Origin of the sequence: Nocardia aurantia (assembly GCF_009604425.1) — a bacterium.
Classification (GTDB): Bacteria; Actinomycetota; Actinomycetes; order Mycobacteriales; family Mycobacteriaceae; genus Nocardia; species Nocardia aurantia.
This window is the reverse complement of sequence record NZ_WEGI01000010.1, coordinates 57672-115342: the sequence shown is the minus strand read 5'-3', so window position 1 is coordinate 115342 and position 57671 is coordinate 57672. Positions and strand designations below refer to the sequence as shown.

Annotated in this window: 47 protein-coding genes and 1 pseudogene (2 of these 48 cut by a window edge); 13 read left to right on the top strand and 35 right to left on the bottom strand. The window is 70.3% G+C overall.

The window, feature by feature from the left end; genetic code table 11:
• Positions 1 to 457 carry the 5' portion of a TetR/AcrR family transcriptional regulator gene (locus tag NRB56_RS22745; RefSeq protein WP_153345473.1) on the bottom strand. It extends 113 nt beyond the left edge of the window, so the window shows 457 of its 570 coding nt (coding positions 1-457); its start codon is at positions 455 to 457; the stop codon falls past the left edge of the window.
• Between the two features lie 332 nt (positions 458 to 789).
• On the opposite strand from NRB56_RS22745, the gene NRB56_RS22740 reads away from it, so the two are divergent.
• The 3 genes from NRB56_RS22740 to NRB56_RS22730 all read left to right on the top strand — a co-directional run bounded on the left by NRB56_RS22740 (position 790) and on the right by NRB56_RS22730 (position 4858).
• Positions 790 to 2622, top strand: coding sequence for an FAD-dependent oxidoreductase (locus NRB56_RS22740; protein ID WP_153345471.1), 1833 nt, complete (start codon positions 790 to 792; stop codon positions 2620 to 2622).
• A 41-nt stretch (positions 2623 to 2663) separates the two neighbouring features.
• Complete coding sequence (locus tag NRB56_RS22735; protein WP_227838217.1) at positions 2664 to 3860, top strand: hypothetical protein; 1197 nt, start codon at positions 2664 to 2666, stop codon at positions 3858 to 3860.
• Between the two features lie 68 nt (positions 3861 to 3928).
• Positions 3929 to 4858, top strand: a complete 930-nt coding sequence (locus tag NRB56_RS22730) for an NADP-dependent oxidoreductase (protein WP_153345469.1) — start codon at positions 3929 to 3931, stop codon at positions 4856 to 4858.
• Positions 4859 to 4924: 66 nt separating this feature from the next.
• Here NRB56_RS22730 and NRB56_RS22725 read toward each other — a convergent pair whose 3' ends face one another.
• Both NRB56_RS22725 and NRB56_RS22720 read right to left on the bottom strand, forming a co-directional pair.
• Positions 4925 to 7126 carry a hypothetical protein gene (locus NRB56_RS22725; protein WP_153345467.1) on the bottom strand — a complete coding sequence of 734 codons (2202 nt, stop codon included), beginning with the start codon at positions 7124 to 7126 and terminating at the stop codon, positions 4925 to 4927.
• A 13-nt stretch (positions 7127 to 7139) separates the two neighbouring features.
• Complete coding sequence (locus NRB56_RS22720) at positions 7140 to 7568, bottom strand: hypothetical protein (RefSeq protein ID WP_153345465.1); 429 nt, start codon at positions 7566 to 7568, stop codon at positions 7140 to 7142.
• 184 nt (positions 7569 to 7752) lie between these two features.
• Here NRB56_RS22720 and NRB56_RS22715 point away from each other — a divergent pair, with 184 nt between their 5' ends.
• On the top strand, positions 7753 to 8049 hold the full coding sequence (locus NRB56_RS22715; RefSeq protein ID WP_153345463.1) for a hypothetical protein: 297 nt from the start codon (positions 7753 to 7755) through the stop codon (positions 8047 to 8049).
• A gap of 36 nt (positions 8050 to 8085) precedes the next feature.
• Here NRB56_RS22715 and NRB56_RS22710 read toward each other — a convergent pair whose 3' ends face one another.
• The 7 genes and pseudogenes from NRB56_RS22710 to NRB56_RS22680 all read right to left on the bottom strand — a co-directional run bounded on the left by NRB56_RS22710 (position 8086) and on the right by NRB56_RS22680 (position 16258).
• Positions 8086 to 8484 carry a hypothetical protein gene (locus NRB56_RS22710; protein ID WP_153345461.1) on the bottom strand — a complete coding sequence of 133 codons (399 nt, stop codon included), beginning with the start codon at positions 8482 to 8484 and terminating at the stop codon, positions 8086 to 8088.
• Between the two features lie 49 nt (positions 8485 to 8533).
• Entirely contained in the window at positions 8534 to 9106 is a 573-nt protein-coding gene (locus NRB56_RS22705) for an adenine phosphoribosyltransferase (RefSeq protein WP_153345929.1), read from the bottom strand.
• A 26-nt stretch (positions 9107 to 9132) separates the two neighbouring features.
• Complete coding sequence (locus tag NRB56_RS22700; RefSeq protein ID WP_153345458.1) at positions 9133 to 10845, bottom strand: ABC transporter substrate-binding protein; 1713 nt, start codon at positions 10843 to 10845, stop codon at positions 9133 to 9135.
• 2 nt (positions 10846 to 10847) lie between these two features.
• The gene (gene secF, locus NRB56_RS22695; protein WP_153345456.1) at positions 10848 to 12038 is read right to left on the bottom strand and encodes a protein translocase subunit SecF; all 1191 of its coding nucleotides are present in this window, start codon (positions 12036 to 12038) and stop codon (positions 10848 to 10850) included.
• The gene (gene secD, locus NRB56_RS22690; RefSeq protein WP_319943372.1) at positions 12038 to 13942 is read right to left on the bottom strand and encodes a protein translocase subunit SecD; all 1905 of its coding nucleotides are present in this window, start codon (positions 13940 to 13942) and stop codon (positions 12038 to 12040) included. The genes secF and secD overlap by 1 nt, the downstream gene beginning before the upstream one ends.
• Before the next feature lie 414 nt (positions 13943 to 14356).
• A pseudogene (gene yajC / locus NRB56_RS22685) lies at positions 14357 to 14582 on the bottom strand (preprotein translocase subunit YajC); the annotation flags it as partial.
• A gap of 164 nt (positions 14583 to 14746) precedes the next feature.
• Positions 14747 to 16258: a flavin-containing monooxygenase gene (locus NRB56_RS22680; RefSeq protein WP_319943371.1), complete on the bottom strand. Its 1512-nt coding sequence runs from the start codon at positions 16256 to 16258 to the stop codon at positions 14747 to 14749.
• Positions 16259 to 16387: 129 nt separating this feature from the next.
• On the opposite strand from NRB56_RS22680, the gene NRB56_RS22675 reads away from it, so the two are divergent.
• Positions 16388 to 16927 (top strand): DivIVA domain-containing protein, encoded by a 540-nt coding sequence (locus NRB56_RS22675; RefSeq protein WP_319943370.1) that lies wholly within the window; start codon positions 16388 to 16390, stop codon positions 16925 to 16927.
• A gap of 216 nt (positions 16928 to 17143) precedes the next feature.
• Here the strand turns inward: NRB56_RS22675 and ruvB are convergent, their stop codons facing one another.
• The 5 genes from ruvB to NRB56_RS22650 form a co-directional block, all read right to left on the bottom strand.
• Positions 17144 to 18232 carry a Holliday junction branch migration DNA helicase RuvB gene (gene ruvB / locus NRB56_RS22670; protein ID WP_153345923.1) on the bottom strand — a complete coding sequence of 363 codons (1089 nt, stop codon included), beginning with the start codon at positions 18230 to 18232 and terminating at the stop codon, positions 17144 to 17146.
• A 30-nt stretch (positions 18233 to 18262) separates the two neighbouring features.
• Positions 18263 to 18868 carry a Holliday junction branch migration protein RuvA gene (gene ruvA, locus NRB56_RS22665; RefSeq protein ID WP_319943369.1) on the bottom strand — a complete coding sequence of 202 codons (606 nt, stop codon included), beginning with the start codon at positions 18866 to 18868 and terminating at the stop codon, positions 18263 to 18265.
• Positions 18865 to 19434, bottom strand: a complete 570-nt coding sequence (ruvC, locus tag NRB56_RS22660) for a crossover junction endodeoxyribonuclease RuvC (protein ID WP_319943368.1) — start codon at positions 19432 to 19434, stop codon at positions 18865 to 18867. The genes ruvA and ruvC overlap by 4 nt, the downstream gene beginning before the upstream one ends.
• A 129-nt stretch (positions 19435 to 19563) precedes the next feature.
• The gene (locus tag NRB56_RS22655) at positions 19564 to 20076 is read right to left on the bottom strand and encodes an O-acetyl-ADP-ribose deacetylase (protein ID WP_153345448.1); all 513 of its coding nucleotides are present in this window, start codon (positions 20074 to 20076) and stop codon (positions 19564 to 19566) included.
• Between the two features lie 389 nt (positions 20077 to 20465).
• The gene (locus NRB56_RS22650; RefSeq protein ID WP_194290949.1) at positions 20466 to 21140 is read right to left on the bottom strand and encodes a TetR/AcrR family transcriptional regulator; all 675 of its coding nucleotides are present in this window, start codon (positions 21138 to 21140) and stop codon (positions 20466 to 20468) included.
• 111 nt (positions 21141 to 21251) lie between these two features.
• Between NRB56_RS22650 and NRB56_RS22645 the strand changes: the two genes are divergently transcribed.
• The 3 genes from NRB56_RS22645 to NRB56_RS22635 all read left to right on the top strand — a co-directional run bounded on the left by NRB56_RS22645 (position 21252) and on the right by NRB56_RS22635 (position 25862).
• Positions 21252 to 22523, top strand: a complete 1272-nt coding sequence (locus tag NRB56_RS22645; protein WP_194290948.1) for a phosphatase PAP2 family protein — start codon at positions 21252 to 21254, stop codon at positions 22521 to 22523.
• A 415-nt stretch (positions 22524 to 22938) separates the two neighbouring features.
• Positions 22939 to 24306: a DUF2254 domain-containing protein gene (locus NRB56_RS22640; RefSeq protein WP_319943367.1), complete on the top strand. Its 1368-nt coding sequence runs from the start codon at positions 22939 to 22941 to the stop codon at positions 24304 to 24306.
• 83 nt (positions 24307 to 24389) lie between these two features.
• A complete protein-coding gene (locus tag NRB56_RS22635; protein ID WP_194290961.1) occupies positions 24390 to 25862 on the top strand; it encodes an alpha/beta hydrolase in 1473 nt (490 codons plus the stop codon).
• 32 nt (positions 25863 to 25894) lie between these two features.
• Here the strand turns inward: NRB56_RS22635 and NRB56_RS22630 are convergent, their stop codons facing one another.
• A complete protein-coding gene (locus NRB56_RS22630; protein ID WP_319943366.1) occupies positions 25895 to 26512 on the bottom strand; it encodes a nucleoside/nucleotide kinase family protein in 618 nt (205 codons plus the stop codon).
• An 85-nt stretch (positions 26513 to 26597) separates the two neighbouring features.
• On the opposite strand from NRB56_RS22630, the gene NRB56_RS22625 reads away from it, so the two are divergent.
• The 3 genes from NRB56_RS22625 (at position 26598) to NRB56_RS22615 (ending at position 28935) form a co-directional block, all read left to right on the top strand.
• Positions 26598 to 27419: an acyl-CoA thioesterase gene (locus NRB56_RS22625; RefSeq protein WP_153345442.1), complete on the top strand. Its 822-nt coding sequence runs from the start codon at positions 26598 to 26600 to the stop codon at positions 27417 to 27419.
• Positions 27420 to 27484: 65 nt separating this feature from the next.
• Positions 27485 to 28102: a pyridoxal 5'-phosphate synthase glutaminase subunit PdxT gene (gene pdxT / locus NRB56_RS22620; protein ID WP_319943365.1), complete on the top strand. Its 618-nt coding sequence runs from the start codon at positions 27485 to 27487 to the stop codon at positions 28100 to 28102.
• A gap of 80 nt (positions 28103 to 28182) precedes the next feature.
• Positions 28183 to 28935 (top strand): YebC/PmpR family DNA-binding transcriptional regulator, encoded by a 753-nt coding sequence (locus NRB56_RS22615; RefSeq protein WP_153345429.1) that lies wholly within the window; start codon positions 28183 to 28185, stop codon positions 28933 to 28935.
• Positions 28936 to 29223: 288 nt separating this feature from the next.
• Here the strand turns inward: NRB56_RS22615 and NRB56_RS22610 are convergent, their stop codons facing one another.
• Positions 29224 to 30189: an NADP-dependent oxidoreductase gene (locus NRB56_RS22610; RefSeq protein ID WP_153345427.1), complete on the bottom strand. Its 966-nt coding sequence runs from the start codon at positions 30187 to 30189 to the stop codon at positions 29224 to 29226.
• A 69-nt stretch (positions 30190 to 30258) separates the two neighbouring features.
• Between NRB56_RS22610 and NRB56_RS22605 the strand changes: the two genes are divergently transcribed.
• On the top strand, positions 30259 to 31251 hold the full coding sequence (locus NRB56_RS22605; protein WP_153345425.1) for a GlxA family transcriptional regulator: 993 nt from the start codon (positions 30259 to 30261) through the stop codon (positions 31249 to 31251).
• Positions 31252 to 31428: 177 nt separating this feature from the next.
• Here the strand turns inward: NRB56_RS22605 and pdxS are convergent, their stop codons facing one another.
• The 16 genes from pdxS to NRB56_RS22525 all read right to left on the bottom strand — a co-directional run bounded on the left by pdxS (position 31429) and on the right by NRB56_RS22525 (position 52683).
• Complete coding sequence (gene pdxS / locus NRB56_RS22600) at positions 31429 to 32355, bottom strand: pyridoxal 5'-phosphate synthase lyase subunit PdxS (protein WP_153345423.1); 927 nt, start codon at positions 32353 to 32355, stop codon at positions 31429 to 31431.
• A 362-nt stretch (positions 32356 to 32717) separates the two neighbouring features.
• Positions 32718 to 33761, bottom strand: a complete 1044-nt coding sequence (locus NRB56_RS22595) for an NUDIX hydrolase (protein ID WP_319943460.1) — start codon at positions 33759 to 33761, stop codon at positions 32718 to 32720.
• Positions 33761 to 34885 (bottom strand): glycosyltransferase family 4 protein, encoded by a 1125-nt coding sequence (locus NRB56_RS22590; RefSeq protein ID WP_153345419.1) that lies wholly within the window; start codon positions 34883 to 34885, stop codon positions 33761 to 33763. The genes NRB56_RS22595 and NRB56_RS22590 overlap by 1 nt, the downstream gene beginning before the upstream one ends.
• Positions 34882 to 35880, bottom strand: a complete 999-nt coding sequence (locus tag NRB56_RS22585) for a phosphatidylinositol mannoside acyltransferase (RefSeq protein WP_406603523.1) — start codon at positions 35878 to 35880, stop codon at positions 34882 to 34884. The genes NRB56_RS22590 and NRB56_RS22585 overlap by 4 nt, the downstream gene beginning before the upstream one ends.
• A 12-nt stretch (positions 35881 to 35892) precedes the next feature.
• Positions 35893 to 36564: a phosphatidylinositol phosphate synthase gene (gene pgsA, locus NRB56_RS22580; RefSeq protein ID WP_319943364.1), complete on the bottom strand. Its 672-nt coding sequence runs from the start codon at positions 36562 to 36564 to the stop codon at positions 35893 to 35895.
• 149 nt (positions 36565 to 36713) lie between these two features.
• Positions 36714 to 37334: an HIT family protein gene (locus NRB56_RS22575; RefSeq protein WP_153345413.1), complete on the bottom strand. Its 621-nt coding sequence runs from the start codon at positions 37332 to 37334 to the stop codon at positions 36714 to 36716.
• A 29-nt stretch (positions 37335 to 37363) separates the two neighbouring features.
• A complete protein-coding gene (gene thrS, locus NRB56_RS22570) occupies positions 37364 to 39418 on the bottom strand; it encodes a threonine--tRNA ligase (protein ID WP_319943363.1) in 2055 nt (684 codons plus the stop codon).
• A 211-nt stretch (positions 39419 to 39629) separates the two neighbouring features.
• Positions 39630 to 40466, bottom strand: a complete 837-nt coding sequence (locus NRB56_RS22565) for a (2Fe-2S)-binding protein (RefSeq protein ID WP_227838215.1) — start codon at positions 40464 to 40466, stop codon at positions 39630 to 39632.
• Positions 40467 to 40756: 290 nt separating this feature from the next.
• Complete coding sequence (locus tag NRB56_RS22560) at positions 40757 to 42994, bottom strand: SulP family inorganic anion transporter (RefSeq protein WP_153345411.1); 2238 nt, start codon at positions 42992 to 42994, stop codon at positions 40757 to 40759.
• 246 nt (positions 42995 to 43240) lie between these two features.
• Positions 43241 to 45457: a SulP family inorganic anion transporter gene (locus tag NRB56_RS22555; RefSeq protein WP_153345409.1), complete on the bottom strand. Its 2217-nt coding sequence runs from the start codon at positions 45455 to 45457 to the stop codon at positions 43241 to 43243.
• 253 nt (positions 45458 to 45710) lie between these two features.
• On the bottom strand, positions 45711 to 46598 hold the full coding sequence (locus tag NRB56_RS22550; protein WP_194290947.1) for a cyclopropane mycolic acid synthase family methyltransferase: 888 nt from the start codon (positions 46596 to 46598) through the stop codon (positions 45711 to 45713).
• 134 nt (positions 46599 to 46732) lie between these two features.
• Positions 46733 to 47272 carry a DUF7691 family protein gene (locus NRB56_RS22545; RefSeq protein ID WP_153345406.1) on the bottom strand — a complete coding sequence of 180 codons (540 nt, stop codon included), beginning with the start codon at positions 47270 to 47272 and terminating at the stop codon, positions 46733 to 46735.
• Positions 47273 to 47344: 72 nt separating this feature from the next.
• Complete coding sequence (locus NRB56_RS22540; protein ID WP_153345404.1) at positions 47345 to 47710, bottom strand: hypothetical protein; 366 nt, start codon at positions 47708 to 47710, stop codon at positions 47345 to 47347.
• Between the two features lie 56 nt (positions 47711 to 47766).
• The gene (locus NRB56_RS22535) at positions 47767 to 49203 is read right to left on the bottom strand and encodes an aspartate ammonia-lyase (protein ID WP_153345402.1); all 1437 of its coding nucleotides are present in this window, start codon (positions 49201 to 49203) and stop codon (positions 47767 to 47769) included.
• 43 nt (positions 49204 to 49246) lie between these two features.
• Positions 49247 to 51106 (bottom strand): serine/threonine-protein kinase, encoded by a 1860-nt coding sequence (locus NRB56_RS22530; RefSeq protein ID WP_194290946.1) that lies wholly within the window; start codon positions 51104 to 51106, stop codon positions 49247 to 49249.
• 125 nt (positions 51107 to 51231) lie between these two features.
• Positions 51232 to 52683, bottom strand: coding sequence for an amino acid permease (locus tag NRB56_RS22525; protein WP_153345398.1), 1452 nt, complete (start codon positions 52681 to 52683; stop codon positions 51232 to 51234).
• Between the two features lie 151 nt (positions 52684 to 52834).
• Between NRB56_RS22525 and NRB56_RS22520 the strand changes: the two genes are divergently transcribed.
• Complete coding sequence (locus tag NRB56_RS22520; protein WP_153345396.1) at positions 52835 to 53575, top strand: MerR family transcriptional regulator; 741 nt, start codon at positions 52835 to 52837, stop codon at positions 53573 to 53575.
• Between the two features lie 4 nt (positions 53576 to 53579).
• On the opposite strand, the gene NRB56_RS22515 is transcribed toward NRB56_RS22520, so the two are convergent.
• Complete coding sequence (locus NRB56_RS22515) at positions 53580 to 56357, bottom strand: AAA family ATPase (RefSeq protein WP_153345394.1); 2778 nt, start codon at positions 56355 to 56357, stop codon at positions 53580 to 53582.
• Between the two features lie 2 nt (positions 56358 to 56359).
• Positions 56360 to 57671: the 3' portion of an ATP-binding protein gene (locus tag NRB56_RS22510; RefSeq protein WP_319943362.1), read on the bottom strand. 1223 nt of this gene lie beyond the right edge of the window; 1312 of the gene's 2535 nt are visible here — the last part of the coding sequence; its start codon lies off the right edge, out of view; it ends in the stop codon at positions 56360 to 56362.

Genomic DNA, 57671 nt, shown 5'->3' with positions numbered 1-57671 from the left:
GCGCGCCCAGCTCCGCCGCGGCGCGGGCGGTCAGGGCCGCGACGCCGCGGCGCTCGAGGGCGGCGCGCATCGCCTCGGTGAGCCCGATTCCCTTGAGCGCCTCCCGTTCCCGCAGTTCGGGATGGGCGAGGATCACCGCCCGCCGGCGCGCGCCGAACGCGCGGCGCTCGGCGTGGAACACGTCGCGCCCGACGGCATCCAGAGCGTGCGCGATCGCGGCCGAGGGCGGCGAACCCGCGGGCGCCGCCGCGATCCCGTCGGCGAGCAGCCCGGCCATGGCGTCCCCGCCGAACAGCACTTCCCGCTTGTCGGGGAAGTGGCGGAAGAAGGTGCTCTTGGTCAGCCCCGCACGCTCCGCGATCCCGACCACCGTGGTCGCCTCGTACCCGCGCTCCTCGAACAGCTCGAGCGCGGCCAGCACCAGCCGCTCGGAGGCGTTCGGTTGCCAGCGGGCCATCCGGTCAGGATACGGCACCAGGTCCCGTCACCTGGTGCCGTTCCGGGCCCCGCACGAGTCCGGTCTCGCTCCACCGGGTCCGCACAGTCGAGCGAATTTCGCTGACACCATGCGGTTTCCGCGCGGTCATCATCGCGGTACAGCGCGAGTGTCCCTCGCCACACCGGTGCGGAATTCTTGTTTACATAGAACCGATAGGGTTCGTTTCCACCGGATGAATTCTTCGCCATTTCCCTTACCACGGTGTGTTTTTCGCGTTTCCGATCTTGACAGAGCGGGCCGCTGTCACAGATCGTCTGCGCAAACCGACTCTCTACATACAGGGAATGCCGATGCGATCGTCCGGATCGACCGACACCCGGATCCCCCGACGCCGAATCCTGCGCGGGATAACCACTCTGGCCGCGGCGGCCACCGCCTCGGCGGTCGTTCCGCGCCGCGCGGCCGCCGCGCCGGCCGGTAGCCGGGTGGCGGTGTTCGGCGCCGGCCCCGGCGGCATGAGCGTGGCACACGAATTGGCGGAGCGCGGATTTCGGGTCGATGTCTACGAGCGACTGGCCCGGCTGGGCGGCGGGGTGCGGTCCTTCGTGACCCCGGGCGGCGGCAGCGACGGCCGGCCCTCGCTGCCGAACACCTGCGGCGGCCATTTCTTCCTGCCCGGCTATGCGGCGATGCCGGATCTGTTGCGGCGCATACCGACCGGTGACGGACGGCAGGTGATCGATCGGCTGACGGTGTCCTCGCACGACGTGATGGCGGGCGGGATCGGCCTGAACGGCACGCTGCTCGGTCTCGGTGTGCCGACCTCGCCGGAGTCGCTGCGCGATTTCTCGCTCGACCGGGTGCTGCACTCGGTGCGGGGCTTGCTCGCCGACCGCCCCGGCACCCGGCCGACCGACGCCGAACTGCTGGCCGGCAAGATCGCCGCCTGGGTCACCAGCGGCGACCTGCGCCGGGCCGGGCAGCTGGAGTTCATCGACCTGGAGAACGGGTTCTTCCGGGCGGATCGGCTCTCGCCGACCGCGCACACCCTGATCCGGGATCTGTGCCAGACCACCTCCACCGACTCCCCCACCCGCGGCCTGAACGCGCTGACCCTCCTGACCTCGCTGGTCGACCAGAACCTGCACCTGGCCGCCGGCCGGATCACCGCGGCCGCGCCCGGTCGCACGCCGAAGATCCTCATGGACGGCCCGGAGACCGAGGTCTGGTTCGACCCGTGGGCCCGCCACCTGGAGAGCCTCGGCGCGACCTTCCACACCGGCCGCACCCTCACCGAGATCGGCTTCGACGACGGCCGGATCACCGGCGCCACCGTGCGGGACGACAACGGCGCGCGGTCCCGGGTGGAGGCGGACTGGTTCGTGCTGGCGATGCCACCGGACCGGCTCGCTCCGCTGCTCGGCCCGGCGCTGCGCACGGCGGATCCCGGCCTGACCGGCATCGACCGGCTGGACCTGTCGGTGGAATCCGGGTTCGAGCTGTTCTTCCGCGACCCGATCGGCACGCTCGGCGGCCAGGTCACCAATCGCGACGTCGACCGCGACTGGCTGCTGACCGTGGTCGGGCTGTCCGAGATCTGGAACCTGGACCTGAGCGAGTACGGCGACGGCCGGGCCCGCGGGATGATCTCAGTGGAGTTCAACAACCATCCCTACTACAACTCGCCGGGCCCCACCTTCCGCAAACCGATCAAGGACCTCGGTTACGACGAGGCCTTCGCCGAGATCCGCCGACAACTCGTGGACGGCTTCCCCGGCGGCGAAAAGCTTTTCGCCGCAGACAATTTCCTGGGCTGGCGGCCGCACCCCACCCTGAACTGGGACCCGCGCGGCGGCTGGACCGTACCGGATCTGCGCACCGCCTCCGCGCCCGGCACCACCGGATTCTTCCCGCCGCAGGCCGGCCGGATTCCGAACCTGTTCCTGGTCGGCGGGCACACCGCGACCCCGTTCGGCCTGGACTGCATGGAATCGGCCGCGTACTCGGCGAAGGTCGCCACCAACGCACTGCTCGAACGGGCCGGCGCGGACGCGCCGCCGGCCGCCCTGCCCCGCACCGGACCGGCCCCGGAACTGCGGCAACTGCACGAACAGGACGACGCGCGGTTCCGCGCCGGACTACCCAACATATTCGACACCGTCGCGCCGGCCGGTATGCCGTGATCCACCGAAATCCCTTGCGCAGAAACGGAAGTACCACAGCGATGACCCGTGCCCGCTACCCCTTCGCCGTCTTCGGCGCGGCGCTGCTGACCCTGGCCTGCGTCACCTCCACGCAGGTCGCGACCGCGGACCAGCCCATCCCCGAATGGCAGAAGTACGAACCGCGCGCCTACGACAGCTCCGGGCGCCAGCCCGCGGGACATCCGCTGCGCGTGGCCACCCCGGCCGACTCGAACCTGGCGGCGCACGACGGAGATCTCGTCGCCTCCTGGTGGTTGCTCAAGGACCCGCACGACCCGCGGCAGTCACTGATCCTGCTGGAGGTCGAGGCCGGCTGGCAACAGCCCCGGCGGATCGGGCAGAGCGGGGACGTCACCTGGCTGCTGCTGGACGAGAAGAACGCGGACACAGCGCAATTCCCTTTCGGCAACGGCATTCTCGATCCCTCGCACGGACTGCCGGCGGGCGCGACCCGGGAGACCGTGCGGATCGACGGGGAGCCGGGACTGCGCGGCGACAACTTCGCGATCGACCATTCGCCGGAGTCGGACGGCTGGCGGGTGCGGGCCCGCGGCGCGAGCGCGGCCGCCGAGTTCTCGGTCGACGACGTCGTCCCGGGCTCCTACGGCCCCTACTACGGGCCGGGCGGCGCGCTGGAGGCCACCAACATCGCCCCGGTGGCCAACAGCCGGGTCACCGGGACGGCCCGGCTCGGCGACCGGGTCTACGACCTGGACGGCTGGCGGGCCCAGTACTGGCGGATGAACTTTCCCGCCGTCGCCGACACCCAGTTGCACCCCGGCACCGCCTGGGGCGGCTGGGAATGGGTGCACACCTTCGAACCCGACGGCGGATACAGCGAATTCCAGGGCATCATCGACGCGGCCGGGGTGTTCCGGGGCTACATGGTCGACGGCCGGCCGGGCGACATCCGGATCTGCGATCGGGTCGACGTGCGCTTCGACGACTACCGGTGGGGCCGAGCCATGTACGGCGACCCCACCGCGCCGTTCCAGCGGTACACGATCCCCGGCGAGATCACGCTGACCTGCGCGCCCGGCCAGGGCCCGGAGATGACGAAGACCTTCCACCCGGACAGCACGGACTACTTCGACGCCGCGCACTTCGCCTACACCGAGATGCCGGTGCACACCGTGCCGGGCTCGATGGGCAGTTACGAGCACATCCGGTTCGACACGTACCGGGCGGAGAAGTACCGCGAGGGCGCCGGGAGGTGATCCGGATCCGCGGGTAGAGTGATGGGACCAAGTACCGTCACCGTGCGGTCCGGAGTGGAGGTCCCATCATGAGCCGAGCCGTCGTCTACGAAAGCTTCGGCGGTCCCGAAGTGCTGGAGGTGCGCGAGGTTCCGGAGCCGCACGCCGGTCCGGGCGAGGTCCGCATCCGCGTCATGGCGGCCGGACTGAACCCGATGGACTGGATCGTCGCCGCCACCCCGCAGGCCGCCGCCGCGTTCGGCGTCACCGTGCCCGCCGGCTTCGGCTTCGACTTCGCCGGTGTGATCGACGAGATCGGAACCGGCACAACCGGTTTCACCGTGGGTACGCGAGTGTACGGCGGCGCGATGGCGAAGGCCGCGGCCGATCACCTGATCCTGCCGATCCCGCCCACCCAGCCCGATGCCCTGTTCCGCACCCCGGACGGCATCACCGACGAGGTGGCGGCGACCCTGCCGGTCGCGGGGATGACCGCCGCCGCCGCGCTCACCGCGATCGGCCTGCGGTCGGGCGACACCGTCCTGATCGGCGGCGCCGCCGGTGGTGTGGGGGTCTTCGCCGTGCAACTGGCGACACTCGCGGGCGCCCGCGTGATCGGCACAGCCGGCCCGGACACCGTCGACTTCCTCCGCGAACTGGGCGCCGAACCGGTCGCTTACGGTCCTGGCCTGGCCGACCGGGTCTGGGCAACGGCCCCCGGCGGCATCACCGCCGCGGCCGACCTGTTCGGCACCGAGACCGCCGAAACAGCTCTCGCCCTGGGCATTCCACCCGAACGCATCGTCACGATCGCCGCCGGCCCCAACCCACCCGGCGGCGTACGCGCCACCGGCGGCAGCCAGGCTGGCCCCGACGACCTGCGCCGGATCACCGACGCCATCCGCAGCGGCGCACTGACCGTCCCGATCGCCGCCACCTTCCCCCTCGAGCGGATCGCCGACGCCGTCACCCTCCAGGCGGGCCGCCACATCCACGGCAAGATCGTGATCACCGTCTGAGCCCGGCCCACAGCGCCCGCGCAGCCCCGACAAGGTCACTCGGTACTGGCGCCGCTCACGGCGGGATCATCGGTTGCGCGACGACTGAGCGTCCCGGTCGGCTTCGGCGCCGACCGCCGACAGGTCGCGACCGTCACGTTCGGGGGCGGGGCGTGGGGGCGTGTCATGAGAAGGGCCGGTGTGGGTGGCCGGCGGCGCCCATTGCTCGGGCATCGCGCGCTTCCGTTCACCGGGTTCGTCGGGCGAATCACGCAGGCGCGGATCGACGGTGACCGGTCGTGTCCACGGGGTCACCGGGCCGTCGTCGCCGGAATCCTTGTCCGCCATATCCTTTCGGCCTGCCGCCGCTACCCAGCTGACGTTCGTGCGCCTGGACCCGGACCGTTCACCTGCCGACACGCGCCCGCCGGATCCGGCCCGCCGGTCCTCGGTCGGCGCCACACCCACGCCGGGCCGGTCCGGGGCGGCATCCCGGTGGCCGCCGCCGGCCCGCCGTTGTTCCGGTGCGGTCACCGAAAGCCTTGCTCCGGAACGGTTCCCGGCATCGGGGGCACGCTCGGCGGGGGCCGCCCGACCGGCATCCGGTCCGGGCGCGCCGGAACGATGCCCGGGGGCGCCCTGCCCGCCGCCGACGCGCTGCTCACTTCCGAATTCGGGCAGGTGCGACGTGCTCGTCGCGGAGCGTTTCGCCGTGGGTGCACGCTCGGCATCTGTTCGCCGGTCGCCGCGCGTCGCATCCGATTTTCCGGCGCCGGTGCGTGTTTCGTCGGAATCCGCGCGGGGTCGCATCGCGTCCGGCTTTCCCGGATCGGGACGATCGGCGGTGGCGCGGCGATCGGCGGAATCGGCTCGCCTGTTGGCGGTCGCGTCCGGTTTTCCGGTGCCGGTCCGTGTTTCGTCGGTATTCGCGCGAGTTCGCGTCGCGTCCGACTTTCCCGGTTCCGGATGATCGGCCGTGGTCCGCCGGGCGGCGGACGGCTCGTCGGGAGCTCCCCGGGAAGCCGTTCCCGGGTTGGTCGACAGCGGCGAGAACACTTGGGCGGCAGCGCTGTCGGGGGTGCTGACCGCGCCGCCCACCAGGTCGGCGTCGCCGGGACCGTCGGCCGGATCGGGGGTGACGACACCGTCGAATCCGGCGACGCCCGCCCGGGTGTCCGCTCCGGCGACACCGCCGCGAGAACGCTCACGCCGGGACGCGCCCATGGTGGCGTTGGACGCCGCGCCGAGGCCGGCCATCGCGCCGGCGGCGGCACTCTCCAGGCCCGCGAGGCCGGACAGACCGGCGGTCGGCGACGCCATGGCACTACCGGCGGACACGGCGGCCGCACCGGGACCGGCCGCGTACGCCGCGCCGCCGGGGTCGGCCGTCGCGGCGATGGGACCAACCGCTGTCGCGGCGGCGCCGGGATCGGCCGGAATCGACGTGGCATCGAAATCGGTTCGGCCACCCGGGAATACGGAGTCGCCGGGGGCGGCGGTGTCTCCCGGGGCGGCGACCTCGGGGGGAGCCACCGTCGTGTCGAAGGTGGGGGCGGTGACCTCGGGGGGAGCCACGGTCGCGTCGGAGGTGGAGGCGCCGGCATCCGCAGGCGCAGCGGCCGCGCCGGGCGAGGCGGCATCGAAGGGGGTACCGGCGGTGGCCGGCGCCTGCGCGGATGCCCCCGACGGACCACCGGCGGACGGGTCGGCGGCGGCCGGTGCCGCGGCGGCCGGTGCGGCCGTGCTGTGCGGATCCCAGCGTCGCAGCAGGTTCTCGAACTGCTCGGCGTGCGGACGAGCGGCGTCCGCCACCGCCGACGCCGAACTCTGGGCCACCCGACGCACCTGGTCGCGGATCTCGTCGACGATGGCGTCCACGTCCGCGCGCTCGTCGCCGGAGCCACGATCGGCGCCCGACGCCTGCTGTCGTTGCCGGGCGGCGGTGACGGTGTCGATCCGCCGGACCGCCTCCTCGTACAGGTCGAGGATCTTGTGCCGGGTACGGGCGGTGATGCTCACGAAATCGTCGAGCATCTCGGTCAGCGCGTACAGCGCGCCACCGAGTTCGCGCAGATCACCGGTGCGGGTGTCCATCGCCTCCCGGATCGAGCTGAGGCTGCGACTGGACACCACGGCCTCGTCGAAGCGGCGGCACGCCTGCTCCGCGGGACCGTGGTCGAAGGTGTCGGCGGCGGTGCGCACCGAGGACGCCAGATGCTCCCACTGCCGCTGGGGCCAGTGGTCGCCGACGATCAGCGACCAGTACGGGCCCTGTCCGGGTTCCGGCACGGCTGGACGCTCGTCAGGGGATGAGGCCGGCGCCCATGGACAGGTTGAACATCTCCTGAGTCCCCTCGGGGGTCTCGTAGATGGACTGCCGGCGTGGCGCCGCCGCGGGTGCGGGCATCTCGGGCGCGGCGTGCGTGATGCCGCGCCCGGCCTGCTCGTCCATCTCCGCCAGCCGGTCGCCCACGCCGCGCACCGCGTCGGCGTAGCCCGCACCGTAGTCGGAGGGAGGTGCGTAGGCGGCGCCGTCCAGCGCCGGGATCACCGCGGTCAACTGGCCGATCACCGCGTCGTCGACCGGGCTCGGGACCGGGCCCGTCGTCGCGCTGTTCCGCAGTTCGCCGACAGCTGCCTGGAAGACACCCCAGGCGTTCTGGACGCCCTGGTCGAAGGCCAGCGCGGCCTCGTGCGCAGCATCCGTATCGGCGTGGAAGAGGTCGGTCATGCTGTCAATCCGTCCTTCGGAAGCGGTATCGGAGCACTGCCTACTATCCGGCATCCCCGGTGCTGGGAACCGAGTCGATCCGTTCGGAGCGATATCGCCGTTGTCCGGGCTCGACGCGCGGAAACACGCCCGGCACAATGAAATCCGCCCGTTTCAGGGCGTCGGGGGCGGGCAAGCTACGGATATGAGCACACGCTACACATACCGCGGACCCGCCACTGCTGCGGGTATCGTGAGCGCCGTCGGTGGAATCTTCGCACTCGTCGAAGCCGTCTACATCCTGATGCTGCTGTTGCACGCGAATCAGGGAAACGGATTCTTCCGTTTCATCAAATCGCTGGCCGAACCGCTGGCACTCTTCTTCCCCGGATTGTTCACCCTCGACAACGAGAATCTGAACATCATCCTCAACTACGGCCTGGCCGCGATCTTCTGGTTGATCGTGACCGGCATCATCGCCCGATTGGTGGCTCGGATCTAGCCCGGCCGATTCCGACCGACTCGGTGCGATCCTGGCTCAGTGTTCGCGCGGAGTGAGGAACTCCAGCCTGTGGTGGTGGAGAAATTCGAAGGCCGGTGCCCAGTGTCCGGTGAACACGTCGTCCTCGCGGCCGACCGTGCGCACCGACGGGTCACCCGACCTCGGATCCGCACACACCACCCTGGCCTCGTGACGACCCCCACTCACGGGGCCGGTGTCGAGATCGACCGTGCCGTCGGCACCGACCGGCTGCCACGGCATATCGATGCCGGCCCCCGCGATACGGCACACGTGACCGGCCTTCTCGCCGGTCACGTGTGCTGTCACGGTATGCCCGCCGTGCACGGCGGCCGAGGGCGACGCCGACGCGGTCGCGGCACCGACGACGAGGACGGCGCCGACTGCGCACCCGAGCCCCACAGTGATCCGGTTCATGACGAACCGAGCTTACCGACCGACATACAGCGACGACAACCAGTAGTACCTACCGGCGGACGATCGATGTCAGAGGATAGTCGCCCTGCCGCGCACGGCCGTTGAGGAAACTCAGCTCCAGCACCACCGCCGCGGCCACCACCTGTGCCCCCGCCGATGCGAACAGTTCCGCGGCCGCGGCCAGCGTCCCGCCGGTGGCCAGCACATCGTCCAGCAGCAGCACCCGCCGGCCCGCCAGATCGATCCCGTCGGCCGGGATCTCCAGCGCCGCCGAACCGTATTCCAGCGTGTATTCCCGCGAGAGCACCGGCGGCGGCAGCTTCCCCGCCTTGCGCACCGCCACCACGCCCGTGCCGCGAACGGCCGCCACACCCGCACCGAGCAGGAATCCCCGGGCGTCGACCCCGGCCACCAGATCCGCGTCGGCGGCGACATCTCCGAGATGGTCGATCACCGCGTGGAAGCCGACGGCATCCGCGAACACCGGTGTCAGATCGGCGAAACGCACACCGGGGGTCGGGAAGTCGTCGTGCCAGCGGGTCAAGCGCTCGACGGCCTCTGCTGCCCGGGTGGACCGCTCCCCGGCGGTCTCCGCCGTCTCCGTCATCGTGTGTTTGCTCATCCGCGCCCACTCCTCATCCCAAATGCTCACCGCTGCAACACCCAGCGGTCCATGTTCCAGCCCGCACCGGCCTTGGTGGGGCTCACGATCCCGTTCAGCAGGCCGGCACCGAAGGCGACGGTGCGCGGTGTGGCGAACAATGGCACCGACGGCATGTCGGTCCACAGCAGATTCTCGGCTTCGGTGTCCGCGCTGAGGACGTCCGCCGAAAAGTCGTCCGCCGCAAGCTGATCGGTGAGCGAATCGTACCGGCCGTTACTGTAGTGGCCGAAATTCAGGCCCTGACCACTGTGCAGCGACACCGTAGCGCCCACTCCCGTGGACGATCCGGACGGACCGGGCGCGCCCGCGGTGCCGCCGAGGACCGCGTCCACCTTGTCGCCGAGTTCAGTGGGTGTGAAATCCGGTGCGCCCGCGTCGACCACGGTGATACCCGCGGCCTTGCAGGCGTCGGCGATCGTCGCGACCGTCTGCGCGCGACGGTCATCGGGCGCCAGATACCCGATGCGCACGGTCGGATTCGCGCCCAGCGCCCGGGACTGCCCGGCGGCGGCCGCGTCGCCGTTGCGATACTTCTCCGCCGCATTCGTCACGATCGGGTAGTACAGCGAATCCGGCTGCACAATACGGGAATTGAGCGTTCCGGAACCCAGGCCGGACTTCACGTCGAAGCCCGGATGACCGAACCTGTCGTACAGCGACTGCCGCGGCAGGCACAGCGCGAAACCCCGCCGGGCGTCGGCGGAACCGAACACCCCGCTCGTGGCCAGCACCAGCTGCTCGGCCCCGCGGCTGGGCACCTGCTGGGCCGAGAATCCGCTCAGGCTCAGGTCTTTCACCGAACCGGCGCCGATGTCGACGACCGCGACCGCCTTGTCGGCCAGCTTCTTGCGCAGGTCGATGTTCTTCGGCAGCAGCACGATTCGCGCGGTACGGGCCGAATTGCCCCACCAGCGTTCGTTCTTCACCAGCACGATGCCGTCGGTGTCGCCGACGGACTCGATCCGGTAGGGGCCCGAGGAGGGGAAGACCTTGGGATCGGCCGTGCCCTGCTTCAGATCCCAGCCGGTGTTCCAGAACTGCGCGAGCTTCTCCAGCACCGCCTGATCGCCGCTCTGCACGGCCTTCACCACGTCCGGCACCCCGGCGGCCTGGGCCGCCACGTGCGCGGGCATCAGATCGGAGGCGGTGAACAGCGTCTGCCAGGCCAGGAAGTGCCGCTCGGGCCGGAAGGTCACCGTGGCGCTCTTGGCGCCGGGCTGGCAGTCCACCCGCTCGATGTCCGCATAGCCCGCGGTACTGGCCGCGTCGAACATCGGGGCGCCGCCGGGGCGGGTGAACCGGCCGCTGCGCGCGGCCCATTCCAGCACCATGTCGTCACAGCTGGTCGGCACGCCGTCGGAGTAGACACCGTCCGGATTGAGCCGGTACTGGATGGTCTGGGAATCGCCGGGCACCTGTTTGGCCGTGCCGTAATCGGTGTCGGCGATCGGCTGGCCGTCCGGGCCGGTGTAGAAGAACCCGGTCAGCACCCGGGGGAACAACGCCGCGGCGCCACCGCTGACACCGAGCGTGCTCCCGCCGTTGTAGGTGGCCGGCAGCGCGTCCACCGCGTAACCGATGGAGGGCACCTGATCCTTGCCGGAACACGCGGCGAGCAGCCCGGCGGCGAGCGTGCCCGCCGCCAGTACCGCCCACACCCGGCGACTCGTACGGCGCGCTCGCCGCCCCCACCCCATGCTCAGTTCCTTCTCTTGGTCCGTTTCCCGCTGGGCCTGGCACCCGGTCTCGGCACGGCGGGCGCCTCCGCGCTCGCGCTGCGGGCGCTGGCCGCGGTGGCGCGCTCGGCGGCCAGGGCGCCGATCCGGGCGTTGGCCACCCCGGCCCGCTTCGAGAGCACCTTCCTGGTGTGCGCGGCGACCGGGCCGTACCGCTCCTTGATCGACACCAGCAGCGGCACCGCGAAGAAGATCGACGTGTAGGCGCCGACGATCATGCCGACCAGCTGCACCAGCGCCAGATCCTTCAGCGTGCCGACGCCGAGCAGCCACACCGCGATCACCAGCATCGCGACGATCGGGAGGATGCCGATGATCGTCGTGTTGATCGACCGCATCAGCGTCTGGTTGGCGGCCAGATTCGCCTGCTCGCCGTAGGTGCGCCGACTCAGATGCAGCACGCCGCGGGTGTTCTCCTCGACCTTGTCGAAGACAACCACGTTGTCGTACAGCACGAAACCGAGGATGGTCAGCAGGCCGATCACCGCCGCCGGGGTGACCTCGAATCCGACCAGCGAATAGATGCCCGCGATGATGACCAGGTTGAAGAACAGCGAGGCGATCGAGGCGAAGGCCATGTCGCGCTCGAACCGGATCGCGATGTAGATCATGGTCAGCAACACGAACACGACCAGCGCGATGATCGCCTTCCGCGTGACCTCACCACCCCAGGTGGAGCTGATCTCGGCGATGCTGATCGTGTTGCGGCTCACCGTGCCGCTCGAGTCCTTCGGATGGAAGGCCTCGAACAGCGCGTCCTGCACCTTCTGCGGATCGTTGCCGGTCAGGGTGTCGGAGCGGATCTCGATCGCCGCGGCCGATCCCGCGCCGACGCGCTGGGTGGCGACCGGCTTGTGCCCGATGGCCTGCGCGTACACGTCCTCCACCTGCGAGGTGGTGACCGTGCCGTTGGTCGGCATCTGGATGCGGGTGCCGCCGACGAAGTCGATGCCGAGGGTGAACCAGCGCAGGCCGATGCTCAGCAGCGAGATCACCAGCAGCGCCGCCGCCAGCCCGTAGTAGAACCGGCGCCGGCTGACGATCCGGAAACCACCCGTGCCGGTGTAGAGCCGCTCGAAGAAGCCGTGATGCGGGCCCTCATCGATCGGCTCGTCGACCGCGGCGTCGTCGAGGACCGGAGTGGAGTTGCTCATTACGCTTCCTTCCCCGCCGGCACGCGGGCGCCGGCCTTGCGTTCGCGGCCGATCTGCTGCACGGCGCCGAGACCGTTGACCGAGGGCTTCGCGAAGAACGGCGACCGCGAGGCCATCATCATCAGCGGCGCGGTGACCAGATAGAGCACGATCACGTCGAGGACGGTGGTCAGGCCGAGGGTGAACGCGAAGCCCTTCACCTGTCCGGCGGCCAGGATGTAGAGGACCACGGAGGCGATCAGGCTGACCGTCTTACCCGACAGGTTGGTGCGCTGCGCGCGGGCCCAGCCGCGCGGCACCGCCGAGCGGAAGCTGCGGCCCTCGCGCATCTCGTCCTTGATGCGTTCGAAGAACACCACGAACGAGTCGGCGGTCATACCGATACCGATGATCAGACCCGCGATACCGGCGAGATCCAGCGTGAAGTGGATCCACCGGCCCAGCAGCACGATGATGCCGTACACCGCGAAACCCGAAGCGACGAGCGAGAATCCGGCCAGGAAGCCGAGCATCCGGTAGTAGGCCAGGCAGTACAGCAGCACGGCGATCAGGCCGATGCCGCCCGCGATCAGGCCCGCGTGCAGCGACGACAGGCCCAGGGTGGCCGACACCGTCTCGGCCTCGGAGGTCGCGAACGACAGCGGCAGCGAACCGTACTTGAGTGTGTTGGCCAGTTCCTTGGCCTGGGTCTGGGTGAACTTGCCGGAGATCTCGGTGTTGCCGCCGACCTGACCGGCCGCCTGCACCTGCGGGGCGCTGACCACCTGCGAGTCCAGGGTGAAGGCCAGCTGCTTCTGGTAGTAGTCCGAGGTCAGCTGACCCCAGGTCTTGGCGCCGCCGGACTTGAAGGTCACGTCGACCACCCACTGCGACGACTGCTGATTCAGGTTCGCGGTGGCGCCGTCGATCTCCTGGCCGTCGAGCTTGCTCTTGTCGAGCAGGTACACGCCGGTGCCGTCGGTCGAGCAGGCGACCAGCGGCAGGTTCGGATCGTCGTTGCCTGCCAGCGGATCCGGCTTGGTGCAGTCCAGCGACTGCATGGCCAGCGCCTGGATCTGCGGATCGGTGCTCTGCCGCAGCGTCTTCGCGTCGGCGATCTCCTTCTGCGCGCGCTGCTGCGGGTTCAGGTCGCCGGCCGGCGCGGGCGTGGCGGGAGTGGCCGGGGCGCCGGACGTCGGAGCCGGGGCGGCGGGCGCGGTGCTCGCCGCCGGAGCGGGTTCCTCGGGAGCCGGGGCCGGTTCGGGGGCCTGCGCGGGGAAGACACGATTCTGGGCCGCGGGGCCGGCGCTGTCGTCGGGCACGGCCTCGGTGGGCGGCGCGTCGGCGGCCGGTCCCGCGACCTGCGGAGCCTGAGCGGGCGCCGCGGCGGGCGGAGCCGGAACGGGGGCCGCGGCGGGCGCGGGCTGCTCGCCGGGCGCGGGCGCCGGCTGATCCAGCGGCGGGGCGGCACCGGGAGCGGGCGCCTCGGTGGCCGGTTGCTGCGGCGGGGTCTGCTGCTGCGGCGCGGTGCCGGCGCTCTTCTGCGCGGCGCCGGACTGCAGGACCGGCCGGACGTACAGCTTCGCGGTGGTGGCCAGCGACTTGGCCTGCTGGCCGTCCTCGCCGGGCACCGTGATCACGACATTGTCGCCGTCGACCCGAACCTCCGACCCGGAGACGCCGAGACCGTTGACCCGCGACTCGATGATCTGCTGGGCCTTCTTCAGGCTGTCCTGGCTCGGCTTACCGCCGTCGGGGGTGCGGGCGGTCAGGGTCACGCGGGTGCCGCCCTGCAGGTCGATGCCGAGCTTGGCCTGCGGAGAGTTGTCCGCAGTGAAGAAGATCAGCGCGTAGATCAACGCCACGAGCGCCGCGTAGACGCCGATCAGTCGCAGCGGATGCCCCTGTCCCTTGGAAGGTGGCACAGTCGTTTCTCCTAGGCGGGTCGTCGGTGGAACGTGCGGACACGCTACAGCGCCGTCGCACCACTCGGGAGGGGTGCGCCGGCGCTGTCGCGGATCAGTCCTTGGTCAGCCGGGTGGGGTCCTCGGCCGCGTCGCCCGACGCGGCGCCCTCGGCGGACCCGCCGGTGCCGTTGGTCGTGGTCGTACCGTCGGTCGCCGCGGCGGTGCCGTTCGCGGACTCGGCCGCGGCGGTGCCGTTCGCGGACTCCGCCCGGCCGGCGGCGGGCTCCACCGCGGTGCCGTCGGTCGTCTCCACGGCGGTGTCGCCGGCGAGGCCGGCCTCCGTGGCCGCGAGCGGCTCGGCGTCGACGGGCTCGTCGGCGTCGGTCACCACGGCCGCGTCGGCGTCCTCGGTGCGGACGTCACGGATCGCGGCGCGCAGCCAGGTGGTGACGACATCCTCGGCGATCTCCAGATCGACCGTGGTGTCGTCGGCCTCGACCACGGTGCCAAGCAGCCCCGACGTGGTGGTGACGCGGTCGCCGACCTTCAGACCCGCCTGCAAGGTGTTGACCTTCTCCGCCTCGCGCTTCTGGCGGCGGACGCCGAGAAACATCGGCACGAGCAGGGCTACCAGTAGCAGCGGAAACAGCAGTTCCATCGTCGTCGTCGGTCCCTAGTCTGTGGGGGTGGTCTGAGTGCGTACCCCCACAGTCTGCCAGCAACTACGGGTCCTGCCACATTCGCACGCCTGGAGTTCGCAGAATTGTCGGCGGTCCGGGCCTTCGCACCCGATTCGTCCGACTCGGAACAGTTGTTTCGCGCCTATCGGACACCGATCCGGCCGTAGGCGTAATCGTCGAGCGGAAAGCTCACCGCCTCGCGATGCGTCGTCACAGTGCTGTTCGGACGCAACAGCGCGGCCTCGCCGTGCTGATTGAAGTAGTAGCTGCGCGCGGTGGCGCAACTGCCCGCGTAGAACACCGACGAGCCGAGTTTCTCGGTGACGTAGTCGAGGAATCGGGTGTTGGCCGCCTCGGTCACCTCGAACACCCGCTCGCCGCGCCGGGACAGCTCCCCGAACAATCGGCCCATGTGCTTCATCTGCGCCTCGATGGTCGTGAAATACGACAGGCCGCTGTACGAGTACGGGCTGTTCAGCGAGAGGAAGTTCGGGAAGTGCGGGACCGTGATGCCCTCGTACGCCTGGAAACGGTTGTCGCGCCAGAACTTTCCGAGGTTGACCCCGTCCCGGCCGATGATCTCGAAGGCCGGGAAGTTGACGTCCCAGAGGTTGAATCCGGTGGCGAGGATCAGCGTATCGATCTCCGTCTTGCGCCCGTCGGCGGTGACGATGCCGTCCGCCTCCAGGTGGTCGATGGCGTTCGTCTCCAGTCGCACGTGCGGCGCGTTGAAGGTCCGGAAGTAGGTGTTGGAGAAGGTGGGCCGCTTACAGCCGAAGTCGTAGTGCGGGGTGAGTTTGCGGCGGGTCTCCGCGTCGCGGACCTGCGCGCGCAGGTGCGCCTTCGCCAGCAGCGCCGCCGCGCGATTGCCGAGCCGGGCCTGCTTGTAGTGCAGTACGCCGGTCACCATGAGCAGTTCCAGCGCCGCGGTGTTGACCAGCCGGGCCGCCTTCTGTGTGACCGGAGCGCGCGCGAACAGCCGCTGCACGGCCTCGGGAATCGCGGTGTCGACCTTCGGCACCACCCAGATCGGGGTGCGCTGGAAGACCGTCAGCGCCGCCGCCTGCCCGGCCACCTCCGGCACCAGCTGTACCGCCGTGGCGCCGGTGCCGATGATCGCCGCGCGGCGGTCGCGCAGGTCGTGGTCGTCGTCCCACGCGGTGGTGTGCAGGATCCGCCCACGGAAGGATTCGATACCCGGGAACGGCGGGGTGTAGGGCTGGGACAGGAACCCGGTCGCGGTGAGCAGGTAACGGGCGGTGAGGGTTTCGGCGCTCCCCCGCGCCGGTTCGTCGACCGTGACCACCCAGTGCTGCTGATCCTCGTCCCACCGCGCGCCGGAGACGTTGCGGCCGAACCGCATTCGCCCGATCAGGCCGTACTTGTCCGCGACGTGCCGCGCGTACCGCTTCAGCTCCACGCCGGGCGCGAACAGCCGCGACCAGTACGGATTCGGTTCGAACGAATAGGAATACGTGACCGAGGCGATGTCCACGGCCAGCCCGGGATAGCGGTTGACGTGCCAGGTCCCGCCGAGATCGTTCTCCCGTTCCAGGATCAGGTAATCGCGCAGGCCGAGCCGGTCCAGCTGGATGCCGGCGCCCATCCCGCCGAATCCGGCGCCGACCACGATCGCATCGTACTGAGGTGCCACGACGAACCTCCCCGCTACTCGAAGTATCCGTTACAGGATGACACACTATTCTGCCCCGAGCGCACCGGCAATATGCGGAAACCGGCCCGGCCGGCGCTCAGCCGGCCGATCGGTTGCGACAATAGGCCGGTGACTCCCCACGAAGTGCGACGGATGCGGTTCGGCCGGGCGCCGATCGGGCATCGCGGCTACGACGCCGCCGAGGTGGACGCGTTCCTGGAGTCGGTGGCCCGGGCACTCGGTGGGCACGCCGGTCTGTCTGCCGCCGCGATCCGCGGTGCCGAATTCCGGACCGCGCCACTGGGTCATCGCGGCTACGACCGCGACGAGGTCGACGAATTCCTCGACCAGGCGTGTGCGGAACTGGAATTCGCCCGACGCGGCGCGATCCGGCCCGCGGACGAGCGGACGGTGCTGACCTCGGCGGACGTGCAGCGCACCCAGTTCTCCGGTCCGCCGTTCGGACATGCCGGCTACGCCGCCGACGAGGTCGACAGCTTCCTCGACCGGGTCGCCGCCGCCCTGGCCCACATCGGCCCCAGCGGGCTGACCGGCACCGACGTCCGCACGGTGAATTTCGGCCTGGCCCACGCGGGTACGGCCGCGTACCGGATCGATGAGGTGGACGCGTTCCTCGAGGTCGTGGCGCGGGCGCTGCCGGTGGCGTGAGCGGGTCCGGGTCGACAAGGTGAGCGCGTTACCCGGCCCGGTGACGCGGCACCTGCCGGTGACTCCAACGACACGGTGAGCGCGTTGCCCGACCCGAGGTGGCGCGGCGCTGCCTGTGACTCGGGCGGCCCCGGACCGGCGAGATTGATGTGGACACCGAAGCGGGTGGCGGCGCGGTCGATGACGCGACCGGCCGAACGCGGGCGCGTCGGCCCGCTACGACCCGTCGAACAGGTCCAGGGTGGGGTGTGGTTCGCGGCCGCGGACCTCGATCGAGCCGAACACGAGGTCCGGCGGCGGGACGAGGCCCAGGTGTTCCCAGGCGGCGGCGGTCGCTACCCGGCCGCGGGGAGTGCGGGCGATCATGCCCGCGCGCACCAGGAACGGCTCGCACACCTCCTCGACGGTGGTCGCCTCCTCCCCCACCGCGACGGCCAGCGTCGACACGCCCACCGGTCCGCCGCCGAAACTGCGCACCAGGGCACCGAGCACCGCGCGGTCGAGCCGGTCCAGGCCGAGGCCGTCCACGTCGTACACGGCCAGCGCGGCCCCCGCGATCTCGCGGGTGACCCGGCCGTCGGCGCGCACCTCGGCGTAGTCGCGGACCCGGCGCAGCAGCCGGTTCGCGATGCGCGGCGTGCCCCGGGAGCGGCCGGCGATCTCGGCGGCGGCCTCGGTGTCGATGCGGATCTCGAGGATGCGCGCCGAACGCAACAGGATGTGCCGCAGTTCCTCGGGTTCGTAGAAGTCCATGTGGCCGGTGAAGCCGAACCGGTCGCGCAGCGGGCCGGTCAGCGCGCCGGATCGGGTGGTCGCGCCGACCAGGGTGAACGGCGCGATCTCCAGCGGGATCGAGGTCGCCCCCGGCCCCTTGCCGACCACCACGTCGACGCGGAAGTCCTCCATCGCGAGATACAGCATCTCCTCGGCCGGGCGCGCCATGCGATGGATCTCGTCGATGAACAGCACGTCGCCCTCGACCAGATTGCTCAGCATGGCCGCCAGATCGCCGGCCCGCTCCAGCGCCGGGCCGGACGTGATCCGCAGGGCGGAGCCGAGTTCCCCAGCGATGATCATCGCCATACTGGTCTTGCCGAGCCCGGGCGGGCCGGACAGCAGCACGTGATCCGGGGTTCCGCCACGGAGTTTCGCGCCGCGCAGCACCAGCGCGAGTTGCTCGCGGACCCGGGGCTGGCCGATGAAGTCGTCCAGCGACTTCGGGCGCAACCCCGCCTCCACCTCGCCGTCGGAGTTGAGATAGGCCGGGGTGACCGGAGATTCGGCGTCGTCGTCGTAGCCGGGCAGGTCGGGATCGTCGGAAGTGGTCACGCCGGACTACCGATTCTTGCCCAGCAGGCCCAGGGCCGCCCGCAGCGCCTTCGAGGTGCCCAGATCCGGATCCTCGGTGAGGACCGCGTCGACCGCCGGTTCGGCCTGCCGCACCGGGAATCCGAGTCCGATGAGCGCCTCCACCACCTGATCGCGCACCGGGGTGACCACCGCCGCGGGACCCGCGCCCGGCGGACCCGATTGCACCGGAACGAGATTCACCTTGTCGCGCAGTTCGACCACCATCCGCTCGGCGCCCCGCTTACCGATCCCCGGCACCCGGGTCAGCGCCGCGATGTTGCCCTCCGCCAACGCCTTTCGCAACGACTCCGGCTCCAGCACCGCCAGCACCGCCATCGCCAGCCGGGGGCCGACCCCGGAGACTGTCTGCAACAGGCCGAACAGGTCGCGCGCCTCGGTGTCGGCGAAACCGAACAGCGTCATCGAATCCTCGCGGACGATCATCGCGGTGCAGAGCCGCGCCTCCTCGCCGCGGGTGAGACCGGCCAGGGTCGCGGGCGTGGCGTTGAGCCGGTAGCCGACGCCGGCGGCCTCGAGCACCACATGGTCGAGCCCGATCTCGAGCACCTCACCGCGTACCGACGCGATCACCCCAGCACCGCCTTCCGTTGCTTGTCCACCCGTTCCAGGTATTTGCGCTGCGCCGCCGCGGCCTGGGCCTCGGCTTTGGCCATCCGATCCAGCATCGGCGCTCGCCAGCAGTGGCAGATCGCCAGTGCGAGCGCGTCGGCCGCATCGGCGGGTTTCGGCGCGGTCGCCAAGCCTAGGATGCGCGTCACCATCGCGGTCACCTGGGCCTTGTCCGCGGAGCCGTTACCGGTGACGGCGGCCTTCACCTGGCTGGGGGTGTGGAAGGCGACCGGGATCTCCCGGCGGGCCGCCGCGAGCGCGATGACGCCGCCGGCCTGTGCGGTGGCCATCGCCGTGCGCACGTTGTGCTGGGAGAACACCCGCTCGATGGCGACCGCCTCGGGCCGGTGCCGGTCCATCCACTCCTCGGCCGCGTCGGCGACCAACAACAACCGTTGCGGCAGCGCCATTTCCGGCGGTGTGCGGATCACGTCGACCGCGACCGCGGTGACCTGCCGTCCCAGCGCGCCGTCGACGATGCTCACGCCGCACCGGGTGAGCCCGGGGTCGACACCCATCACCCGCACGTAAGCACCCCTGTCGAGTTCGCGAACAGTTGTTCGAAGTCTAGCGGAGGCGGCGGGCCGTCCGGACCATCGACACGGATCCCGGCGGCCCCTCCGCACCCGCACATCGCGACCACCCGAGGTGCGGCGTCAGGCTCGCAGCCGGGAAGCGAAGGCGTCGTGGGCATCCGGGGTGAACAGCACGAAACGCACCTCGGCGACGTCGGTTCCGGCGTCCCGCACGGTCTCGATCGCGATCCGGGCGCCGTCGTCGATCGGCCAGCCGTAGACCCCGGTCGAGATCGCCGGGAAAGCGACCGTCCGCGCCCCCAATTCGTCCGCGACGCGCAGGGATTCGCGATAGCAGGAGGCCAGCAGCGCCGACCGGTCCTCGCGCGCCGACCACACCGGCCCGACGGTGTGAATCACCCAGCGCGCGGGCAGCTTTCCGGCGGTGGTGGCCACCGCGCGGCCCGTCGGCAGGCCGTCCCGGAGATCGGTCGCGCGCAATTCCCGGCAGGCGGCGAGGATTTCGGGCCCACCCCGGCGGTGGATCGCACCGTCCACCCCGCCCCCACCGAGCAACCCCGAATTCGCCGCGTTGACCACGGCATCCACCTGCTGTTCGGTGATGTCCCCATGCACCAGCACCAGTTCCGGCATACGGCGATTCTCGCACCGCGCGAGCGTGCGACCGCGCGCACCCGGCCTCATGAGTCGCCCATCGGCGTACGGCCGAGACGGAAGGAGCGACCGGAGGTCCCGTCTGCCGTCGACCGGTCGGCCGGGCCACACCTCCCGGAACCGTTGCGAACCCGACCGGTTCGCACGCCGGTGCGACGCCGACGGTCGGGCCGCCCCTCGGAACCCGTTGCGGCCGTCGCCGATTCGCACGAACCGGTGCCACGACGACAGTAGCGTCACCTCTCGCAACCCGTTGCGGCCGTCGCCGATTCACACAAACCAGTGCTCCGCCGACAGTAGCGTCACTTCTCGGAACCCGTTGCGGCCGTCGCCGATTCGCACGAACCGGTGCCACGACGACAGTAGCGTCACTTCTCGGAACGCGTTTCGGCCGCGGCCGATTCGCGCAAGCCGGTGAGCAGCAGGTTCAGGCCGAAGAGGTACTGGTCGACACCGCAGGACCGGACCCGGATCAGTTCCGGCGCGAGATCGGCGATCATCGGATGGGCCTGCGGCGAGAGCCGGGGCATTTCGCCGGGTTCGTGCGCCGCGGCCCGTACCCGGCCCAGCGCCGCACCGAAGGTGTACTGCAGCAACACCACGTAGCCGCGCGCGGTGCATTCCCGGTCCAGACCCGCGCCCCGCAGCTGCCGGACGATGAATTCCAGTGCGGCCGTGGCGGTATCGGCGAACTCGTCGTCGCCGTGCATCCCGGTGGCCAGTACCCGCATGACCGCGGGCCGCTCGACCAGCAGGCCGTACAGCGCGGTGCAGCACGCGCGGACCTGTTCCTCCCAGTCGCCCTCGACCGCGGGCGGATGGAAGCTGTCGAGCACCCGATCGCGGGCGGCCTGCAGGATCTCGTCCTTACCGCGGAAGTACGTGTAGAGGGTCATCGTGCCCACGCCGAGCTCCGCGGCGAGCGTGCGCATGGACAGTTCCTCCGCCGTGGTGGTGTCGAGCAGGTGCAGCGCCGCGTCGACGATCCGGTCGGCGCTGAGCGTGTTGCGCGTCGCTCGGCGGCGGGATGCGGCTGGGGTCACTCCGTGCTCCTGGGAACGGGATGGTTGCGATTCGGTGAACAGTCTGCTGGTATGTTGGTCCGTACTGCGTACGGTACATCGTACGCCAACCGCGAAGCGGAGGTCAGCGGAATGATCGAGCCCATCCGGTCCTCCCTGTCTCGATATCGGGCGCATCTCGGTGAGATCGCCCTGCTGCTGTCGCTCTACATCGCCTACGACGGCACCCGGTTCCTGGTCCGGGGCGGTCAGGACGTGGCCGACCGGAACGGGCAGGTCGTGCAGCGCGTCGAGGACCGGCTGGGTCTGCGGCCCGAGCACTGGCTGAACAACCTGGTCGCCGACCGGGCCTGGCTCGGTATTCCGGCCGACTACGCCTACGCCACCCTGCACTACGTGGTGACCGCGGCCGTGCTGATCTGGCTGTGGCGGGCGCATCGGCCCGCCTACCGGCGCGGCCGCACCCAGCTCGCGCTGGCCACCGTCGCCGGGCTGGCCGGATTCGTGTTCTTCCCGACCGCGCCGCCGCGACTGCTGACCGGCGGCGGATACGTCGACGTGATGTCCGAGCACGCCGCGGCCGGCTGGTGGGACGACGACGCCAGCGCGCCGCGCGGATTCGGCTCGATCACCAACGAATTCGCCGCGATGCCCAGCCTGCACGTCGGCTGGGCGGTGTGGTGCGGGCTGCTGGTCTTCCGGCACGCCCGGCACCGGTGGGTCCGGGCCCTGGGCGCGGCCTACCCGGTCCTGATCGTGCTGGTGGTCGTCGGCACCGCCAACCACTACCTGCTGGACGGCATCGCCGGAACCGCCCTGATCCTGCTGGCGGGCTGGGCCGCCACCCCGTACCTGCGCTGGTTCGACGCGACAACCGTCCGGTTGCGCGCGCTGCCGGCTCGCGTGGGTGCACAGCTGCCCGTGGAACAACCCACCGCGAGGCCCGCGACCGCCGTCCCCAGCAGATACCTCGCCCCGGCCCACGGCACATATGCTGTGCCACAAGGACATTCCGCACCTGAAGGTATCGCGTACGCCGTCGCCACCGGCCGCCCTGTCCCGGCCGCAACCACCGGCCGCCCTGCCCCGGCCGCCGTCCCCACCGGGCACCCTGCCCCGGCCGCCGCCACCGGGCACCCTGCCCCGGCCGCCGCCACCACCGGCCGCGCCACAACGGCCGCTGCGGCCCCCGGACGCCCCGCCTCGGCTTCGCGCACCACGCGACATCCGGCCGACCTCCCCGGCGGGCTCCCCGCGAGCGGGCGGCCCGCGCCGACGGTCCTCGCGGCCGCTCGGCATCCCATCGCGATCCCCGCGCTGACCGCCCTCGCCACGGGGCTGCGCGCGGCCGGGGCGGTGATGGTGCCGCCGCTGGGCGCGGAACCTCAGCGAAAATCCGCGTAACCGACCCGTGACCGGCATGCCGGTCGCGCCGCGTGCGCCGATCTCGCCGACCCGCAAGGCTGCCTGGTCGTCGAAGATCTCGAACCGCACCCCGACCGCGCGCCGCACCCTCGCCACGCGATCGAACGGATGACAGCGCGCCCGCGCGACACCGGGCACCACGATCAGGAAGACGCGACACCCGAGCACCACGATCGGGAAGAACAGTGGCACCCAGGCACCACGATCGGGAGGACAGTGGCGCCCGGGCACCACGATCGGGAAGAACAGTGGCAGCCGGAGGCCCTGCCACGGAAAGCGAACCCCCGGCAAGGCCGACCGACCGGTCCGTCTTCGTGCGGAAATCGGCGCCATACCCCGGTAGATTTCTCGCCGACGTGCCCACCTCCGACCGGCGCGTCGAAGGGAGACGGCCGTGCGCGGCATCTGGTGGGAGACGGACCGCTGGCGGGAGCGCCTGCGCACGAATCTCTGGTTCGTGCCGACCCTCGTGGTGCTGGTCGCCATGCTGATCTTCGCGGTCACGCTCACCCTCGATCGCGCGGCCGCGAACGGCGCCTTCCAGATTCCGCCCTGGGTTATCGGCGGCACGCCGGACGCGGCCCGGCAGGTGCTCACCGCGATCGCGGCCGCGATCATCACCGTGGTCGGCGTGGTCTTCTCGATCACCATCGTGGCGCTGACGCTGGCCTCCACCCAGTTCGGTCCGCGCATGCTGCGCAACTTCATCCGCGATCGCGGCACCCAGCTAACCCTGGGAACCTTCGTCGCGACCTTCGTCTACGCCATCGCCGTGCTGGTGGTGCTCGGGCCGGACTTCGTGCCGCACATCGGCGTCACCGTGTCGATCGCCTCGATGGTGCTGGATCTGGCGGTGCTGATCTATTTCATCAACCACATCGCGATGCAGATCCAGCTGCCGAACGTGATCGCCGACATCGCCCGCGACGTCAACCTGGCCGTGGACGCCAACCGGGACCTGTCCCCCACCACCGCCGCGCAGGGCCCGTCGACCGCCGAACTGCTCACCCTGCTCGACGAATCCGGCGGCGTGGTGCGGACGACCAGCAGCGGTTATCTGCAGTACATCCGCTACGAGCGACTGGTCCGGCTGGCGGCGGCCGCCGACGCCGTCGTCCATCTGCCCTACCGTCCCGGCCATTTCCTCACCGAGGGACAGGTGGTGGCCACGGTGTGGCCGGCCGACGCGGCCGACCGGATCGCCGAGAACTTCGCCCGCGGGCACGTCACCGGGTCGACACGCAGTCTGGTGCAGGACATCTCGTTCGGCATCGACCAGCTGGTGGAGATCGCCCTGCGCGCCCTGGGCTCCTCGACCAACGACATCTTCACCGCACTGGCCTGCATCGACTGGCTCGGTGACTGCCTGTCCCGGATCGCGGTCGCCTGGGATCCGGTACCCGTGCGGCGGGATCGGCTCGGGCGGATCCGGGTGATCGCCTCTCAGGTCAGCTACGAACGACTGGTGCAGCGCGCGTTCGAGAAGATCCGCCAGGCCGGCCGCGGCGACACCGCCGTGATGATCCGGCTGCTCGACGCGCTGACCCGGATCTCCGACAGCACCACCGATCCCGGGCGCCGCCGGGTGCTGCTCGACCAGGCCGCCATGATCGAACGGCAGATCGACGACACCATCCCCGAACCCGCCGACCGCGCCGACGTCCGGCGGCGTTGCCGGATGTTCCACGCCGCCGCCTCATCCGGACTCGGCGACACGCCGGACGGAACGAACGCCGAATCCGCCACGATCGCGCTCGGATAGGGGGCGATCCACCGGACTCGGAGCGGATTCACAGCCGGCGTTCAAGAAAAGGATCGAGGATTACGATCGTGTTTCTAGCGCCGATGGACGTACCGACGACGCCGCTGCCCACCACGAGCGTCGCCCCGCCCCCGCCCCCACAGCTTCCGTCGGCGAACCTCCACCCCTACGGAGGTTTCCACCGCGGGCTGTCGCTGCTGCACGGCTGGCTCCCGCTGACCATCGAACTGGTCGCGCTCGCGCTGTTGATCATCGCGATCGTGCGGCCGAGCCGGCAATGGTGGCTGATCCGCGTGCCGATCGCCCTGGTGATCGCCGTGGCGGCGGGCCTGGCTGGCCTCTACTACATGAACGAACAGGGGCTGGCCTCCGATCCGGCGCCGCCGCTGCTGTGGGTGTGTGTGGGCGCCACCGCCGCCGCGATCGCGATCGCCGTGCTCGGCTGGCCGCGCGCCCGCTGGTGGTACCGGGTCGTCGCCATCCTGGCGGTGCCGGTGACGGCGGCCAGCGCGGCCGTCGTCCTCAACCAGTGGGTGGGCTACTACCCGAGCGTGCAGTCGGCCTGGAACGCCGTGACCGCCGGCCCGCTGCCGCATCAGACCGCGCTCGACGCGCTCGCCGGCATGCGTGACACGAACCCGAAGACCGGTGTCGTGGTGCCGGTGGACATCCCCACCAGCGGTAGTCACTTCCCGCATCGTACCGAGGACGTCTATCTGCCGCCGGCCTGGTTCGCCGGCCCGAATCCGCCGAAACTGCCGGTCGTGATGATGATCGCCGGCGAGTTCAACACCCCTGGGGACTGGTTGCGCAGCGGCCAGATCATGCCCGATATCGACAAGTTCACCGCCGCCAACAACGGGCAGGCGCCGATCATGGTGTTCATCGACTCCAGCGGGTCGTTCAACAACGACACCGAATGCGTCAACGGGCCGCGCGGCGACGCCGCCGACCACCTCACCAAGGACGTCCCGTCGTACGTGGAACAGAAGTTCGGCGCGTCCGCCGACCCGGCCAACTGGGCGGTGATCGGCTGGTCGATGGGCGGCACCTGCGCGATCGACCTGACCGTCATGCATCCGGAACTGTTCCACACCTTCGTCGACATCGCCGGGGACATCGGCCCGGTGTCGGGCAACAAGGAGCAGACCGTCAAGCGGCTGTTCGGCGGCGACGCCGCCGCCTGGGATGCCTTCGATCCGGTGACCGTGATGCAGAAGCACGGCCCGTACACGGGGGTCGCCGGCCTGTTCGACGATCTGACCCCGCCCAAGCGGATGACCGACGGCAAGACCACCGACGGCAAGACGCCGGACTTCCGGATGCCGAAGGTGTCCGAGGATCAGGTGGGCTTCGGCGGCCAGGACGGCGTCATGGACACCGGCGAGGTCGGGGCGGCCGAGAAGCTGTGCGAGACCGGGCACCAGGTCGGCATCGAGTGCACGATCCACACCACCGAGGGCGGCCACACCTGGCAGTTCGCCTCCGCGGCGTTCCGCTCGTCACTGCCGTGGGTGACGGCCCGCGTCGGCCTGCCGGTCCCCGTGACGCAGTGACTCGTGGGTGCGGCCGCGCCGCACCGGGCGGCTCAGTGCGACTGCCGGATTCGCGCCGCGGGCCGGTCCCGGTGGTCCCAGGCCACCAGGATGTCCGGCTCGGCCGCGGCCTCGCGCCGATGCCGCAGCAACGCCTCGACGGTGAAGGCGGTCGCCGGATCCGCCGCGCGGCGCAGCGCCCCCTCGGACAACCGGAGTTCGACCGTCAGATCGAAATCCAGGCCCCGGCCAAGCAGCATCGGCCCGGCCACTAGGAGCACCGTATCGCCGTTCGCCGCAACGGTTCTCGCGCGGGCTGAGCGGTCGGTGCGCTCGTCCCAGAGCGCGGGCAGCCAGCGGTCGTCTCGCCGGAGTGCTTGCAGCACTTCCCGATCCAGTCCGGCGTAATCGAACCAGGCTGTCCGGTAGGACATCTCGTCGCGGCCGAACTCGTAACGCAGGGAGGCGGGCCGGACGAAATCGTGCAGCGACACCACCGCGGCGGCCCGGCCGCGGGCGCGCAACCGGTCCGCGATCCCGCCCGCGAAGACCACCGGATCGGCCGCGTCGGCGCCCTCGATCGCCACCACGGCGTGGCCGGTCCGGACGGCCGCGCGCTCGGTGACCAGGTCGAGGAGGGCGTCGGCGGTGATGGCGATGAACTCGGGCACCGATCCATCATGTCCGATTCGCCGTGCCGTAGCGTGAGCCGGACCGGCAAGGGCGTGAGCCGGACCGGCAAGGGAAGGACGAGACATGGCCACGATCGAGGAGGCGTTGGAGATCGAGCGCCTGGAGCGGGACATCTTCCGCGGCGCGTCGGTCGCGACCCAGTTGCCCCGAACCTTCGGCGGACAGGTTGCCGGGCAGGCGCTGGTCTCCGCGGTCCGGACCGTCGAACCCCGCTTCGAGGTGCACTCCCTGCACGGGTACTTCCTCCGGCCCGGCAACCCCGCCGAACGCACCGTCTTCCTCGTCGAACGCATCCGCGACGGCCGCTCGTTCAGCACCCGCCGCGTCACCGGCGTGCAGAACGGCGAGGCGATCTTCACCATGTCGGCCTCCTTCCACGTCGGCGACGAGGGGCCGAACCATCAGGACACGATGCCGAATGTTCCCGGGCCGCAAGATATTTCGGAGGACAGCGCGGGCTGGAGCGAGGAGCGCGCGTGGCGGATGCGGGAATGGGAGCACTGGGACATCCGGTCCATCCCGGCCGCGGAGGTGTCGCACCACTCCAGTCTCGCCGCGCAGCAACAGATCTGGTTCCGTTACCGGCACCCGCTGCCCAACGACCCGCTGTTCCACGTCTGCACCCTCGCGTACATGAGCGACATGTCGCTGCTGAGCAGTTCGCTTGTGCCGCACCCGGACGCGCACACCCAGACCGCCTCGCTGGATCACGCCATGTGGTTCCTGCGCCCGTTCCGCGCGGACGAATGGCTGCTGTACGACCAGTTCTCCCCCTCCGCGGGCTGGGGCCGCGGCCTCACCGGCGGTCGCATCTTCACACAGAACGGCGAACTGGTCGCCTCCGTGGTCCAGGAGGGCATGATCCGGTACCGGCGCGAACTCTGATGTGACCGGGAGCACAGCCGACGGGCGCGGAAAAGGCGGGCACAGCCTGCTCGTATCCTGTTTTCGTGACACCGACGATCGGCGTGCTCGGCCTGCAGGGCGATGTGCGCGAGCATTTCCACGCGCTGGCCGAATGCGGCGCGCAGGCGGTGACCGTGCGCCGGGCCGCCGAACTGGCGAAGATCGACGGCATCGTGCTGCCCGGCGGCGAGTCGACCACCATCAGCAAACTGCTGCAGGTGTTCGAACTGCTGGAACCGCTGCGGCAGCGGCTGCGCGCCGGCATGCCCGCCTTCGGCTCATGCGCGGGCATGATCATGCTGGCCACCGAGGTGCTCGACACCCGGCCCGACATGCGGACCCTGGAGGGCATCGATATGACGGTGCGGCGCAACGCCTTCGGCCGCCAGGTCGACTCCTTCGAGACCGATCTGGACGTCACCGCATTCGACGACGGGCCCGTCCGGGCCGTGTTCATCCGGGCGCCCTGGGTGGAGCGGGCCGGCGAGGGCGTCGAGGTCCTGGCCCGCGTGCCGGACGGCCCGTTCGCGGGCCGTATCGTGGCGGTGCGGCAGGGCGCCGTGCTGGCCACCTCGTTCCATCCCGAGGTGACCGGTGACCTGCGGTTCCACCGCCTGTTCGTGGATTCGATCGTCCGGGGCGGGGTCGGCGCGCCCCGGTAGCACCGCCCCATCCGGCCGGGACAGTAGACTGGCACAGTTGTCTGCCCGGACTTCGAGCAACCGACGTGAGGAAGTAGGGAATGAGCGGCCACTCCAAATGGGCCACCACCAAGCACAAGAAGGCCGGCATCGATGCCAAGCGCGGCAAGCTCTTCGCCAAGCTGATCAAGAACATCGAGGTCGCGGCCCGTACTGGCGGTGGTGATCCTGGAGGAAACCCGACGCTGTACGACGCCATCCAGAAGGCGCGCAAGAGCTCGGTGCCGCTGGACAACATCGAGCGCGCCCGCAAGCGCGGCGGCGGCGAGGAAGCCGGCGGCGCCGACTGGCAGACCATCATGTACGAGGGCTACGGCCCCGGCGGCGTGGCGGTGCTGGTCGAATGCCTCACCGACAACCGCAACCGCGCCGCCGGCGAGGTTCGCGTGGCGGTCACCCGCAACGGCGGCAACATGGCCGACCCTGGTTCGGTGTCGTACCTGTTCGGCCGCAAGGGCGTCGTCACCCTGGAGAAGAACGGTCTCTCCGAGGACGATGTGCTCGGCGCGGTCCTCGACGCCGGCGCCGAGGAGGTCAACGATCTCGGCGAGGAGTTCGAGATCATCTCCGACCCCAGCGATCTGATCGCCGTGCGCACCGCACTGCAGGACGCCGGAATCGACTACGACTCCGCCGAATCCGGCTTCCAGCCCTCGGTCTCGGTCACCGCCGACGCCGAGCTGGCCCGCAAGGTGTTCAAACTCGTCGATGCCCTGGAAGACTGCGACGACGTGCAGAACGTGTACACGAACGTCGATGTGTCCGACGAGATTCTGGCGGAGCTCGACGCGTAGTCCGCCCGGGTTTCTCGCACCGACGGTGAAGGCCGCCTCTCCGAGAGAGGCGGCCTTCACCGTCCGCCCGCACGCTCACCGTCCGGTCCAGCCGTATTTCGGCCGTGCAGGACAGAGATGCGAGTGATCGAGGGCTGCGGCAACCGGATTCGGCCGCCGTCGGGAGGGCGGACGACGCGGTCTCCGACCGATTTCCGGGCCGGCTTTCCTGCCCGAAGGTGCTGGGCAGCAGCGCCGGGGTGTCGATCGGCGGCGAGATCGTGGTCGGATCCTGCCGCGCCGGAACGCCTAGTCGACGGTGAGGACCAATTTGCCTACGGTGCGGCCGGTTTCGCCGAGAGCGTGCGCCTTCGCGGCCTCGGACAGCGGGTACACCCCGGCGATGGTGGGGCGTAGCGCGCCGGATTCGGCGAGGTCGGTGAGTGCCGCCATGCCCGCGTGATCGGCTTCCACCAGAAGGGTTTCGGCGCGCTTGCCCGCTCGCTCGGCGGCTTCGCGGAGTTTGCCGCCGTCGTCCCGGGCGCGCAGGGTGACCACCAGGCCGCCGGGCCGCAGCGTGGCGATCGAGCGGATCGCGTTCTCGATGTCGATCGCGTCCAGCACGACATCGACATCGTGCACAGTGTCCGCGAAATCCACGGTGCGGTAGTCGATCACCTCGTCGGCGCCGATACCGCGCAGGAATTCGTGGTTGGCGGCGCTCGCGGTGCCGATCACGTACGCGCCCAGCGACTTCGCGATCTGCACCGCGAAGTGGCCGACCCCACCGGCCGCGGCGTGGATCAGAATCCGTTGCCCCGCTTGCAGATCGGCGGTGTCGACCAGCGCCTGCCGGGCCGTCAGCGCGGCCAGCGGGATCGCCGCGGCCTGCGCGTGGTCGAGGTTGCGCGGTTTACGGGCGAAGGCGCGGGTCGGCCCGACCACGTATTCGGCGGCGGCGCCGTGGCCGTGCGGGTAGGGCAGCATGCCGAACACCTCGTCGCCGGGCCGGAACAGCGTGACGCCGACGCCGGTCGCGGCGACCACGCCGGAGACGTCCCAGCCGAGTACATACGGCGGCGCTGGCAGGAACAGGCCCGCGCGGGCGCGGTGCGCCCAGTCGGTCGGGTTGAGGGCGGTGGCGCGCACCCGGACCAGGATCTCGCTCGGGCCGGGTTTCGGTACGGGCAGTCGGATCTCGTGCAGTACCTCCGGTCCGCCGAGGGCGTCCTGGCCGATGGCGCGCATGGTGTCCGGAATCGGGTTCGTGGTCATGAATCCAGCATGCCGCCGGGCGCGCCGCCGGGAAATGGCATGATCGCCACTCTTCGATAGGATCGTGCCATGCGTGTTACCGAACCCCATCGCGTCGTGGTGCTGGCGCTCGACGGCGTGTACCCGTTCGAGCTCGGCATCCCGACCCGGGTGTTCGGCTCGGCCGACGGGCGATACGAGGTCCGCACCTGTTCGGTCGACGGCCGGCCGGTCCGGTCGGGGGCCGACTTCGACATCGCGGTCCGGCACGACGCCGCGGTACTGGAAACCGCGGACACCGTGGTGATTCCGCCCTGCGATATCGAAGCGATCCTGGAAAACGGCCTGCCGGAGCCGGTTTCGGCCGCCCTCGCGCGAATCCCGGTCGGCGCCAGGCTGGTATCCATCTGCACCGGCGCCGCCGTGGTCGCCGCGGCCGGGCTGCTGGACGGCCGCCCGGCGACCACGCACTGGAACGCCACCGACCGTTTCCGCACCGCGTTCCCCCGCGTCCGATTGGATCCGGACGTGCTGTACGTCGACGACGGCACCCTGCTGACCTCGGCGGGCGCGGCCGCCGGGGTCGACCTCTGCCTGCACCTGATCCGGCTCGACCACGGCAGCGAGGTCGCCAATACCGTGGCCCGCCGGTGTGTGGTGCCGCCGTGGCGCGACGGCGGCCAGGCGCAGTACATCGAGCAACCCGTACCGCGGACCACATCGGCCGGTACCGGCGCGGCCCGCGACTGGGCCCTGCGGCATCTGAATCTTCCGCTGACACTGGACGATCTGGCCCGCCGCGCCGGGATGAGCGGCCGCACCTTCGCCCGCCGCTTCCGCGACGAGGTCGGCGAGAGCCCCGGCCGCTGGCTCATCCAGCAACGCCTGTTCCGCGCCCGCGAACTGCTGGAATCCACCGATCTGCCGATCGACCGGGTCGCCGCCGAGGTCGGCTTCGCCACCGGCGCCTCCCTCCGGCAGCATCTGCACGAGGCGATCGGCGTCTCCCCGCTGACCTACCGGCGCACCTTCCGCGCGGGTTCCGCGCCCGCGCCGAAGGTCCGGACTGCGATGACCTCCTGAGCGAAACATCAGTATTCCCACAGTGATTCGCAGGCCTGCCGGCGGGACAGGTCCGGGTGAGCGCGGCCGACCGGGAGCCTCGGCCGACCCGCCGAGCACAACGGCCGCCCCACCGAAAGATGGGGCGGCCGTTAGAGATTCAGGCGCTCACCGGCCGGACCGGAGGAAATCCCCCGCTCACCAGCCGCGCTCGGCCAGCCGATGCGGCTCCGCGATCTCCTCGACGTTGATGCCGACCATCGCCTCGCCCAGGCCGCGCGACACCTTCGCCAGCACGTCCGGATCGTCGTAGAAGGTGGTGGCCTTGACGATGGCGGCGGCTCGCTGCGCCGGATTGCCCGACTTGAAGATGCCGGAGCCGACGAACACGCCCTCGGCGCCCAGCTGCATCATCATCGCGGCGTCGGCCGGGGTCGCGATGCCGCCGGCGGTGAACAGTACGACCGGCAGCTTGCCGGTCGCGGCGATCTCGCGCACCAGTTCATACGGCGCCTGCAGTTCCTTGGCCGCCACGAACAGCTCGTCCTCGGGCAGCGAGCTCAGCCGGCGGATCTCGTCGCGGAGCTTGCGCATGTGGGTGGTGGCGTTGGACACGTCGCCGGTGCCGGCCTCACCCTTGGAGCGAATCATGGCCGCGCCCTCGGTGATCCGCCGCAGCGCCTCGCCCAGGTTGGTGGCGCCGCACACGAACGGGACGGTGAACTGCCACTTGTCGATGTGGTGCGCGTAGTCGGCGGGGGTGAGCACCTCGGACTCGTCGATGTAGTCGACGCCGAGGCTCTGCAGCACCTGCGCCTCCACGAAGTGGCCGATGCGAGCCTTCGCCATGACCGGGATCGAGACGGCCTCGATGATGCCGTCGATCAGATCCGGATCGCTCATCCGGGCGACGCCACCCTGCGCGCGGATGTCGGCGGGCACCCGCTCCAGCGCCATGACCGCGACCGCGCCGGCGTCCTCGGCGATCTTGGCCTGCTCCGCGGTGACGACGTCCATGATCACGCCACCCTTGAGCATCTCGGCCATGCCGCGCTTCACGCGGGCGGTGCCGGTTCCGGTCGCTCCGGTCGGGGTGGTCTCGGTCACGGCAAACTCCTGGGTCATCGGGGCCAATCGGGGGGCGTGCGAATGCGAACACCTCGATTGTAGGCAGCCCGATCAGGCCACTTGATAGCCAGTTGGGCGGCACTGGACCGCCGGCCACCGGGAACGGGCGGCCGGCGCGAAGATCGGCGGCTAGCCACCCGCTACCCGCGGATCGTCAGATCGGGTCGATCACCAGCAGTGTCGCCCAATAGGTTGCCGCCTCTTCCCCGAGGTAGGGCAGCAGAAAGTCGTGCAGGATATACGACATCTTCACGGGGACCTCACCTCCATCAGGTCGCCGCCGGTCTCGGCGGCACTATCGCTTCCGACCATAACCGATCGGTCACAACGGTGGGCGGACTCACAGGTTCCGCCCGGAATCAACGGATGGACCGGACCTCCGGGTCGGTATCGGCCGCGGCGGCCGCCACCGCCTCCGGGAGCAGGCGGTCCAGTTCGTACGGGTAGACCGTCTCGCCGGAGGCGTCCAGCGCGACGATGTCGGCGGGCTCGCACCACTTGTTGCCGCTGATGCTGCGGCGCTCCAGCACGGTGAAGCTGGCCGGGGACGGATCGAACGCGTCGACCCGGGTGACGAAGAACAGTTCCTCGGAGCGGATCAGCTCCCCGTTGAACGGGAACACCGCGACCCGCCGCCAGATCGGGCCGCGCAGCGCCGACGAATCCAGCGCGAGGCCGGTCTCCTCCCACAGTTCCCGCACCGCGGCCGCGCGCAGCGTCTCCCCCGGCTCCACGCCGCCGCCGACGGTGAACCAGAACGGGACGTCGGGGGTCATCGGATCGCAGCCGCGCAGCAGCAGCACCCGGCCGGCCTCGTCGAGCAGCACCACCCGCGCCGAGGTGCGGACGCTGTCGACTTCCAGGCCGGTGCCGGCGGCCGGGGTGGCCCGCTCGGCGATCTCGAAATAGGTCGGCAGCGGCGCCGTACCGCCGAGGTGCAGCAGCCGCACCGGGCGGCGGGTGCGCAGCGCGAGCGTGTCGCGCACCGCGTCGTTGTGGAAGCGGCGGGCGATCAGCACCCGGGCCTCGGCGTCGGCCAATTCGGCGACCAGCTGGGTGGGCAGGCCGGTGACATCGAGCGCCGACAGCGCGGCGGCGAGCTGGTTCTCCGCGGTCTCCCGGTCCGACCAGTCCGCTCGCTCGGCCCGATCCGCCAGGGCGACAAGGCGTTTCGCGCGTTCGGCGACCGTGTCGTCGGTGCTCGCGCCGGCCACCGCGACGGCGACCGTCCGAGTCACCACCGCCCGCCGGGCCAGCGCGTATTCCAGCGCGTGCCGGGCCTGGTCGCCCCGGACGTGCAGGCGGTCCAGCCGGTTCGCCGTCGAGTAGGCCCAGACGCCGACGGCGACCACCACGGCCGCGACCAGAGCGAGGATCAGGATCGTGGTCGCGGAGAAGGTGATCATCCGGCGGTCCGTACTCGGGCGTCGCCGACGGTGACCGTCTCGTACACCCGCAGAATCTGCTCGGCCACCACGGGCCAATCGTATTCGCCCACAACCTGATTCGCGGTGCGGATCAGGTCGGCGCGGCGTTGCGGATGACCGAGCAGGTCGTCCAGTGCGCCCGCCAGCGCCGTCGCGTCACCCACCGGCACCAGCCGGCCGGCCGTGCCGTCGCGCAGTACCCGGCGGAATGCGTCGAGATCGCTCGCGACGACGGCCGTACCCGCGGCCATCGCCTCCACCAGCACGATGCCGAAACTCTCGCCGCCGATGTTCGGCGCGCAGTAGAGGTCGGCGCTGCGCATCGCCGACGCCTTCTCCGCATCCGACACCTGGCCGAGGAAGCGCAGATGCCCGGCCAGATCGCCGGCCTCGCGGCGCAGCCGGTCCTCGTCGCCGCGCCCGACGATGAGGATCCGCACGTCCGGATGCCGCTTCACCAGCCGCGGCAGCGCGCCCAGCAGCACCGCCATGCCCTTGCGCGGCTCGTCGTAGCGGCCGAGGAACAGCACCGTGCCGCCCTCGCGCGGATATCCCGGCAGCGGCGGCGCGTTCGAGAACGCCTTCACGTCGACGCCGTTGGGGATCTCCACCGCGTCGCCGCCGAGCGCCTCGACCTGCCAGCGCCGGGCCAGCTCCGAGACGGCGATGCGCCCGGCGATCTTCTCGTGGTACGGCCGCAGCACCCCCTGGAAGGTGGCCAGCACCAGCGACCGGGTGGTCGAGGTGTGGAAGGTGGCGACGATCGGGCCCTCGGCGATCTTCAGCGCCAGCATCGACAGGCTCGGCGCGTTCGGCTCGTGGATGTGCAGGACGTCGAAATCGTTGTCCGCGATCCAGCGGCGGATGCGGGTGTAGGCCGTGGGCCCGAACGACAGTCGCGCCACCGACCCGTTGTAGGGGATGGCCACCGCGCGCCCGGCCGACACCACGAAATCGGGCAGCGGGGTGTCGTCGGCGGCCGGGGCCAGCACGCTCACCCGGTGCCCGCGTTCGATCAGCACCTGTGCCAGTTCGACCACATGAGACTGCACGCCCCCGGGCACGTCGAACGAATAGGGGCAGACCATACCGATCTTCATCGCTGTTCGTCTCCCGCGATGTCGGCCGGATTCCGCGGCGACGGCGTGCGCTGCGCCTGCGCGGTGGCGATGCGGGCGCGGCGTTCGGCCGACAGATCGCTCTCCCACAGCGGTTGCAACATGTGCCAATCGGCCGGATGCTCGGCGATGTTCGCGGCGAACCGGTCCGCCAGTGTCTGGGTCGCGGCCTCGATACCGCCGGACACGTCGACCTCGGGATCGACCTTCACGGCCCAGCCCTCCCGGTCGTCGACCTCCGTGAACCAGGCGTGCACCGGCAGCAGCGCCGCACCGGTGTCGACGGCCAGCTTCGCGGCGCCGGCGGGCATCCAGGTCCGCTCACCGAAGAAGTTCACCGGCACCCCTTTTCCGGTGAGGTCCCGCTCCCCCAGCAGGCAGATCACCTGATTCGCGCGCAGCCGCTCGGCCAGTTGCGCGAACGGCGGCTGCTCACCACCGGTCAGCGGGAAGACCTCGAAACCGAGGCTCTCCCGATAGGACACGAAGCGCCGGAACAGCGATTCCGGGCGCAGTCGCTCGGCGACCGTCGAGAACGTGCCGTAGTGCTGTACCAGCCACAGCCCGGCCATATCCCAGTTGCCGGAGTGCGGGAGTACGAAGATCCCCCCGCGACCGGCCGCCAGCGCCACATCCAGCCGTTCGATGTTCTGCACCGGCGGCATCCGGTCCGGGGCGGTGATCGCCGCGTGGTCCATCGACGGCAGCCGGAACGCCTCTCGCCAGTACCGCGCGTAGGAACGCATACTCGCCGTGATCAACTCGTCGGGCACCGCCGCCGGTGCGACGCCGAGCACTCGGGAGAGGTTGCGGCGCAATTGATTCGGCGCGCCCCGGTGCGCTGCCCGATTGGCCCGGCGGCCCGCCCAGGTGCCACCCGTATCGAACACCCGGCGCGCGGTGTTCTCCGGCAGTCCCCGGACCAGCCGCCATCCGGCCGCGTACGCTCGATCGGTCAGCGCGGCTTTCATATCCATCATCGCCGCCGCCTAGTTCGTGGGCCCGGGCTCGACTTTGCCCACAGGGGCGATCACCTCGCGCGCGCCCGCCGAATTCCGCACTGCCAGCACCCGCTGGAACACGGTGACGATGCTGAGCACGGCCAGGATGTACATCGCCACGTAGACCGCGTAGGTCAGCCACTCGATGCCGAAATAGCCGCCGATACCGGTGAATCCGGCGCCGACGAGCACGATCACCAACCGGTCCGGGCGCTCGATCAGGCCGCCGTCGGCGGACAGTCCGCTGGCCTCGGCCCGCGCCTTCGCGTACGAGATGACCTGCGAGGTGACCAGCACCACCAGCGTCGCCACGAACAGCTGCTTGCTGTGCTCGTGGTACACCGACCACCAGGCCAGCGAGGCGAAGATCGCGCCGTCGGCCACCCGGTCGCAGGTGGCGTCCAGCACCGCGCCGTAGCGCGTGCCGCCGCCGCGCGCGCGGGCCATCGCCCCGTCGAGCATGTCGAACATGACGAACAACCAGATCACCATCGTTCCCCAGAACAGGTGATCGGTCGGGAACAGCGTCACCGCGGCGACGATGGAGGCGGTGGTGCCGATCAGCGTCATCGTGTCCGGGGTGAGCCCGGTGCCGACCAGCGCCCGGCCCAGCGGCGCGGTCGCCTTGGCGAAGGTCTCGCGGCCGAAGAAGCTCAGCACTACGCCTCCTGTGCTTCTGCGGGACATCCGCACCCGGTCGGCTCCGACGGGCAGGCTGCGCGAGAATAGCCCATCTACGCCTCCTGTGCTTCTGCGGGACACCCGCACCCGGTCGGCTCCGACGGGCAGGCTGCGCGAGAATAGCCCATCTACGCCTCCCAGGCTTCCGCGAGCAGCGCCCGGGTCTCGCGCAGCAATTGCGGCATCACCTTCACCCCGCCGACGACGGTGATGAAGTTCGCGTCGCCGCCCCAGCGCGGGACGATGTGCTGATGCAGGTGGTCGGCCAGCGAGCCGCCGGCCACCCCGCCGAGGTTCAGGCCGACGTTGAAGCCGGCCGGGTGCGACACCTTCTTCATCACCCGGATCGCCTGCTGGGTGAAGGCCATCAGCTCGATGCTCTCCTCGAGGGTGAGATCCTCGAGGTCGGCGACGCGGCGGTACGGCACCACCATCATGTGACCGGGGTTGTACGGATACAGGTTCAGCACCGCGTACACCCACTGCCCGCGCGCGATCACCAGACCGTCCTCGTCGGACATCTTCGGGATCTCGATGAACGGATGCCCGGACTTGACCGAATCGCCCGCCGGTTCCCCGTTTTCGACCTCACGCTCGGTGATCGCACCGGCGATGTACGACATCCGATAGGGAGTCCACAACCGCTGCAACCGATCCGGTTCGCCGACGCCCCGGTCGACGATGCTCCCGGCCGACCCCGCGGCCGAATCGGCCCGGGCGGCAGCCTCTTCCACAGTGCGCTCGCTCATACCCCATCCTGTGTCCGGCGGGCGGTCATTCAGGAACCCTTCCGGATCTCGAAGCCCTCCGCGGTGGGCGAGGCGTTCTCCCGCCGCCCGATCCAGTCCACCACAGTGGCCACCGCATCGGCGACCGGCACACCGTTGACCTGGGTGCCGTCGCGGAATCGGAAGCTGACCGCGCCGGCGGCGACATCGCGCTCGCCGGCCAGCAGCATGAACGGCACCTTCTGCGCGGTGTGGTTGAAGATCTTCTTCTGCATCCGGTCGTCGCTGCGGTCGACCTCGGCCCGCACGCCCGCGGCCTTCAACCGCGCCACCACCTGCTCCAGATGCGGCACGAAGGTGTCGGCCACCGGGATGGCGACGACCTGCGCCGGGGCCAGCCAGGCCGGGAAGGCGCCCGCGTAGTGCTCGGTGAGCACGCCGAAGAACCGCTCGATGGACCCGAACAGCGCGCGGTGGATCATCACCGGGCGCTTCTTGGTGCCGTCGTTGGCGGTGTACTCCAGCTCGAACAGCTCCGGCTCGAAGAAGTCCAGCTGGATGGTCGACATCTGCCAGGTGCGACCGAGCGCGTCCTTCGCCTGCACGGAGATCTTCGGGCCGTAGAACGCGGCCCCGCCCGGATCCGGCACCAGTTGCAGGCCCGACGCCTCGGCGACCTGCCGCAGGGTCTCGGTCGCCTCCTCCCAGACGTCGTCGGCGCCGACGTACTTCTTCGGATCCTTGGTCGACAACTCCAGGTAGAAGTCGTCGAGGCCGTAGTCCTTCAGCAGGTCGAGGACGAAGTTCAGGATGGTGGTCAGTTCCTCCTGCACCTGCTCCTGGGTGCAGTAGATGTGCGAATCGTCCTGGGTGAAGCCGCGGGCGCGGGTCAGGCCGTGCACCACGCCGGACTTCTCGTACCGGTACACCGAGCCGAACTCGAACAGCCGCAGCGGCAGTTCCCGGTACGACCGGCCGCGGGACCGGTAGATCAGGTTGTGCATCGGGCAGTTCATCGGCTTGACGTAGTAGTCCTGGCCGGGCTTGCGGACCGTGCCGTCCTCGTTGTACTCCGCGTCCAGGTGCATGGGCGGGAACATGCCGTCGGCGTACCACTCGAGGTGCTTGGAGGTCTCGAACAGATGCGCCTTGGTGAGGTGCGGGGTGTTGACGAACTCGTAGCCGCCCTCGACGTGGCGCTGCCGCGAGTAGTCCTCCATCTCCTTGCGGATGATGCCGCCCTTGGGGTGGAACACCGGCAGGCCCGAACCCAGCTCGTCCGGGAAGGAGAACAGGTCCAGCTCCAGGCCGAGCTTGCGATGGTCGCGCTTCTCGGCCTCCGCCAGCATGGCCAGGTACTCGTCCTGCGCCTCCGGCGACTCCCAGGCGGTGCCGTAGACACGCTGCAGGCCCTCGCGGTCCTGGTCGCCGCGCCAGTAGGCGGCGGAGCTGCGGGTCAGTTTGAAGGCCGGGATGTACTTGGTGGTCGGGCAGTGCGGGCCGCGGCACAGATCGGCCCAGATCCGCTCGCCGGTGCGCGGGTCGAGGTTGTCGTAGATGGTCAGTTCGTTGCCGCCGACCTCCATGACCTCGGGATCGTCGATACCGGACTTGTCGGAGATCAGTTCGAGCTTGAACGGCTCCTTCGCCAGCTCGACCCGGGCCTCCTCGACATCGACCACGCGGCGCGAGAACCGTTGCGCGCCTTTGATGATCTTCTTCATCCGGGACTCCAGCTTGGCCAGATCCTCGGGGGTGAAGGGGCGGTCGACCTGGAAGTCGTAGTAGAAGCCGTCCTTGATGAACGGGCCGATGCCCAGCCGGGCGCCCGGGAACTCCTGCTGCACGGCCTGGGCCAGCACATGTGCGGTGGAGTGCCGGATGACGTTGCGGCCGTCCGGGGAACCGGCGGCGATCGGCTCGACGTCGACGTCGGTCTCCGGGGTCCAGGACAGATCCTTGAGGTTGCCCTCCGGATCGCGGACGACGATCACCGCGTCGGGGCCCTTGTTCGGCAGTTCTGCCTCGCGCAGCGCGGCGCCCGCCGTCGTCCCGGCCGGCACCCGAACGAGGGCGGCTGGGGTGGTGCGGGCTGAGGTGGTCACGGCTGCGCTCTCCTTGGCAGTCTCGGGCGGGCGGCTGCCCGCATGGTAGGACGGGTGGTGACCCGTCCGGACGGGCCCGATGAGGGCCCTGCCGGTGGTATATCGGTCCGGCGCGACCATGCTATCCGGCGCCTACGACGGATGCGTCGATGGACCGCATCTCGCACACCTCGGCCCAGCGAAACACCGCTGCGGGGCGGGGATCCGATGGTCAGCCGCGCGTGGCCAGCTCCGTGAGCAGTTCCAGCCGCTGCGCGGCAGGCCGTTTCGGGCAGCTGGTGCACATCCGGCAGCCCGGCACCTCGTACACCAGGCAGCACGAGACGCGCCGCACGAAGGTACGCCCACCGACATCGGTGAACCGCGGCACCGGAAGTTGCCCCGCGACCTCACCGGCCAGCGTCGCCCCCGCCTCCGGCGCACCGGCGTCGAGGGCCCGGTTGCCGATGGCGTCGGCGACGATCGCCCACAGCGACGGCACCCCCGCCCCGGACACCTCGGCGACCACCGGGATGATGCGGCCCAGCGTCTCGCGCAACCTCGCCCCGGCACTGTCCGGCTCAGCGCCGGCACCGCCGCGCGCTGCGTCCGCCGACGGTTCGACAGCCACGAATCCACCTGTCGAGCGGGTGATCCCGGCTACGAATTCACCTGTCGCACAGGCGCTGTCGTCCACGGGCTCACCTGCCACACGGGCCCTGTTCGCGACATGGCCACCCGCCGTGCGGGCACCGTCCGCCGATCCTGGCGTACCCGCCGGACCGGGGAACACCCGCTCGATGCCCCCGTCCGGACGCACCTCGCAGACCAGTCGTTCCAGCGCCGGATCCGGCGCCGGCCGGTTTTCCGCATAGGCGGTGGCGATCGGGTCGACCAGCGAGGAGGCGGCCATGCACCACCACAACGTGCCGGACACCCGGGAGTTGCCGGTCCCCCACGAGATGCCCATATCGGCGATCCGCTCCCCCAGCCACTCCGGCCGGGTGAGCGCCACACCGGGCACCAGGGTCTCGGACACCGCCGCCATCTCCATCGGACTCCGCTCCATCGAAGTTGCGCCTGCCACCAGCCTGGCACGACCAGGTCCGCCCGAGCCAGGAGTTTTCCGCCACCGCGGGCGACACCACCCGCTGCGGCGGACGGCCGCCGACCAGCGTAGGTCGTCCTCAACCCCCGAGCCCGGTCGCCACGCCCGCGAACCTGTCCGATTCCGCACCACCGCTACCGACCCACATTTCCCGCGCACGGACGCGCTTCACACACACCGCGGCCCCGAGTGGGGCTCGCCCGGTGAGCCCCGAGTCCGCCCGACTCGGCGGGCGGACTCGGGGCGAACGACTACAGCATGGCGAATTCCGGTGCGGGATCAGGGATTTCGGCGATCCCCGTCGGCGTGATGTGCAGTACCCGGGCGGTGCCGATGTCGAAGAACAGCCCGGACACCTCCAGCTCCCGGGTCATCGCCGCCCGGCGCACGGTCGGGTGCCGGTACAGGGCCTCGACCTGCATCGCCACGTTCACCATGCTCAACTGGTCGGCTTCACCGAATCCGGCGGTCGCCGCGGCCGCGGCGACGGGATGCCCGGCCAGGAAGCGGGCCAGCACGGGCTCGGCGTGCGAGAGCCAGTCACCCAGGCCACCCGGCGGACGGATACCGCTGAGCAGGGCCTGCATCGCACCGCATCCGGAGTGCCCGCACACCACGATGTTGCGCACGGAGAGCTTTTCCACGGCGAAGCTCAGCGCGGCCTCGACCGAGGAATCGCGGCCGTCGGCCGGCACCAGATTGCCGACGTTGCGGACGGTGAACAGGTCACCGGGCCCGCTGGAGGTGATGACGTTCGGCACGATCCGGGAGTCCGCGCAGGTCAGGAAGAACGAGTCCGGGTCCTGTCCGTGGCGCAGATCGTCCAGGTGCGGCCGCACCAGGTGCGCGTGACCGCGGTGGTACTCCGCGACCCCCGCGGTGATCGTCTCGCCGTCGCGCGGTGCGCGCTCGCGGGCGCCGCGCGGGGCCAGCAGCCCGTCGAGCAGGCCGCGGGCCCGGTCGCGGCGCGGCGGGGCGGCCAGCGCGTGACTCATCCGGGCGGTGCCGAGCTCCACGAATTCCACTGTGCCGCCGGTGTTCTCGTGCTGCCGGGCCCAGTCGTGCAGGGCCTCCGTCGCGGCGTGGTCGAGGAAGTCGACGGTCAGTTGCACCTGGACGTCGGCGCCGGCGGGTATCGAGGCCAGTCGCGAGGTCAGCCGTGGCAGGGCCAGGAAGGTACAGGTGCCGTCGACGGTGACCAGCCAGCGCCCGGTCTCCTCGACCGGCACGGCGTGCACCTGGACCCGGACCACCCGCCACAGCAGCAGCGCGAACGCCAGCACCAGCCCGATCAGCACGCCTTCGAGCAGGTTGAGGAACACCACTCCGGCGATGGTCACCGCGTAGACCGCCAGGTCGCCGGTGCGGCGGGCGGTCCGGATGTGCGCGAGCTTCACCAGCTGAACGCCGATCACGATGAGCAGCCCGGCCAGCGCGGCCTTCGGAATCTGTTCGACCACGCCGACCAGCGCCACCGAGAACACCAGGATCCAGACCCCGTGCAGAATCGCCGACGCCCGGCTGCGCGCTCCCGCCTGCACGTTGGTCGCGCTGCGCACGATCACGCCGGTGACCGGCAGGCCGCCCAGCAGGCCAGAGGCGGTGTTCGCCACGCCCTGGCCGATCAGCTCGCGATCGAAGTCGGCGCGCGCCCGGTTGTGCATCTTGTCCACGGCCACCGCCGACAGCAGGCTCTCCACGCTGGCGATCAGCGCGACGGTCAGCACGGCCATGACCACGGCGCTCCAGTCGCCGGTGGGCAGCTGCGGCAATCCGATCGCGTCGAACAGCGAGCCGTCGATGACGATCCGCGCGGGATCCCCCGGCGCGATCACGGCGAGCAGGGTGGCGACCAGCACGGCCACCAGCGGCCCCGGGATCGCACGGACGGGCCCCGGCACGTATCGCCAGGCGAGCATGATGCCGATGACCACGAGGCCGATCACCACGTCGCCGCTGCGCAGATCGAGCAACTGGCCCGGCAACTCGGTGAGGTTCTCCCATGCCGTGCTGTGTGAGGCGCCGCCGAGCAGTACGTGTACCTGCTGCAGCGCGATGGTGACGCCGATGCCCGCGAGCATGGCGTGCACCACGACCGGCGCGATGGCCAGCGCCGCGCGGGCGATCCGGCTGAGTCCGAACAGGATCTGCAGGACGCCGGCCGCGACGGTGATGAAACAGGCTGTCTTCCAGCCGAATTCGTGGATCACCTCGGCGACGACGACGGTGAGCCCGGCGGCCGGTCCGGTGACCTGCAGCGGGGCGCCGCCGAGCACGCCCGCCAGGATGCCGCCGACCGCGGCGGCGATCAGCCCGGCGGTGATCGGCGCGTCGGAGGCGACGGCGATGCCGAGCGAAAGCGGCAGCGCGACAAGGAAAACCACGATGGAAGCCGGCAGATCGTAGCGGATCAGCTCGGCGAGACGGTCGTTCCGCACCGGTGGGCCCGCGGATGCGGGCGGAACGGTCGAGTCGGTGTCGGTGGACATATTTCTCCTTCACCGCGCCGGTCGATACCGGCAGCGGTCGGTCGAACATGTTCTCCAGGCATCGAGAGGCCGGCGGACTCCGGTGTCCGCGGGATCACCCGGACGTGCCCAGCAAGGCTAAATGTAAAGACTTAGCAAAGGCTGAGAAAAGAACATTCATTTCGGTCCGTTTCATCCCCGGTCAGACCCCCTATTCGGGCGCGGCGGCGCCCCGGGTCACCCACCCCGGGGCGCCGCCGGACGGTCCTACTGGACCGGCAGTGCCGTGACGGATCCGCTCGCGTCGTCGATGTGACCGATGCCGGACGGCGTGATCTCCATGACGCGGGCGCTGGAGATGTCGAAGAACAAGCCCGACAACACAACTCCGCGTTCGGTCATCGCGCGGCGGACCACCGGATGCGCCGCCAGCGTCTCCAGTTGTACCGCGACGTTCACCATGCCCAGCTGGTCGACCGGCCCGAATCCGGCCGTCGCGGCGGCGGCCGCCACCGGATGCCCGTGCCGGTACCGCTGCAGGGTGGGCCGGCCGTGCGCGAGCCAGTCGTCGAGCCCCGGTCCGGTGACCCGCTCATGGTAGAGCGCATCCATCGCACCGCATTTCGAGTGCCCGCACACCACCACCGAGCGCACCGCGAGCTTCTCCAGCGCGTAGACGATCGCCGCCTCGACCGAGGTGTCGCGCCCGTCGGCGGGCACCAGATTGCCGATGTTGCGCACAGTGAACAGATCGCCCGGACCGCTGTTGGTGATCACGTTCGGCACGATCCGGGAATCCGCGCAGGTGAGGAACAACGCGTCCGGATTCTGCCCATCCAGCAGCTCACCCAGATGCGGCCGGACCACGTGCGCGTGACTGCGATGGTAGGCCGCGATACCGGCCGTCACCGGATCCACCCGCGGGGTGCGCCGCCACGGTCCGAGCATCTCGTCGAGCAGGTGCCGGGCGTGGCCGCGGGCGGGCGGACCGCCGGCCAGATCCGCCAGCCGCACCGCGCCCATCTCCACCAATTCGACCGTGCCGCCGAGACTTCGGTGCTGCTGCACCCAGTCGTAGAGGGCGTCGGAGGCGGCGTGGTCGATGAAGTCGACGGTCATCTCGACGGTGACGACGGCGTTCCGCGGCACCCGCGCCAGCTCCGCCGCCATCCGGGGCAGCGCGAGGAAGGTGCAGGTGCCGTCGACGGCGACCAGCCAGCCGTTCTCGGTGCCGGGGACCGGCGTCGCCACGATGACCACCCGGACCACCCGCCACAGCAGCAGCGCGAACGCCAGGGCCAGCCCGAGCAGCATGCCGACCAGCAGATTGACGAAGACCACCACCAATACCGTGGCCGCGTACACGAACAGGTCCCCGGCCCGCCGGGCCAGCCGGATGTGCGCGAGTTTGATCAGGCTCATGCCGATGACGATGAGCACCCCGGCCAGCGCCGCCTCCGGAATCTGTTGCACCACATCGACGAGCGCGACCGCGAACACCAGGATCCACAACCCGGCGAACATGGTGGACGCCTTGGACCGGGCCCCGGCCTTCACGTTGGTGATGCTGCGCACGATGACCGCCGCCACCGGCAGCGCACCCACCACTCCCGCAACGACATTGGCGATGCCGTGCCCGATCAGTTCCCGGTCCATGTCGGTGCGCCGGCCCGGTTGCATCCGGTCGACGGCGACCGCCGAGAGCAGGGTCTCGACGCTGGCGATCAGGGCGACGGTCACCATGGCCAGCGCGATCCCGCCCCAGCCGCCGCCCGGCAGCGCCGGCAGCGTGATGTCGTGAAAGAGCGTGCCCGCCACGTAGATTCGCTCGATGCTGGTGGGTACCACCATGGCCAGCCCGGTGGCGGTCACGACCGCCACCAGCGGCGCCGGCACCATCCGCAGGACCGGCGGCAGATACCGCCAGCCGAGCAGGATCGCGATGACGACGCCGCCGACGAACGCGTCGCCGGGGTGCACGGACATCAGCTGACGCGGCAGATCGACGATGCTCGCCCACGACGAGCTGTGCGATTCGCCGCCGAGCAGAACGTGCATCTGCTGCAACGCGATCGTCACGCCGATGCCGGCGAGCATGCCGTGCACCACCACCGGCGCGATGGCCAGCGCCCCGCGCGCCAGCCGGCTCAGCCCGAACAGCACCTGCAGTACGCCGGCTCCGATGGTGATGAAACAGGTTGCCGCCCAGCCGTATTGGACGATGCTCTGCGCGACGACCACGGTGAGGCTGGCGGTCGGCCCGCTGACCTGTAGCGACGAGCCGCCCAGCAGGCCCGCGACCAGGCCGCCGACGACGGCCGCCAGCAATCCGGCCGCGACCGGGGCGCCGGTGGCCACGGCCACGCCGATGGACAGGGGTAGCGCGACCAGGAAGACCACGACAGAGGCGGGTAGATCGTGCCGAAACACGGACGAGAGGCCCGGAAAGAGCATCCGGCGGGCCGGATCGGTGTCGGTCGACATATTTCTCCTTCGCCGGACCTCTCGGTCCGGTTCATCGGTGGAACATGTACAGGCATCGAAGGCTTGTGGCCGACACGAGTGTAAAGAAGCCGCAAAGAATTTGGAAAGGATTTCCCAAGAGATCCCACATACTGGCACTAACTTGTGATGCAGGTCACATGGTCGATGATACACGGAGGCCGTCGTGCCGGACAGGGATCCTGCCCGGCACGACGGCCCGACGCGCCGGTCCCGGCGCTACAGCATGCGACGACTACACGGAATCGTCTGCGACACAGGTGAATTGCATGACATCGATGCTGCCCTGGCGGAAATAGCCGGCGCAGCCGGTCAAGTACTTCATGTAGGTGTCGTACGTCGCCTCACCGCACAGCTCGATCGCCTCGGCCCGCTTCTCGGACAACGCGGTGGACCAGCAGTCCAGCGTGCGCGCGTAGTGCTGCTGCAGCGCGTGCATCCGCTCCACGCGGAATCCGGCGCCCTCGGCGAAGTCCTTGACCCCCGGGAAGCCGGCCTTCTCCGGGAACGGCAGCTGCCCGCCCGGGAAGATCACGTCGCGAATGAACCGGAAGAACTGAATGTCCTCCTTGGTACACGGGATACCCATGTCGCGGACGTACCCGAACGGGTACAACACGATGGTGTGCAACAGCATTCGCCCCTTCGGGGGCAGCGCCGCCCGCGCGAACTTGAAGAAGGCGGCATGCCGCTCGTGCCGGAAGTGCTCGAAGGCGCCGATCGACACGATCCGGTCGACGCTGCCGTCGAACTCCTCCCAGCCCTGCAGCCGCACCTCGGCCCGATCCGTGTAGCCGTGGCGGTCCAGCAACTGGTTGACGTACTCGTACTGGTTGCGGCTCAGGGTCAGACCGGTGACCGACAGGTCCGGGTAGGTGTCCAGCGCGCGCACCATGGTCGAACCCCACCCGCAGCCCACGTCCAGCAGGGTCGACGCCGGCGCTAGATCCAGTTTGCCGAGCGCCAGATCGATCTTCGCGATCTGCGCCTGTTCCAGGGTGTAGTCGTCCTGCTCGAAATACGCGCAACTGTAGGTCCGGGTCGGATCCAGGAACAGCGCGAAGAAATCGTCGGACAGGTCGTAATGGGATTGCACATCGGCATAGAAGGGCGTTCGGGTCATGCAGGCTCCCGTCGGATACATGGACATTGGATCGACACTGAACTGCCACACCGCGACCGCGGACCGAGTCCGCACCGAGCGTCGAGCATTCAATCAGCACACCGCTGTCCGCAACCACCGACACGCCGCCGCCGTCACCCCCACCACAAAGCGCCGAGCAACCCCAGATGCGATGTCGACGCCGCCTCGTGCAACCACCGCATCCATTCGTCGATCGCGACCAGCACCTCGGGCTCCACCTCGGCGCGTTGCTCCGGGGTCGCCGCCCGCCACTGCCACCACGCCTGCCGGCAGTCCTCGTTGGCCCACGGGGTCCCGCACGTCAGGTCGTTGGCGTAGATCGCGTCCACCCCGAGACTCGCGAACCCCTCCCCGATCTGTTCCAGCCGGCCGTGCTCGACATCCACCAGCCACCGCCCGTCGAACATCCCCATGATCGTCTCGAACGCGCTGTTGTGCGCGTCGGCCCACCGATAGGTCCCGGGATCCTCGAGCAGCAACATCCGTACCGCGTCGAACTCGCCGACCTCTCCCGCCGCCCGCTCGGCCGCGTCCGCCACGAAATCGTCCCTGTGCCGCACCACGATCCGCTCGAGCAGTTCCTCGTCGCGGGATCCGATCGACCCGAAGACCCGGTCGATGTCGGTCAGGCACACGCGGACGAAACCATTCATGCGCGCATCGTAGACAGCCCCACCGTCAGCGTGCCCGGGACAGCCGCACGCGCGCTGCGGCGAGGCCGGCGGTCATCTCCGCGCTCCCCGGGAACCGGGCCAGGAACCGGCGGCCGGTGGCACGAGCGCGACCGGCGCCCGGCCGGTCGGCGCCGGTTCCGGGGGCAGGCCGGGAAATCGGTGTCGCAGCGCGGTCAACTGGCGGTGGATCTCGCGCATCTCCCCGTGCAGCGCGTTCAGTTCCTCCTGTAGCAGTTCGGCTTCGGCGAGAAGCGCGGCCTGGAACACTCGCGCCTGTTCCAGCTGTGCCCGTTCGGCCCGGACCAGGGCGGTCGCCTCCCCCTCCGCGGCGCCGGCGGCAGCCGGGTGGTGCGCCAGCGCCAGGGGCCGGGAGACGTGGCCCCGGCCGGCCACCGAGTCGTCACCGAATTCGTCCATGACGGCACCGATCCTTTGTCGTGGTGCGCTGAACTGCCGAATCACGTTGCGTCCCCTCACGATACGGCCGCATCGAGGACGGGCACGGCATTCGCCGCCGGCAGTCCGGCCAATCGCCGCGGGGCGAGCAGTTCCGTGACCCGGTCGCGGTCGAGCAGGCCCTCGTCCACCACGATGTCCGCGACCGAACGCCCGGTACGCAGCGACTGTTTCGCCACCCGCGCGCACGCCGCGTAGCCGAGATACGGGGCCAGCGCGGTGACCAGCCCGGCCGACCGGCGCACCTCCTCGGCCAGATGGTCACGGTTGGCGGTGATCCCGTCGACACAGCCGACGGCCAGCGTATCCGCCGCCGCGGTGAGATGACTCAGGGTCCGCAGCAGGCTGTGCGCGATGATCGGCTCGAAGGCGTTGAGCTGCAATTGACCTCCCTCGGCCGCCAGGGTCACCGTCAGATCGTTGCCGATCGCCTCGAACGCGACCTGGTTGACCAGCTCCGGCACCACCGGATTCACCTTCCCCGGCATGATCGACGAACCCGCCTGCGCGGCAGGCAGATTGATCTCGTGCAGGCCCGCGGTCGGCCCCGACGCCAGCAGCCGCAGATCGTTGCAGATCTTCGACAGCTCCACCGCGACCCGCTTGAGCATGCCCGAGATCTGCACGAAGTCACCGCAATTCGAGGTGGCCGCGATCGGATCGGCGGCCGGCACCACCGGCTCACCGGTGATCTCCCGCAGATACCGGCACGCCAGCGCCGGATAGTCGGGATGACCGTTGATTCCGGTGCCGATCGCGGTGCCGCCCAGATTGCACTCCAGCAACGACAACGCGCCCTCGGCCAGGCGGTCCCGGTTCGCGCGCACGGTGGTCGCGTACGCGGCGAACTCCTGGCCGAGCGTCATCGGCACGGCGTCCTGGAGTTGGGTACGGCCCATCTTGATCACGTCCGCGAACGCGTCGGCCCTACCGGCGAACGATCGCGTCAGGCCGTCCAGACTCGCGGTCAGCTCCCGGATGTGGGTCACCACGGCGAGCCGGACGGCGGTGGGATACACGTCGTTGGTCGACTGACCGAGGTTGACGTGCGTGATCGGATCGATCTCGGTGTACGCACCGCGCGGGTGGCCGAGGATCTCCAGCGCCCGGTTGGCGATCACCTCGTTGGCGTTCATGTTCGAGGACGTGCCGGCCCCGCCCTGGACCGGATCGATCGGGAACTGGTCGAGGAACCGGCCCACGCGCAGTTCGGCGCAGGCCGTCGTGATGGCGTCGGCGCGCCGGTCGTCCAACCGGCCCAGTACCCGATTCGCCTCGCACGCGGCCATTTTCACGGACGCCAGGGCGGTGATGAGGGCGGGATACTGCCCGATGGTGGTGCCGGTGATCCGGAAGTTCGCCACCGCGCGGGCGGTGTGCACACCGTAGTAGGCGTCCGCCGGCACGAGTAGCTCGCCTAGCGAATCGCGTTCGATTCGATGGTCGTCGGTCATGGGAAGACTCCGATTTCGTCGGGATGGAACGAGAGGGGCGTGGTCAATACCACGAACGCGGGCGGACCGTGTTGGCCCGGTCCACCAGCGCGAACCGGGCCAGCGTGTCGGGCGTCGCGCGCGCCACCGCGCGCAGCGCCGATTCCAGTCCGCGGCGTAGATCCGGCTCCGCGTAGGCGCAACCGAGGATGGTGTCCGTCGGCCGCTGTGGCCGGCCACCGGCCAGGACCCAGTGCAGCGCACCGTCCAGGACCACCGAGCACAGTTCCAGGACCCGGGCTTCCCGGGCCAGATCGGTGAGGCGGGCCGCCGCCTCTTCCAGCCGGTCCTGGGTCAGGTCCGCCGCCGGCCCCGCGGCCAGCAACAGGCTGATCGTCATCCGCGCCCGGTCGTACGCGCTCGACCGGACCGGCACCCGGCGCAGGGTGGCGATCGCGGCCTCGCGGTCGCCCGCGGCGAGCAGCCGCCGGGCCAGCCCGAACCCGGCGCTCACGATGGTGCGGTCGGACTGCCACACCGCCCGGTAGTGCTCGGTGGCGGTGTCATACCATCGGTCGCGATCGCCCGGATCGGCGGCGTCCCCGAGCAATTCGGCGGTCGCCGCGAGCGCCAGCAGCGGAGCGGTCTCCCCCGGCAGCATGGCGTTCACCACCTCGAACCGGCGCTGGGCCGCCTCGATCGCCTCCGAGGTCAGTGCGGTCAGACCGGCGAACCATTCGAACCGCCAGTCACCGCCCCGGTGACCGCGCGATTCGTCCAGTGCCGAGACGGCCGCCGGAACGGGCAGCGCGGCCGCGACCGCCGCCGCGGTGAGTTGTGGCCGCCCGTCGGCGGATTCGGCCGAGCGCAGGGTGCGCAGAATCAGATCGACGCCGAAATCGGATTGCCGCGGCTCGGCGAACACCGCCGAGAGCTGCGGCTGATCGCTGTCGGCCGACCGCACCACCATCATTCGCAACACCCCGGTCAGCTGCCCGATCAGAGCTCGGACGGAAGGGAAGCGCGCCGCGGGATCGGAATGTGTCGCGCGGCGCAGCAACTTCGTGAAGGCCGGATACTCCGAATCCACGATCCGGTCGCGGGGCGCACCCGGCGGCCGGGTCAGGGCCGCGAGCGTCCGGCCGATGGTGTAGATGTCGGTCGCCACGGTGGGGCCCGTGCGCGCGATCTCCGGCGCCTGGAATCCCGGTGTCCCGTAGAGGAATCCACCGGAGTTCACGGCCGCGACCGCGCCCAGGTCGATGAGTTTGACCTCGTCCGGGCTCACCATGATGTTGTCCGGCTTCAGATCGTTGTACGCCAATCCGAGCGAGTGCAGATAGTCCAGTGCGGGCAGGACTTTCAGCAGGTAGCTGATCGCCTCGGCCGGGGTCAGCGGCGCACCCCGCTGATCGAGCACCCCGGCGAGCGAGCGGCCGGCCACGTACTCCATCACGATGTAGCCGCGGCCGGCGCCGGAGGCGTCGTGGTGGGTGACGAAGTTGAAGATCTTGACGATGGCCGGATGCACCACCTCCGACAGGAACTGCCGCTCCGCCAGCGCCGCGATGTGCGCCTCGAGATCGCCCGGATTGCGCAACCCCTTCAGCACCACCGGGCGCCCGCCCACCCGGCGGTCCCGGGCGAGGTAGATCCAGCCGACCCCGCCGTAGGCCAGGCAACCCCGGACCTCGTACTGCCCCGCGACCAGATCACCGGCGGCGAGATCGGGGCCGAAACTGTATCGCGTATCGCAGTTTCGGCAGGCGCCCCGCAGCGCGGCGGCAGATCCACCACCGCGCCCGACCGGCTGCCCGCAGCTCCAGCAAAATCTCTTGTGTTCGGGCACTTCACATTTCGACAGCAGCCCGGCTTCCGGGTCCTCATCCCGCTCGATCGCCTCGCGTGCAGTGAATTCGTTCATGCTCGACACACCGTTCCGACTCGACGGCGGGGGCGCCGCGCGACCACACCGGGCGGTACGGTCGCGCGGCATTGGCCGATCCTGGATCGAAACTTGCCGTCGTGCAACAGGAGTCGGCCGGGCCCTCATCGCACCGGGTGCTCTCGGCCCGCAGCCAGCGCCGCGACCCGGCGGCGGGCCAGGAACCAGCCCCCCACCATCATCGGCAGCACCACCGCGACCATGGCGATCAGCGCACCTCGTTGCGTGCTGTCCTTGCCGAAGGCCATGATGCCGAGCACCACCACCAGGAAGGCGAGCGCCGCGATACTGGTGTACGGGGCGCCCATCAAGCGGAACGACGGCCGCTCGACCTTGCCCTGCTTCGCCAGGTACCACAACTTCAACTGGCAGAGCAGGATCGCGCCCCACGCGGCGATGGTGCCCAGCGCGGACATGTTCAGCACGATCTCGAACGCCTTGGCGGGTACCACCACGTTGAGCCCGACTCCGGCCAGCGCGACCGTGGCGGTCGCGAGGATACCGATATACGGCACACCGCCCTTCGACATCCGAGAGGCCAGCGCCGGCGCACTGCCGTTCACCGACATCGACCGCAGGATCCGCCCGGTCGAGTAGAGCCCCGCGTTCAGGCTGGAGAATGCCGCGGTGAGCACGATCAGGTTCATCACCGAACCCGCGCCGTGCACGCCCAGCCGCGTGAAGAAGGTGACGAACGGGCTGGTGCCGGACTTGAACGCGGTGTACGGCAACAACATCGACAGCAGCACCAGCGAACCCACGTAGAACAGCGCGATCCGCGCGATCACGGAGTTGATCGCCCGCGGCATGATCTTCTCCGGGTTCTCCGCCTCACCGGCGGCGGTGCCGACGAGTTCGACTGCGGCATAGGCGAAGACGACACCCGTCGTGGTGAGCACCAGGGGCAGCACGCCACGCGGGAACAGCCCGCCGTGCGTGGAGATCACGCTCGGACCGGTGACCTCGCCCGCGATCTTGAAGCGTCCCACCAGGAAAACGATGCCGATGACCAGGAACGCGACCAGCGCGATCACCTTGATCAGCGCGGCCCAGAACTCCATCTCACCGAACCACTTGACCGACACCATGTTGATCGCGACCACGATCACCAGCGCGATCAGCGCGATCGTCCACTGCGGGATCACCTTCGTCGCGCCCCAGTAGTGCACGTAGGTCGCGATCGCGGTGATGTCGACGATCCCGGTCATGCACCAGTGGAAGAAGTACATCCAGCCCACGCCGAAAGCCATCTTCTCCCCGTAGAATTCGCGGGAATAGGAGACGAACGAACCGGAGGACGGACGGTGCAGCACCAGTTCTCCCAGTGCGCGCAGTATGAAGAACACGAAGATCCCGCAGACCGCGTAGGTCAGGAAAAGTCCCGCGCCGGCGTCCTTCAGCCGTGCGCCCGCGCCGAGGAACAGGCCGGTGCCGATGGCGCCGCCGACGGCGATCATCTGCAACTGCCGCGGCCGCAACGCCTTGTGATACCCGGCGTCCTCGTCGAATGTCACCGCGGGAGCGTCCTGGCTCCGCGGAGGTTTCACAGTGGTCATGGGGTGGTCTTCCTTCGGTGAACGGTGGAACGTGCCATTGATTGATGTTATTTACCGTCATCTGATGGCAGATAGCAAGAGCTGCGGGAAGCTGTAACGTCGCCGAAACCTGGCCCCGGTTCGCGTTGCCCGGCTGTGGTTTGCTGGGGACATGAGTGTGGAAGACGAACTCACGATCGCCGAGTTGGCCGAACAGGCCGGGATGACGGTTCGCACGCTGCGCGACTACCACGAGCGCGGTCTTCTCCCACCCGCGAAGATGAAGGGCCGCACCGGTTTCTACAGCGCCGAGCACCTCGACCGGGTCCGCATCGTGACCCGGCTGCTCGACCGCGGCATCACCCTGAACGGAGTGCGGAGTCTCCTCGAGGCGTGGGACCGGGGCGAGGACCTCGCCGACATCCTCGGCGTATCCGTGGCTACCACACCGCCCCCACCGGGGACCGTGTCCGCCACCGCCACGATCCCCGCGGCCGAACTCGCCGAGCGGTTCCGCTCCGTCCCGGACGGCCTGGCCGCCGCCGTGGCCGCCGGACTCTACGAGCCGATCGACGAAATCAGTTACCGGCCAGGCGATCCGGCGCTCATCGAACTGTTCGACCAACTGGTGGCGGACGGTGTGCCGATCGATCGCGCGCTCGACGAGATCGAGATGCTGCGCACCGACTGCGACCACATCGCACGGCAGTTCACCGACCTGTTCGCCCGCACCGCGATCCGGGCGTACCGGCGATCCGGGCGAACGGAGCGCGACATCGACAAACTGGCCGGGGAACTGGCCGTCGCACGCACCCGGCCGAGTGCGGTGGCGACGGGCCTGATCGACCGCATGGTGGACCGCTACCTCCGGTCGGCGGTCAGCCGCGATCTACCGGGAGTACTGCCCGACTGACGCGTCAGGCGTCGCTGTTCCGGGTGCCCAGCAGGGCGGCGAGCTGGGCCCGGGTGCTGACCTCCAGCTTGGGGTAGATCCGGTACAGATGGGATCCGACCGTGCGATGCGACAGGTACAGCCGCAACCCGATCTCCTTGTTCGACAGTCCCTCGGCGGCGAGCCGGGCGATCTGCAACTCCTGAGCGGTCAGCGACGCCAGCCCGGCCGCCTGCCCGGCGGCGGACCGGGTGCGCACGCCGGCCGCGCGCAGCTCCATCCGGGTCGTCTCGGCCCAGTGCCGCGCGCCGATCAGGTCGAAGGTGAGCTGCGCCGCGTGCAGCGGCCGCCGGGCCTCGGCGACCCGGCGCTGCCGCCGCAGCCACTGCCCGAAGGCCAGTTCCAGCCGGGCCCGCAGCCACGGCCATCGGGTCAGATCGGCGCTGAGCGCGGCGAGGAAGGCGTCCTCGGCCTGATCCTCGGGAGCCAGCACCGCCCGGGCGTAGCTGAGCTGGCGGACCAGGATCGGCGAACGGACCGTGCGGGCCTCCTCCGCCAGGCCGTCGATCACCGCGCAAGCCTCGTCGGCCAGGCCCGCGTGCGCGGCGGCCTCGGCGAGGAAGCTGACCGCGTGGAATCGTTCGTGCACGTGGAAGGCGGCGTCGTCCGGGTCGAACATCCGGCGCAGCGCGTGATACGCGTTCTCGTGCCGACCGGCGCTCAGGTGGGCGAATCCGCGCGCGAGCTGCACGAGGGCCAGCAGGTTGCTCAGTCGCCGGCCCGCCGCGGACCGCTCCGCGTCGGCCGCGATCGACTCGGCCTGCTCGTGCTCGCCGCGCAACGCCAGCAGCATGGCGTAGAGCGCCTGCGAACTGGCGTCCCAGATCGCCTGCCCGGTGTCCGCCGCCAGCCGGCGCCCCTCCTCGCTGGCGGCCCAGGCGTGTTCCCAGTCCCCGATCTCCATGCTGTCGATCACACTCATCAACAACACCTGGGACAACAGGCCCAACCGGCCCTGCTGGCGCAGGACGGTCTCGGCGCGGCCCAGGAAGTCGACGGAGAGCACTGGGTCGGCGATCGCCGCCGCCGCCATCCCGTAGAGCCAGAGCCCGGCCGGGTCGGTGACACTCTCCAGCCGTACCAGGGACAGGCGGTCCGCCACCGTCCGATACTCACCCAATGGGTCGGCGAGGCTGAAGATCGCGGTGAGCTGGGCGTCGTCGGGCGCGCGATCGACCCGGCGGGCCACCTCGCACACCCGCATCCGGGCCTCCGTGGCGGTATCGGACCACCAGCAGCGCAGCCCGGCCGCCTGCAGCAGGTTCAGCGCGAGCGCCTGATCCTCCGCGTCGATCGCCTCCTGTGCCGCCGCGCAGAGCCGGAAGACGTGGTCGGCGTCACCGGGCACCCCGTCGTGGAAGATCTCCCGCAGCCACTGCATCCGCACCTGGTCGAGCCGGGACAGCGTGGTCCGGCCGGCGCGTTCGAGCAGCTGGTCGACCAGGTCGGCGCGTCCGAGGCCGAAGGCGTGCTCGGCGGCGAGCATCAGTCGCCGCCCACGGGTGGCCGAGTCGGTGCTGAGCTCTGCGGCGCGTTCCAGCGCCCAGATGACCTCGGCCGCCGAGCCGCGGCGCAACGGGATCGTGTGCGCCCGTTCCATCTCGTCGGCGACCTCGTCGTCCTGTCCGTCGATGGACTGCGCCCGATGCCAGGTCCGCCGGTACGGCTCGCCGGTGAGCACCTCGGCCAGCGCCGCGTGGGCGGCCCGCTTCCGGGTCAGCGGCATCTTCTCGATGATGGCCGCGCGGACCAGCGGATGCCGGAAGCGCAGGTGGAAGTCGTCGAATCGGACCAGCCCGGCCGCCACGGCCGGCTCCAGCACGGCGACGGGCACTTCCTGCCCGGCGAGGATGGTGGCGCCCGCGACGATCTCCCGCAGGTCCTCGGCGTCGTCCACCGCCGCGATCAGCAGGGCGTCCCGGCAGTGCGGCGGAAGATCGCCCAGGCGCGCGGCGAAGGCGCGCTCCAGCCGGGCCGTCAGCGGGAGGGTGTGCGGCGGTTGTTCCCCGTATTCCGCCGCCAGTCGGCTCGCCGAGCGCAGCGCCAGCGGCAGTTCGGTGAGGGCCAGCGGGTTCCCGGCCGCTTCCAGCAGAACGCGCTGCCGGTCGGCGGGTCCGAGGTCGGTGGCGTGCCGGTCCAGCAGTTCGTGGGCGTCCTGCTCGGTGAGCCGGTCGAGCGTGAGTTGCGGCAGTCCGGCGGCGGCGAACGCGATGTCGTGACCGGCCCGGACCACGCCGATCAGGACGCAGGGATCGCTGCCGAGCCGGCGCGCGACGAAGCCGAGCACGTCCTGGGTGGGCCCGTCGAGCCATTGCACGTCGTCGACGACGATGAGCAGCGGCTGCCGGCCGGACACCTCCGTCAGCACGTTCAGGGTCGCCAGCGCGATCATGAACAGTTCCGGCGGACCGCCGGCGGCCACGGCCGGGCGCATGCCGAACGCCGAGTGCAGTGCGTCCCGCTGCGGCACCGGCAGCGTGTCGGTCTCGGCCAGGATCGGCCGCAGGAGCTGGTGCAGGCCCGCGAACGGGAGGTGGGCCTCCGCCTCGATCCCGGCGACGGACAGGACGCCGAGGCCCGCGGCCTTCCCGTGCGCGGCGGCGGCGCGCAGCAGCGAGGTCTTCCCGATGCCGGGATCGCCGACGACGACGATCGCGCCGCCCTCGTTCTCGACATCGTCGATGAGGCCGGCGAGGACCTGTAGTTCGCTGTCCCGGCCGATCAGATCCGATAATTCCGACATCACTACGAGCCGCTGATTGCCGCTCCGAGTTCGGCTCGGGCTCGATCGGACCACGGCCTGGCGCCGATGCGATCGAACTCGGTGACGGCCGCTCGCAGCGCCGGCACCGCCTCCGCGCCGCGCCGCAGTCGCCGCAGCCGGCCCCCGAGAGCCAGATTCGCGCACGCTCGCGACCACGGCCAACCGGTGAAGTCCTGGTTGATCATGTCCGCGTAGAGCGGATCGGCGGTGACGTCGTCTGCAAGCACAGCGCGAGCATAACGGAGATTAACGACCAGTAGCGGGGCCGGAGCAACGGCCGCGACCTGCGACAACTCGGCAACAAGCTCGGTCGCGGCGGCCTCCTCGCCCGCCTCGACCGCCGCCGCAGCGAGGAACATCACAGCACCGAATCGCTCGCGCTGATGAAAACTCGGATCGTCGGACCGGAACGATCGTGCCAATTCCCGGTACGCCTGCGCGGATCGTCCGGCGGCCAGCAGCGCGGCCCCCTTCGCCAGCTGGGCGATGGACAACAGCTGGTTCAGCCGCTGCCGGCTCGCCGCCGCCTCCACCTCGGCCACGTAGCTGAGCGCTTGGTCGGTGTCGCCCCGGAACGCGCTGCTCAACGCGTCGCAGACCAGCGCCCCGGTCCGCCAGATCGGCTGGCCGGTCTCCTTCGCCAGCCGCTCCCCCTCCCCGGCGGCCGCCTGCGCGCCCTCCCAGTCGCCGGTGTGCAGCCGGTTGACCACACCGAGGGAGAGCGTCTGGGACAGCAGCGCCAGCCGGCCCTGAGCGCGCAGCAAGGTCTCCGCCCGGCCGAGAAACGCCAGGCTGCGGACGGGATCGCCGATCGCGGTGGCGGCGATGCCGAAGACCCGCAGGGCGTCGCCGTCGGCGATCGCGGCCGGATCGATCTCGGACAGCAGGTCCAGGACGGTCCCGCACTCGGCCACCGGTCCGGCGAGCGCGAGCGCGGCCACGTACCGGTGGTCGCGCGCGAGGCCCACCCCGCCGGCCAGGGCCTTCACCGTGGCGAGCACATCGCCCCGCGCGTCCGGCCCGGTATCGGCCCACCAGCACCGCAGTGCCGCTCCGAACAGCAGGTTCAGCGCCAGGTCGTGGTCGCCGGCCGCGCCGGACTGCCGCGCCACGTCGCACAGCTGGTGCACCCGGGCGGCGTCACCGGGCACCCCGTCGTGGAAGATCTCGCGCAGCCACTGCGACCGCGCCCAGTCGAGCTCGGACAGGTCGCACCGCTCCGCGGCCGTCACGAGCAGACTCACCTGGTCCTGCCTGCCGACGCTGAACGCGTGCTCGGCGGCCACCAGCAGC

Excerpts from the sequence above, each read along its gene's own strand:
- NRB56_RS22740 (WP_153345471.1), top strand. The coding sequence starts at position 790 with ATGCGATCGTCCGGATCGACCGACACCCGGATCCCCCGACGCCGAATC.
- NRB56_RS22735 (WP_227838217.1), top strand. The coding sequence starts at position 2,664 with ATGACCCGTGCCCGCTACCCCTTCGCCGTCTTCGGCGCGGCGCTGCTG.
- NRB56_RS22730 (WP_153345469.1), top strand. The coding sequence starts at position 3,929 with ATGAGCCGAGCCGTCGTCTACGAAAGCTTCGGCGGTCCCGAAGTGCTG.
- NRB56_RS22720 (WP_153345465.1), bottom strand. The coding sequence starts at position 7,568 with ATGACCGACCTCTTCCACGCCGATACGGATGCTGCGCACGAGGCCGCG.
- NRB56_RS22715 (WP_153345463.1), top strand. The coding sequence starts at position 7,753 with ATGAGCACACGCTACACATACCGCGGACCCGCCACTGCTGCGGGTATC.
- NRB56_RS22710 (WP_153345461.1), bottom strand. The coding sequence starts at position 8,484 with ATGAACCGGATCACTGTGGGGCTCGGGTGCGCAGTCGGCGCCGTCCTC.
- NRB56_RS22705 (WP_153345929.1), bottom strand. The coding sequence starts at position 9,106 with ATGAGCAAACACACGATGACGGAGACGGCGGAGACCGCCGGGGAGCGG.
- NRB56_RS22700 (WP_153345458.1), bottom strand. The coding sequence starts at position 10,845 with ATGGGGTGGGGGCGGCGAGCGCGCCGTACGAGTCGCCGGGTGTGGGCG.
- secF (WP_153345456.1), bottom strand. The coding sequence starts at position 12,038 with ATGAGCAACTCCACTCCGGTCCTCGACGACGCCGCGGTCGACGAGCCG.
- NRB56_RS22655 (WP_153345448.1), bottom strand. The coding sequence starts at position 20,076 with ATGCCGGAACTGGTGCTGGTGCATGGGGACATCACCGAACAGCAGGTG.
- NRB56_RS22645 (WP_194290948.1), top strand. The coding sequence starts at position 21,252 with ATGATCGAGCCCATCCGGTCCTCCCTGTCTCGATATCGGGCGCATCTC.
- NRB56_RS22635 (WP_194290961.1), top strand. The coding sequence starts at position 24,390 with ATGGACGTACCGACGACGCCGCTGCCCACCACGAGCGTCGCCCCGCCC.
- NRB56_RS22625 (WP_153345442.1), top strand. The coding sequence starts at position 26,598 with ATGGCCACGATCGAGGAGGCGTTGGAGATCGAGCGCCTGGAGCGGGAC.
- NRB56_RS22615 (WP_153345429.1), top strand. The coding sequence starts at position 28,183 with ATGAGCGGCCACTCCAAATGGGCCACCACCAAGCACAAGAAGGCCGGC.
- NRB56_RS22610 (WP_153345427.1), bottom strand. The coding sequence starts at position 30,189 with ATGACCACGAACCCGATTCCGGACACCATGCGCGCCATCGGCCAGGAC.
- NRB56_RS22605 (WP_153345425.1), top strand. The coding sequence starts at position 30,259 with ATGCGTGTTACCGAACCCCATCGCGTCGTGGTGCTGGCGCTCGACGGC.
- pdxS (WP_153345423.1), bottom strand. The coding sequence starts at position 32,355 with ATGACCCAGGAGTTTGCCGTGACCGAGACCACCCCGACCGGAGCGACC.
- NRB56_RS22590 (WP_153345419.1), bottom strand. The coding sequence starts at position 34,885 with ATGAAGATCGGTATGGTCTGCCCCTATTCGTTCGACGTGCCCGGGGGC.
- NRB56_RS22585 (WP_406603523.1), bottom strand. The coding sequence starts at position 35,880 with ATGGATATGAAAGCCGCGCTGACCGATCGAGCGTACGCGGCCGGATGG.
- NRB56_RS22575 (WP_153345413.1), bottom strand. The coding sequence starts at position 37,334 with ATGAGCGAGCGCACTGTGGAAGAGGCTGCCGCCCGGGCCGATTCGGCC.
- NRB56_RS22565 (WP_227838215.1), bottom strand. The coding sequence starts at position 40,466 with ATGGAGCGGAGTCCGATGGAGATGGCGGCGGTGTCCGAGACCCTGGTG.
- NRB56_RS22560 (WP_153345411.1), bottom strand. The coding sequence starts at position 42,994 with ATGTCCACCGACACCGACTCGACCGTTCCGCCCGCATCCGCGGGCCCA.
- NRB56_RS22555 (WP_153345409.1), bottom strand. The coding sequence starts at position 45,457 with ATGTCGACCGACACCGATCCGGCCCGCCGGATGCTCTTTCCGGGCCTC.
- NRB56_RS22550 (WP_194290947.1), bottom strand. The coding sequence starts at position 46,598 with ATGACCCGAACGCCCTTCTATGCCGATGTGCAATCCCATTACGACCTG.
- NRB56_RS22545 (WP_153345406.1), bottom strand. The coding sequence starts at position 47,272 with ATGAATGGTTTCGTCCGCGTGTGCCTGACCGACATCGACCGGGTCTTC.
- NRB56_RS22540 (WP_153345404.1), bottom strand. The coding sequence starts at position 47,710 with ATGGACGAATTCGGTGACGACTCGGTGGCCGGCCGGGGCCACGTCTCC.
- NRB56_RS22535 (WP_153345402.1), bottom strand. The coding sequence starts at position 49,203 with ATGACCGACGACCATCGAATCGAACGCGATTCGCTAGGCGAGCTACTC.
- NRB56_RS22530 (WP_194290946.1), bottom strand. The coding sequence starts at position 51,106 with ATGAACGAATTCACTGCACGCGAGGCGATCGAGCGGGATGAGGACCCG.
- NRB56_RS22525 (WP_153345398.1), bottom strand. The coding sequence starts at position 52,683 with ATGACCACTGTGAAACCTCCGCGGAGCCAGGACGCTCCCGCGGTGACA.
- NRB56_RS22520 (WP_153345396.1), top strand. The coding sequence starts at position 52,835 with ATGAGTGTGGAAGACGAACTCACGATCGCCGAGTTGGCCGAACAGGCC.
- NRB56_RS22515 (WP_153345394.1), bottom strand. The coding sequence starts at position 56,357 with ATGTCGGAATTATCGGATCTGATCGGCCGGGACAGCGAACTACAGGTC.